Source organism: Streptococcus sp. 1453 (assembly GCF_013276955.1).
GTDB lineage: Bacteria > Bacillota > Bacilli > Lactobacillales > Streptococcaceae > Streptococcus.
Window position 1 is genome coordinate 57672 of sequence record NZ_VMLZ01000008.1, and the last position, 40745, is coordinate 98416.

General features: G+C 38.4%; 38 protein-coding genes (1 of these 38 only partly in view). 2 read left to right on the forward strand and 36 right to left on the reverse strand.

What is annotated here, in order from left to right; translation table 11 throughout:
* From gmk to HW098_RS07400, 20 genes are all read right to left on the reverse strand, one after another.
* Nucleotides 1–168: the 5' portion of a guanylate kinase gene (gene gmk / locus HW098_RS07305; protein WP_000775041.1), read on the reverse strand. It extends 459 nt beyond the left edge of the window; the window shows 168 of its 627 coding nt (coding positions 1–168); its start codon is at nt 166–168; its stop codon lies beyond the left edge, outside the window.
* Nucleotides 169–297: 129 nt separating this feature from the next.
* On the reverse strand, nt 298–1911 hold the full coding sequence (locus HW098_RS07310) for a ribonuclease Y (protein ID WP_000404934.1): 1614 nt from the start codon (nt 1909–1911) through the stop codon (nt 298–300).
* A gap of 123 nt (nt 1912–2034) precedes the next feature.
* Nucleotides 2035–5013, reverse strand: coding sequence for a DEAD/DEAH box helicase family protein (locus HW098_RS07315; protein ID WP_176139689.1), 2979 nt, complete (start codon nt 5011–5013; stop codon nt 2035–2037).
* Nucleotides 5014–5124: 111 nt separating this feature from the next.
* Nucleotides 5125–6174, reverse strand: coding sequence for a hypothetical protein (locus tag HW098_RS07320; protein WP_176139690.1), 1050 nt, complete (start codon nt 6172–6174; stop codon nt 5125–5127).
* Nucleotides 6175–6183: 9 nt separating this feature from the next.
* On the reverse strand, nt 6184–6825 hold the full coding sequence (locus tag HW098_RS07325) for a hypothetical protein (RefSeq protein ID WP_061439653.1): 642 nt from the start codon (nt 6823–6825) through the stop codon (nt 6184–6186).
* Nucleotide 6826: 1 nt separating this feature from the next.
* Entirely contained in the window at nt 6827–8143 is a 1317-nt protein-coding gene (locus HW098_RS07330) for a restriction endonuclease subunit S (protein ID WP_176139691.1), read from the reverse strand.
* The gene (locus HW098_RS07335; protein WP_176139692.1) at nt 8136–10244 is read right to left on the reverse strand and encodes a class I SAM-dependent DNA methyltransferase; all 2109 of its coding nucleotides are present in this window, start codon (nt 10242–10244) and stop codon (nt 8136–8138) included. The genes HW098_RS07330 and HW098_RS07335 overlap by 8 nt, the downstream gene beginning before the upstream one ends.
* A gap of 216 nt (nt 10245–10460) precedes the next feature.
* Nucleotides 10461–10715, reverse strand: coding sequence for a Txe/YoeB family addiction module toxin (locus HW098_RS07340; protein ID WP_049492101.1), 255 nt, complete (start codon nt 10713–10715; stop codon nt 10461–10463).
* A 3-nt stretch (nt 10716–10718) separates the two neighbouring features.
* The gene (locus HW098_RS07345) at nt 10719–10973 is read right to left on the reverse strand and encodes a type II toxin-antitoxin system Phd/YefM family antitoxin (protein ID WP_000388572.1); all 255 of its coding nucleotides are present in this window, start codon (nt 10971–10973) and stop codon (nt 10719–10721) included.
* A 237-nt stretch (nt 10974–11210) separates the two neighbouring features.
* Entirely contained in the window at nt 11211–12308 is a 1098-nt protein-coding gene (locus tag HW098_RS07350; protein WP_176139693.1) for a nucleotidyltransferase, read from the reverse strand.
* Between the two features lie 9 nt (nt 12309–12317).
* Entirely contained in the window at nt 12318–13058 is a 741-nt protein-coding gene (locus tag HW098_RS07355) for a class I SAM-dependent methyltransferase (protein ID WP_338620392.1), read from the reverse strand.
* A 207-nt stretch (nt 13059–13265) separates the two neighbouring features.
* The gene (rsfS, locus tag HW098_RS07360; protein ID WP_176139694.1) at nt 13266–13619 is read right to left on the reverse strand and encodes a ribosome silencing factor; all 354 of its coding nucleotides are present in this window, start codon (nt 13617–13619) and stop codon (nt 13266–13268) included.
* 12 nt (nt 13620–13631) lie between these two features.
* A complete protein-coding gene (locus HW098_RS07365; RefSeq protein ID WP_176139695.1) occupies nt 13632–14132 on the reverse strand; it encodes a cysteine hydrolase family protein in 501 nt (166 codons plus the stop codon).
* Nucleotides 14133–14726: a bis(5'-nucleosyl)-tetraphosphatase (symmetrical) YqeK gene (gene yqeK / locus HW098_RS07370; RefSeq protein ID WP_176139696.1), complete on the reverse strand. Its 594-nt coding sequence runs from the start codon at nt 14724–14726 to the stop codon at nt 14133–14135.
* Nucleotides 14726–15355, reverse strand: a complete 630-nt coding sequence (locus HW098_RS07375) for a nicotinate-nucleotide adenylyltransferase (protein WP_176139697.1) — start codon at nt 15353–15355, stop codon at nt 14726–14728. Before HW098_RS07375 ends, yqeK begins: the two co-directional genes overlap by 1 nt.
* 51 nt (nt 15356–15406) lie before the next feature.
* Nucleotides 15407–15718, reverse strand: a complete 312-nt coding sequence (yhbY, locus tag HW098_RS07380; RefSeq protein ID WP_000060165.1) for a ribosome assembly RNA-binding protein YhbY — start codon at nt 15716–15718, stop codon at nt 15407–15409.
* Nucleotides 15719–15932: 214 nt separating this feature from the next.
* Nucleotides 15933–17039: a ribosome biogenesis GTPase YqeH gene (yqeH, locus tag HW098_RS07385; RefSeq protein WP_176139698.1), complete on the reverse strand. Its 1107-nt coding sequence runs from the start codon at nt 17037–17039 to the stop codon at nt 15933–15935.
* A gap of 2 nt (nt 17040–17041) precedes the next feature.
* Entirely contained in the window at nt 17042–17569 is a 528-nt protein-coding gene (locus HW098_RS07390; protein WP_000234220.1) for a YqeG family HAD IIIA-type phosphatase, read from the reverse strand.
* 16 nt (nt 17570–17585) lie between these two features.
* Nucleotides 17586–18491, reverse strand: a complete 906-nt coding sequence (locus HW098_RS07395; protein ID WP_000242264.1) for a magnesium transporter CorA family protein — start codon at nt 18489–18491, stop codon at nt 17586–17588.
* A 63-nt stretch (nt 18492–18554) separates the two neighbouring features.
* Nucleotides 18555–19115: a mechanosensitive ion channel domain-containing protein gene (locus tag HW098_RS07400; RefSeq protein ID WP_001168881.1), complete on the reverse strand. Its 561-nt coding sequence runs from the start codon at nt 19113–19115 to the stop codon at nt 18555–18557.
* Nucleotides 19116–19254: 139 nt separating this feature from the next.
* Between HW098_RS07400 and sstT the strand changes: the two genes are divergently transcribed.
* Together sstT and HW098_RS07410 are read left to right on the forward strand one after the other, a co-directional pair.
* Entirely contained in the window at nt 19255–20460 is a 1206-nt protein-coding gene (gene sstT, locus HW098_RS07405) for a serine/threonine transporter SstT (protein WP_176139699.1), read from the forward strand.
* Nucleotides 20461–20633: 173 nt separating this feature from the next.
* Nucleotides 20634–21587, forward strand: a complete 954-nt coding sequence (locus HW098_RS07410) for an aromatic acid exporter family protein (RefSeq protein WP_176139700.1) — start codon at nt 20634–20636, stop codon at nt 21585–21587.
* An 11-nt stretch (nt 21588–21598) separates the two neighbouring features.
* Here the strand turns inward: HW098_RS07410 and HW098_RS07415 are convergent, their stop codons facing one another.
* The 16 genes from HW098_RS07415 to HW098_RS07490 form a co-directional block, all read right to left on the reverse strand.
* On the reverse strand, nt 21599–21790 hold the full coding sequence (locus tag HW098_RS07415; RefSeq protein WP_176139701.1) for a hypothetical protein: 192 nt from the start codon (nt 21788–21790) through the stop codon (nt 21599–21601).
* Between the two features lie 166 nt (nt 21791–21956).
* On the reverse strand, nt 21957–22181 hold the full coding sequence (locus tag HW098_RS07420; RefSeq protein WP_050230870.1) for an accessory secretory protein Asp5: 225 nt from the start codon (nt 22179–22181) through the stop codon (nt 21957–21959).
* A gap of 4 nt (nt 22182–22185) precedes the next feature.
* Entirely contained in the window at nt 22186–22365 is a 180-nt protein-coding gene (gene asp4 / locus HW098_RS07425; protein ID WP_001287962.1) for an accessory secretory system protein Asp4, read from the reverse strand.
* A gap of 1 nt (nt 22366) precedes the next feature.
* Nucleotides 22367–23704 (reverse strand): accessory Sec system glycosylation chaperone GtfB, encoded by a 1338-nt coding sequence (gene gtfB / locus HW098_RS07430; RefSeq protein WP_176139702.1) that lies wholly within the window; start codon nt 23702–23704, stop codon nt 22367–22369.
* Nucleotides 23697–25208: an accessory Sec system glycosyltransferase GtfA gene (gene gtfA, locus HW098_RS07435; protein ID WP_176139703.1), complete on the reverse strand. Its 1512-nt coding sequence runs from the start codon at nt 25206–25208 to the stop codon at nt 23697–23699. Before gtfA ends, gtfB begins: the two co-directional genes overlap by 8 nt.
* A gap of 11 nt (nt 25209–25219) precedes the next feature.
* Nucleotides 25220–27589: an accessory Sec system translocase SecA2 gene (gene secA2 / locus HW098_RS07440; RefSeq protein WP_176139704.1), complete on the reverse strand. Its 2370-nt coding sequence runs from the start codon at nt 27587–27589 to the stop codon at nt 25220–25222.
* Complete coding sequence (asp3, locus tag HW098_RS07445; RefSeq protein ID WP_176139705.1) at nt 27582–28022, reverse strand: accessory Sec system protein Asp3; 441 nt, start codon at nt 28020–28022, stop codon at nt 27582–27584. The genes secA2 and asp3 overlap by 8 nt, the downstream gene beginning before the upstream one ends.
* Nucleotides 28019–29551, reverse strand: a complete 1533-nt coding sequence (gene asp2, locus HW098_RS07450) for an accessory Sec system protein Asp2 (RefSeq protein WP_176139706.1) — start codon at nt 29549–29551, stop codon at nt 28019–28021. Before asp2 ends, asp3 begins: the two co-directional genes overlap by 4 nt.
* Entirely contained in the window at nt 29535–31115 is a 1581-nt protein-coding gene (gene asp1, locus HW098_RS07455) for an accessory Sec system protein Asp1 (RefSeq protein WP_176139707.1), read from the reverse strand. The genes asp2 and asp1 overlap by 17 nt, the downstream gene beginning before the upstream one ends.
* 9 nt (nt 31116–31124) lie before the next feature.
* Nucleotides 31125–32336: an accessory Sec system protein translocase subunit SecY2 gene (gene secY2, locus HW098_RS07460; RefSeq protein ID WP_175880568.1), complete on the reverse strand. Its 1212-nt coding sequence runs from the start codon at nt 32334–32336 to the stop codon at nt 31125–31127.
* 431 nt (nt 32337–32767) lie between these two features.
* A complete protein-coding gene (locus tag HW098_RS07465; protein WP_176139708.1) occupies nt 32768–33652 on the reverse strand; it encodes a glycosyltransferase family 2 protein in 885 nt (294 codons plus the stop codon).
* A complete protein-coding gene (locus HW098_RS07470) occupies nt 33653–34867 on the reverse strand; it encodes a glycosyltransferase family 8 protein (RefSeq protein ID WP_176139709.1) in 1215 nt (404 codons plus the stop codon).
* 231 nt (nt 34868–35098) lie between these two features.
* Entirely contained in the window at nt 35099–36616 is a 1518-nt protein-coding gene (locus tag HW098_RS10820; protein WP_176139710.1) for a glycosyltransferase, read from the reverse strand.
* The gene (locus HW098_RS07480; RefSeq protein ID WP_176139711.1) at nt 36603–37883 is read right to left on the reverse strand and encodes a hypothetical protein; all 1281 of its coding nucleotides are present in this window, start codon (nt 37881–37883) and stop codon (nt 36603–36605) included. Before HW098_RS07480 ends, HW098_RS10820 begins: the two co-directional genes overlap by 14 nt.
* Nucleotides 37884–37938: 55 nt before the next feature.
* The gene (locus HW098_RS07485; RefSeq protein WP_176139712.1) at nt 37939–39147 is read right to left on the reverse strand and encodes a glycosyltransferase; all 1209 of its coding nucleotides are present in this window, start codon (nt 39145–39147) and stop codon (nt 37939–37941) included.
* 325 nt (nt 39148–39472) lie between these two features.
* A partial coding sequence (locus tag HW098_RS07490; RefSeq protein WP_176139713.1) for an LPXTG cell wall anchor domain-containing protein occupies nt 39473–40745 on the reverse strand: 1273 nt, incomplete at its 5' end.

Here is a 40745-nt window from a genome sequence, read left to right on the forward strand (position 1 = left end):
GAAGAAATAGTCAACACCGTCCACTTCTCCAGGACGTTGTGCGCGTGTCGTCATTGATACAGAGTATTGAAATTGGTTTTCAGAACTCTCAAAAATCTCTCTTCTAACCGTTCCTTTTCCAACCCCTGAAGGACCAGAAAAAACGATTAGTAAGCCTCGGTCTGCCATTGTGTCTCCTTTTAGTCAGTCTGTGAAATAACATTTCTCTAGAATAATGGCAAAAAGCCAGATTATCCTTTACAGTCTTTCTATCTAGTGTAACAAAAAAGCAGTAATTTTTCAACTGCTCTTTCTTATTTATTTAGCATAATCTACTGCACGAAGCTCACGAATCACGGTTACCTTGATATTTCCTGGGTAATCGAGATTGTTTTCAATTTTCTCACGAACTTTGTGAGCCAAGATTGTGACTTTGTCGTCCTTGATTTGTCCTGGATTGACCATGATGCGGATTTCACGTCCTGCTTGAAGGGCAAAGCTATTTTGTACCCCTTCAAAGCCGTTAGCAATTTCTTCCAAATCATGGAGACGCTTGATGTAGCTTTCAAGAGACTCACTACGAGCTCCTGGACGGGCTGCACTCAAGGCATCTGCCGCAGCGACGATCACTGCAATGACGCTCTCAGCTTCAACATCACCGTGGTGACTAGCGATCGTATTGACCACAACTGGGTGTTCCTTGTACTTACGGGCCAATTCCATACCGATTTCAACGTGGCTACCTTCAACCTCGCGGTCAATAGCTTTCCCAATATCGTGAAGGAATCCAGCACGACGAGCAAGAGCCGCATTTTCACCAAGCTCGCTCGCCATGATACCAGCCAACTTAGCAACCTCAATCGAATGACGCAAGACGTTTTGTCCATAAGAAGTACGGAACTGCAAACGTCCCATAATCTTCATCAAGTCTGGATGAAGGTTTGGCGCACCAATCTCATAGGCTGCTGCCTCACCGTATTCACGGATCTTATTATCAATCTCTTGACGGTTTTTCTCAACCAACTCTTCGATACGAGCTGGGTGGATACGACCATCTTTGAGCAACATTTCCATAGTCATACGGGCAATCTCACGACGAATCGGATCAAATCCTGACAAGGTCACCACTTCTGGTGTATCGTCGATAATCACATCGACCCCTGTCAAACTTTCAAAAGTACGAATGTTACGACCTTCACGACCAATAATGCGTCCCTTCATAGTATCATCTGGCAGATGAACTGTTGAGTTTGTTGACTCCGCTACATATTCACCAGCGATACGTTGCATAGCTTGAACCAAGATGTCCTTGGCCATTTTGTCAGAACGTTCCTTAACCTCTTGCTCAGCTTCACGAATACGGCTAGCAATCTCCTTGGTCAAGTTTTCCTCTGTCTGTGCCAAGATAATATCTCGTGCTTCTGCCTGAGACAGGGCACCAATACGCTCTAGTTCTGCTTCTTTTTGTCTTTCGACTTCCTCTAATTGCTCTTCACGCGCATCAAGGTTTTTCGCTCTATCAGAAATACTTTGTTCTTTTTGTTCAAGTGTTTGTTCTTTACTCGTCAAATTGTCGTCTTTACGGTCAAGGCTAGTAGCTCTCTCGGTCAAACGACTTTCGATTTGTTTGAGTTCTTGACGTTCTGATTTGAATTCAGCGTCCACTTCTTCACGGTATTTTCTGGCTTCTTCTTTGGCCTCCAATAGTGCTTCTTTTTTAAGAGACTTGCTTTCACGCTTGGCTTCATTAACAAGTAAATCCGCTTCACGCTCAGCTTGTCCACGTAAATTAGTTGCTTCTTGTTCAGCATTTAAAAGCATCAACTCTGCAGCTTCCTGAGATGATTTCATCTTAGCTGAGATGCTGACATATCCAATGACTAAACCAATGATGACGGCAAAAACAGCAATCGCAAGCGACATGATTTCCATGTTTTTACCTCATTTTATTGTTATTCCGAATGACATACATTCTTTTACATTCTACCATAAAAAAGTGATTTTCACAAACCTAAAATAGAATATGTTTTGGGGAAATTAGCGTGAATTTTAAGATTACACTTCTTCGGATCCCTTCAAACTTTTGAATACATCATCAATAAATATATCTGCTAATCTCTTCTTGAAAGAATCATTATTTAATAGAGCACCAAATAAATCTTGACTCTGAGAGTATCCTTCTATAAGAGCATTGTCAATCTCTTCTTCAAAAGCAAAAACGAAGTCTTCTCTGGAGTTGACACGAGCAGATTGCTTTAGTCTTGGATTCTTTTTCATCAATTCACGAATGGATACCGCTCCACTTAGACCGACTTGGTGATCAATATCCAAATCTAACTGTTCGTTAATTTCATCTAAGATTTCAGATAAACGCTTCTCCTGGTCAGTCGTAACACCTCCAGTACTTGGCTTGGTAAGTATTAACTCTGGATGATATTCCAATTCAGAAACTGACCTGAAGGAACCTGTTTGCTTATGTTTCATATAGTCCACTACGATCTTATCTGCGATTGTAAAATCATCTCCTCCAATGCGAACATCAATCATCTTGACAAGACTTTGCAGATAATTATAACGTTCGTGTAGAACTTCATTTTGATAAGCAGTTGCCTGAATCAAAAAAGTATACATTCTAAGAAAACCTCGAATAACCTTTCGAATAGAAAGTTGTTCTTTCTCTTCAAACCGTCTAACTCTATCATAACCTTGATTTAACAGAGAAACCATCTTTTGTTTTTCTCTGCTGTTTCTCTTTTCTTGATATAAGAATTGATTAAACTCATGAACAACATCACTGTCCAAGATACCATACTCATCAATTTTCCGATCCAAGGTCAAGACATCACTAGGTGTGACTGTATCTGCTAAAATAGTCTCACGGTAGTAGGGAGAAAAAGCTGAGCGAATATCGTCATAAGTATTTTTAAAATCAAGGATAAAGGTCTTCTTATTGTATCCTCTATAGATACGATTCAAACGAGACAATGTTTGCACCGCAGCAACACTTCGCAACTTTTTATCTACATACATAGCAACCAGTTTGGGTTGGTCAAACCCTGTCTGATACTTATTTGCCACAATCAGGATTTGGTAGTCTTCCGTATCAAAATGATCTTTCAAATAATCTTCCTTGACCTGATTCATTTGCGACTCAGTATATTCACTACCTTGGTAATTAACCTTGCCAGAAAAGGCAATCAGGGTTCCAATACTGGTGATACTGTGGTCTTTGAAGTACTTTTGAAAGGCCAATTGATACTTAACTGCTGCCTCACGACCCGAAGTCACAATCATAGCCTTACCTTGACCACCCAATTCAGCCATAATATCATGACTGATAAAGTGATCTATGATAATTTCAACCTTTTGATTGATATTTTCATCAGATAATTCTACAAACTTTGCAATCTTACGCTTAGCAAGAGTCGTTTTTAGCTCAGGATCTTCTTCAACTGCTTTATTGAGCTTGTAATAGGTCTTATAAGTCGTATAGTTATCTAAAACATCTAGAATAAAACCTTCCTCAATAGCTTGCTTCATACTATAAACATCAAAAGGAGCTTTAGAACCATCTACTTGTGTTGTACCAAATAGCTGTAAAGTTGTCGCCTTTGGAGTTGCGGTGAAGGCGATGATTGAGACATTGTCCTGCTTACCTGTCCGAGCAATCTCCTGCTCGATAGCATCCGCAACACTTACTTCTTGAATCTCATAGATAGTTCCATCTTCTGTATCTGTTTCTGTCAAGACTTGACTAACCGAACTCATATAGGATCCTGTCGTTGAACTGTGGGCTTCATCAATCAGGATGGCAAATTTCTTTTTCGCAGTGTTCCCTACAGACATCCAGTTGGATTGGTTGATCTGGGCAAACTTATGAATCGTCGTAGCTATGATTTTTGTATTTCCTGCTATCGCATCTGCCAAGTCGCTGGAGGTTTCTTTATCTCCCATTACCTTAACTACACCATGCTTGTGGGAGATTTCCTTGACTGCTTCTTGCAATTGACGGTCAACCACGATACGGTCTGTAACGATTAATACAGTATCCACAATATTTTGATTCTGATCATCATGAAGAGAAACTAAACTATGAGCCAACCAGGCAATAGTATTGGTTTTACCAGAACCAGCCGAATGCTGAATCAGATAATTACTGTCAGTATGGTTGACTTTCATGTCTTCTAGGAGACGGCTAACTGCTCTTCGCTGATGATATCTCGGGAAGATCAGGTTCTTCTTTTTAGAACTATGCTTATCCATCTCAAAAAAGATAAAACTCTCTATTAACTGGAGAATACTATCCTTGGTCAAGACATCAAGCCACAAGTAGTCTGTATCGACACCATTAGGGTTGTGAGGGTTGCCACTTCCCATCTCAATACCTTCCCCTTTCCCCACATTAAAAGGTAGGAAATAGGTTTCTTGTCCTTTCAATTGCGTCGTCATATAGACTTCTAGGGTATCCACTGCAAAGGAAGCCAAGACTCCCTGTTCAAAACGGAAAAGACGATTCTTAGGATTGCGCCCCTTTAGCTGCTTGATAGCATCCTGGACAGACTGACCACTGGGATTAAACTTAAGTTCGATAGCAAATAGTGCTAATCCATTGATAAAGATAACAAGGTCAATGCGGTCGCTCTCCTCGTAAACCACTTCTTCCATAATAGATAGACAGTTGGCTTGGTATTGTTGAACAGCCTTTTCATTAAAACTAGTCGCAGGTTTACGATAAAGAAGACGAAGTTGCTTGTTTTCAATAAAGACACCCTCTTTTAAGGCGAATAAAAAACCACCCTTGACGATTTCCTTATTGATAAGAGTGATGATCGTCTCCTTGCTAAGCTTTTTAAGGAGATAGTCCATGGTCTCCTCTTGGTTCTCCATCAGAAAATCCCACAGGAGTTCCACATCCATGGCTAATCTAGGATCGTAGCAAGTAGCGTCCCGCTGAATATAGTCATTTTTCTCTTTCAAGTCTTTGATAATCCACTGCTGGAAATCATAGCGCTCCTTCAAGCCCAAATTTGCCATAGCTTCTCACTTTCTAATATTAGCTCTTTTCATTTCAATTTAAAAATTTACAATAATCATTCCTTAAAAATTTTAAAAGTTATTAAAAATCTAAGGTATAGAAATAGTTATTTAAATGTTTGTTTGTGTCTCCTGATGGATTTCATTAGTCCAAATCTGCCCATCCATTATAGCTGCAAGTGTCGCTACTGAAGATTCATCTACTAATAATCCAACAACTTTACCCTCTTTTGATCTGTGAACCTTTAAGGGTTTGTTGCCTTTCTGAACATTATTCTCCAATTTGTCATTAGCCTCTACGATCCGATTAATATCATAATTTTTATCATCTTCTGAATCTCTAGCAAATTTTTTAGCAATATTAACATTTTTTTGATTAAAAAATTCATTTGGATTAAATTCTTCATCATTCCAATTTACAGAAACTCCCTGCATAGAAATAGTTCTTTTAACAGTAACATCATTAGTTCTAAATCTATCAAAAGTTTTTTTGGCATATTCAAAATATGAATTTTTTAAAACAAAAGCATTTTCATATTCTTCTGGTTTATGAACAAAAATTTGTATATTAGTTTCTGAGTCATTTTCAGTGTAAATTGCAGATGCAAATACTGACGACTCTATCAAAATCACTGAATCTAAAGAGAAGGAGGCATTAGAATGGATGGTATCTATAGTCTCTAGATGAGTACGAAGTAGGTTTTTATTTTTCAATATATGATATCTCGGCCTAAATCTTGCGAAATGATACACTGTAGTTTGCTCGTTGTCATCGCTAGACTCTAGTACATAAAATCGAAAACCACTTAAGTCCTCATCACCACCTTCACTAGTTACATTCGACGCTCTTGCCGTTGGCATTGTTGTTGCTCGACGTATATTAGATAGGATTTCAAATTCTTCCTTAAAATAACTATTTTGATTGGAATTTAAGTTCTGTCTATAAGGAACACTTTGCTTTATAATACCTCCCGAAAACTCTTCTAGTCCCTCTTTTGCTTCCTCGTAAGTAGCAAAATCTCCAAATTTCATATTATTCCATATCTTAGAAAACTCTGCCGTTTGATCTGGCAATAAAATGCTACCAATTGGATTATCATTCCTGTCAAAAAACTTTTGGTTCTTCCATGCAATCAAGTATATATTTTTTAATTCTTGCATATAAAATAATTATCCTTCCTTTTTAAACACAAATAATCTATTTCTGGCATCTCTAGATGAAAATGGTATTATTTTTTTAAAACCATATAATCTTTGTTTCAATATACTTCTATCGCATATTATAAATAATTTATCCTCAACAGATACAATATCTTTTCTACATATCACTAATAATAAATTAGGAATAGGATCACTACTATTTAATACATATAGCAATAATAAAATTTGAACAACAACAAAAATAAAAAGTTGAATATACAAAGATTGAGATAAATCTAATGATGTAATCCCCGAAGTAACTACAATACTCAATAGATATTCCATTAAATTTGGATTAACAGTATAAAATCCATAATTATCCACCGTATCGTTTTTATCTTTTTCTACATTAAAATTTATTGTTATTTCTAGTTGCCCTGTTTTCTTCTCTTCTGTTCTTTTTATCTTACAGAGTAAATAGAAAAGAGAAAATAAAGTAAAAATTATGAACACAGGCAATAAAATTGCTTCTATAGAAATTGAAATATTAAAAAAGTTTAAACTTAAACATTTTAGCTCATCGTGTTTCTTTAATAAAATAATGATATATGCAGGAAGCATTGCCGTCCAAAAATAACATATCTTAAATAAAAAGTTTGTCCCAAAAAACATCCTACACCCTCCTCTTCCCTGTTACATAATCATAAATAAGAGTTTGTCGTTGTTTATTAATATTTTCAATTTGTTGATCTTTTGTTTTTATCATCTGATTAATAATTAACATTTTTTTATTCAAGTACTGACTAATTTTATACTGATAGTCTAAATCTGGAATAATTATTTTAAAATTTCCGATATTATCAAAGCTCAAACCTTCTCTATTTCCGCTAATTTGATGAATTTTAATCATAAATTGTCCAAATTCAGACATGATAAAATACATTAAATAATCTGGCAATACAAATCTATCGCATCTAATAATGCACACATGTTGATTAACATTTGCTTCTACATCTAAATCATATTTTGCTACTCTTCCAATAGAAGCTCCTGTTATATTTAATAAAATATCATTTTTTTCAACGCTAGTCCCTATCATCTGACGATGAATATTCCTATTTATATAAGTGGATTTATCTTCTAACTGTATTAATCCATTATGAACATTCTGACTTCGAATAAATAATATTCCAGTTTCTTCAAAAATTTCAGACCCTCCCAAAGGAGTTTTACCGCTTCCAATTTTATTTACTAAATACTTTAATCGTTTCACTCCCCACCCTTCAGGCACCTCTCCAATCCAGTCGATACCCGAATCTTTCATTGGGACTGTTTTATCCAGTCCTTTTGTGACAGTCTCATAAATCAAGCTAGAGCGGTAATCTTTGAGCTTTTGAATCTGCTCCTCCAGTAATGCTTTAGCTTTATCTAACTGGGCGGTTTTCTTATCTAGAAAATCAGCAATTTTTTGTTGTTCATTTTTTTGAGGAAATGTAAAAGTGAATTCATCAAATACATTTTGATACAAATGTAAAATGGTGCTAGCCCCTGAATTTGTATAGTTAAACCACATCCAAAATTCATCTGATAATAAAACATAGTATAAAAATTTTCTATCAATCTCATCAATTGTTTGGATTCTTAATACACCACTATTTAACGAAGCTTTATCATCAAGCCCTGAAATAATAGCTACTTTACCTACCGTACCATCTTTCGTAATTAGTAAGTCACCATTTTCAACTTGAATCTGTGAAGCTTCTGACCAACGTTTTTCATCAATATGTACAGCTGTTTCAAAATTAATAGTTCCATTGTGAAAGTCAGTTCCAGTAATTAAATATGGTCCTTCTTCTTTATATTCAGCTGATGTTAATCCTTGCCAGCCAATTCTACCATTAAGCTGTGTTGTGAATTTTATTTTAGAAATAGCCCACTCTTCTGGTATTTGTCCGATCCAGTCGATACCACTCTCTTTCATCCTAGTCATGTTTGAGTTCCTCCAAGAGAGTCTGTAATTCTGCTTCCAAGTCATAAAACTCAGCTAAGAGCTTTTCTGCACTTTCTGGTTCTTGGTATTGATAGAAATAGCGGGTAAAAGGAATCTCTGCTCCATAGCCTTTTTCCTCATCAAACCAGTAGTGGGCGTCAGGTACATGAGGATAGACCTCACGCGCAAAGTAGGTTTCCACATCCTCTGTCAGCTTAACGATTTCACTGTCCTTGGTGGTCTTATCATAGACAATCCCATCGGCAATCTCATTTGCCTTGTCTTTCCTCTTGGTTCGGATAACTTCTGCTGTTTTGTCCATTTCACTCATAGCTAAGGCTAGCGCATTGATATTAGCAGACGTAAGATTAAACTCTCCCAGCAAGTCCTTGATGACTTGGACAAAGTTCTCAAAGTCAGGATAGGTCTTGTCAGAACTTCCCTTAGCAAGAGCTGTCAGGATAGCTTCTTGCTTGGTCTTGCCAGCTACAAAGTCCTGTAATTTTTTCTCATCCTTAGTTGAACGTGGTTCCATCTCCAGCAATTCTTGGTACTTGTATTCATCAAATAGTTTGGCTAGGAAAGGAACGCTTTTCGCTTTCTCAATTGTTTCTTCGCTTATCTGGCCACGACGTTGCAGAGGTTGCATAACTGTAAACTCTCGATAGAGAAACTCTTGATTGTCAAAGATTTTTACATGGTCATTTTCTTGAAAATCATCGTACCAGCGAAGGATCTGACGGATGTTATCTTGGGACAACTCACGGCGTTTTTGACCTAGAGATTTACGTAGAGGAATAAACTCCTCCGTCGCATCAATAAACTGAACCTTGTTCTGGCGTTCAGGAGACTTGTTTTTATTATAAATCCAAATATAAATCCCAATTCCTGTGTTATAGAAAAATTGACCTGGAAGGGCGACTATAGCTTCCAGCAAATCATTCTCAAGGATATAACGGCGAATCTGACTTTCTCCCGATGACGTCCCACCTGAAAAGAGGGGAGACCCATTTGAAATGATGGCTGCACGGCCATTTTCTTCTAATTTTGCAATAGCATGAAGATGGAAGAGTAGTTGAGCATCTCCAGTTCCTGGAGTCGCAACAAAACGACCTTGACGACCTTCTGTTTTATCAAAGAGTTGATGATCTTTCTTAACTGCATCCTCAACCCCATCATCCGCATCCTTACCACCCCAAGCTTGACCGAAGGGAGGATTAGCGATGACAAAGCTCATCTTAGTATCTGGGAAAGGATCTGGATCTTTTAAGGTATCCACCTTCACAAAATAGTCAGAATCTTCCTGACGAATTAGCATATCTGCACGACCAATCCCAAAGGTTTCAGGCAAAACTTCCTGACCAAAGAGTCGGACAGTGGCTCCTGTATTCAACTGACGAATATAGCTTTTAGCCGTAGCCAGCATTCCCCCAGTTCCAGCCGCCATGTCTAGTATTTTCAACTCTTTTTTATCAACAAAAAGTTCTTCGTCTGCCTCAATCAAGAGGAGGTTGACCATCAGAGCAATAACCTCACGAGGGGTATAGTGAGACCCCGCTTCCTCATTTTCAGAAAATCGGCGGATGATATCCTCAAACATGTATCCCATACGCATAGAGTCAACTGAACTTGGAGATAAATCAATTTGAGAGAACTTTTTAATAACCGTGAAAAGGCGACCACTCTGGGCCAGGGTACGGACTTGCTCTTTAAATTTTAGGTTTTCAATGATGTCCTTGACACGACAAGAATAGCCATCCAGATAGGCTATAAAATTCTCCTCGATTGCATTTGGATCGTTTTGAAGATTTTCCAACGTAAAAGGACTAACATTGTAGTAACGATAGCCTGAAAGTTTCTCCAACACTTTCTCAGGTGTATTGGGATTTGCTTTGTATTGTGCTACCACCTGATCCTTGGTTGGCAGTAAGGCAGCTTCTAAACGAGTCAGGACAAACATTGGAATAATGACATCGCGATACTTATCTGCTCGATAAGCCCCTCTAAGAGTGTTAGCGATAGACCAAACTGTATTGACATCATTAGAAATTTGGATGTCATTTGCTTGGAATAGTGGTAATTTTTCTTTGAAATTAGACATTTACTTCCCCTGTTTTTATTATTAACAATTCTCTTCATTATACCATAAATTAAGAGTTATAAAGCGGATTCAAGGGTAAAGATCGAAGTTCATATACTAAATTTCTTTTCTGAGTTTTTGTCTTTTGTATTAGGGATTCTGTCATTTTCCAAAAAACTTTATCTTAAACTTACTAATAAAAATTTAAAAAATAAAAAGCCTACCTTTCAGTAGACTCTAGTAATGATCTTTGAAAGACAAGAAAGCGATGCTATCCCCATCCATCATATAAATCAAGCGATTTTCTGCGTCGATACGACGTGACCAGGCTCCTTGGTAGTCATACTTGAGTGGTTCTGGCTTACCTATTCCTGTAAATGGATCACGTTGAATATCCTTGATTAGTTTATTGATTCTTTTTAACGTTTTCTTATCCTGATTTTGCCAGTAGCAATAATCTGCCCAGGCATCTTCTGTAAACTTGAGCAGCATTTCTTACTCCTCAATAACATGGACCTGAGTACTTCCAGCACGAACTTGAGCCATTCCTCGCAAGACCTTGTCAGATAGTTCCTTGTTTTGAGCGATTCTCAGAGTTTCTTGAATACTATCCCACTCGCTCTTTGAAAGAACTACAATGTCCTCATCTGGATTTTTATTAACCACCGTCAAAGGCTCAAATTCATCGTTTACCTTCTTCATGTAGTCTTTTAAATGATTTCGGAACGTTGAGTAAAGAACTGCTTCCATAACCATACCTCGTTTTACCTCTTTTCCACTATTATACACAAAAAGAAAGAAATTGTCAGGAACTTGTACAAGATTTTCTTTTCTATCTATCTATACTCAATGAAAATCAAAGAGCAAACTAGGAAACTAGCCGCAGGCTGTACTTGAGTACGGCAAGGCGACGTTGACGTGGTTTGAATTTGATTTTCGAAGAGTATTATTCGTAAAAAATCTCAAAAAGCCTACCTTTCAGTAGACTTAGTTTGTTTCTATTCTAATCGGTACTCTTCCAAAATTCTGCTCTTTTATACTCGAATTTCCTAGTTGGTAAATCTGGTCTGCCTTTTGAGTCATGCCATCCCAAGGTTCTTTGCCAATTCGGCTGACTAGATTGACCTGTCCTTTCAGAGACTTGAGATGCTTTCTGCCTTTTTCGGTAAAGCCAAGAACACGAATCCCTTCTGGTAAGTCACTTTCTCTAGCTTGCACCAAGATATAGGTCAATAGGCGTCTAACACGCGCCTTGGTGTAACGTTTGGTCACAACTGCCTCAACCAAGTCTTCCACAGACTGGGCTATCTTGATGGCATCCTTGATGCGCACAGCCATTTCTTGATTGACCTGATAGATGGTGGTTAGATCGGGATTTGACAAGATTTGATAGCGGAGCAAAGGAAAATAGTCTTCCCAGGTCACCTTACTTGCCTGCTCAAAGAGTGCAACAGAAGGCATAAAGCGTTCTAAGAAATCTTTGTCCCTCTGGTACTGACGGAGGGCTGTTGCCGAAGCAAAGTCCACATCCTTATCCACAGAATGGTAACCAGCCCCCTGACGTTGAATTGGATGAAGTTTAATATTTCGCCCTGCAACTGCCTTGACATAGGCCAGAGCAAGAACATGATTGGGCGTATTGCCTGAAAAATCAAGACCAGCAAATTCCTTCCACATGACCTGAGTTTTCTGAGGATAAGAGAGGGAATCAGCCAGATTTTCCACAAATTGCTCCATCTCAGCACCCTGCTCTGTGTATAAGTCAGCGATTTTCTGGTAATCTAGAACTTCCTCCGTCCCAAAAGCTAGAGTATCAATACCCAAACGAGTCAAGATATCCACAGCTCCTTGGCCGAAGAAATCTGCTGCCTGAACACTGACTAAAAAGGGCAATTCTACTACCAAGTCTGCCCCATTTTCCAGTGCCATCTGGGCCCTTGTCCACTTGTCCACAATAGCAGGCTCGCCTCTCTGCATGAAATTCCCTGACATGGCAACAATTTTCAATCCCTCAGCCTGATTTAGCAGGTATTTATGCCCATTATGAAAGGGATTAAACTCCGCGATAATACCTGTGATGGTCATGATAATCTCCTACTTCTGCGCGACAAAAAACCAACGGGTACTTGTCTCTGTCGGCTCCTTGTCCTCAAAGTCTGCATAGAGTTTGAAAGACTTAAATCCAGCCTGTTCCAGCAAAATATCATAGGTCAAGACTTCATAGGTCCGCTCCTCATGCACCTCATCGTGACGACTAAAGGAGCCGTCCGCTTCCTTGACAAAGAAAGTCAGCTCATGCACGATGGAGTGAGGCGCCGCATCCTCATAGGTATCCCAAAGCATGGCGAAATCTTCCACATTTTCATGGTAGGAATAGCCTGGAAAAACCTCATCCGTCTGGTAGGTCGAATGCACATCAAAGATGAAAACTCCGTCTTCGTTGAGGGCATTATACACTTCCTTAAAGACGTCCCCTACTTCCACCTCATCCTGCATGTAGCAGATTGAGTCCGAGTAACACGTGACAAAGTCGTATTGACCTGCCTTAGACAAATCCAGCATATTGCCTTCCATAAAATCAATCTTTTGTTTGGCTGAAGAAGCTCTCTTCTCGGCAATCTTCAACATATCCGCACTCAAATCAAGCCCAGTCACATCAAAACCAGCTTGAGAAAAGCGAACAGACTGGATACCTGTTCCACAAGCCAATTCCAAGAGTTTCTTTCTCTCCTTAGTTTTTGGCAAATGACGCAGAGAAAAATCAGTCCATTTGTCGTATAAACTGTCATCCATGACCGCATCATAGACCGCCGCAAAAGTTTCATAAGTTGCCATAATCATGATACCAAGAGCCTTAAAAGCAAATAGTACATAGGAAACTTTCTTCCCTATCGTCAGATACAAAGAAAGTTACTCTTTTTCCCTAAGCTTTTAGCTCGTGTTCAGTTTCAACATCAACCAAACACGAGGCTCTTTACCTTTCTATCAATTTTCTTCTAAAATAAGCAAAGAAACCCAGTTGACTGCAACTGAGTTCATCTCCTATGCTAAGGCTTCTGAGAGATCTACTGAATCCGCCTCATGCCATAGTTTTTCTAGGTTATAGCGGGCACGCATTTCTTCTGAAAAGACATGCACAACGACAGCACCAAGGTCCAGCAAGACCCAACCTCCAGCTGCGTCGCCTTCGACATGACTACCTTTAAATCCTGCTTCCGCTACTTTTTCACGGATATTATCAGCGATAGCGTCCAACTGACGGCTATTCATTGAACTAGTAATAACAAAGTAATCCGTCACGCTAGTCAAATCTTGTACGTCAAGTGCGAGGATATCCTCCGCACGTTTCTCATCAGCCGCTTTCACGACTAGTTCTAATAATTCTTTTTCGTTCATTTAGTCCTCTTTTTAGAAAATATGTTTGTAATCTAGGACATCTGCAAAGCGCTCCTCCCAAATGTCCTCATAAAATTCATTTATCGTTTCTGCTGGAATGTCATCCCCATCAAAGGTTGTGACAGCACCTTCTGGAATAATAAGCTGATAGCCATATTCAAAGGCAACCTTGACAGAGGTATCCACACAATATTTTGTCTGCATACCACATAAAACTAATTTTTCAATCCCCTGTTTATCCAAGTATTCTTTTAAGCCAGTTTCTTTGAAAATACTGTTATACTTCTTCTGAAAGACCTTTTCATCAGGTTTTCGATTTAAAAGCGCAGATAACTGCCAATCTTCTGATGTTTGGGCTTCAGGATTCTCAATATGTTGAACATAGATAATTTCGATATTCTTACTTCTAGCCTGATTTTGTAAATAAGAAATTTTTTCCAATAGACTATTTGTCTGAAAACCGGTTTCCACTAAAATATTCTGAACATCAATGATTATAAAAGCCGTCTTCATTTAGTCCTCTTTCAAATAGTGCACAAAGGCGTTATAGGTTTCAAGGGTTTGGGGATAGATAGGGAATCCCTGATGAGCTAGATGCTCCACGGTACGAGCTGTTTCGTAGGCCACCGCCTTATTAAGCGATAAACTTGCAATCTCACGCGCCACATCTACTCCAGGAAAGGCTCGATTATGCTCGATATAGTCTGCTACATAGATAACCTTATCTAGGTCTGTCATCTGGTCAGCCCCGACTGTATGGATTTCAATAGCTCGCAGGATTTCTTGATCATGCAAATCCAAGTCTTCTTGAATCTTGTAAATTCCAACCATGCCATGCCAGACATTATTGCCCCAGTTTTTGAGGTCAGGGTCTAGCTGGTAACGGTCAATCAAGTCTAGAAATTCCTGATCTGACAGCTTCTTAGCATAGTCATGAAGAAGGCCTGCTAGTCCTGCTTTCTCAGTATCGACTCTAAATCTCTGAGCCAATTCTATAGCTGCACGCTCCACACCCAAGCAATGGGTTAAGCGTTTTTCAGGTAGAAGCTCTGCCATTTTTTCCAACAAAGCCTCACGAGAGCAGTTGATATAGTCTTGATAGGCCATCAGTAGAGACCCTCCTTCTCGATGTAGTCTAGCACAGGCTGAGGCAGGAGAAAGTTGGGTTTCCGTCCCTGGGCAAGGAAGTCACGCACCATGCTGGACGAGATATCCATGAGAGGCACATCCACCCAGATAACTGGATAGGAAGTGCCAGCCTTGTAGCGTGGGCGCTGAACTCCCACAAACTGAACCATATCTACCAGTTCATCAATTCGGTACCACTTAGGCAGATAGTCCACCATGTCAGCACCGATGATAAAGTAATAATCCGTATCAGGATGTTGCTCTGTCAAAATCTTCATAGTGTCGTAGGTGTAAGAAATGCCCTTACGTTCCAACTCAATAGTTTCAATGTCCAGACCTTCAATCCCCTCAATCGCCAACTCAATCATCTTGAGGCGATGGTGCTCAGGGATGGTTTCCTTTTTATCTACATGAGGAGGTTGGTATTCAGGCATGAGTAGAACTTGGTCCAGTCCCAACTGTTGCCGTACTTGGTCCGCAACAATCAGATGGGCATTGTGAACAGGGTTAAAATTCCCTCCTAAAATACCGACTTGTTTGCGTTTTTTCTCCTTGATTTCTGGCTCCAACTCTACCTTGGTAAAGGGAGTCAATAATTCGATTGCCATAGGCTAGTCTCCTTTATTTCTCTGTAAAAACAGTTGTTTGGAGTAGTTTTTCTAGATTTCTTTGACTTTTTTAGAAATCTTGCGATTTTCTTTCTTGCTGGATTGTTTAAACAAAATCAAGATGCGTCCGATTTTTTGGACTGTATCCACACCGATTTCTTCTTCCAAGATTTCAGCTACATCGTGGATATTTTCATCGGTATTTTGCAAGAGCGTTACTTTAATCAATTCGCGGGCGTCAAGAGCTTGACGGACGCTGGTTTTGATTTGGTCGTTAAGTCCATTTTTCCCGATTTGGATGATGGGTTTGAGGGTGTGTGCCTGACTGTTGAGGAAGGCACGTTGTTTTGATGTTAATGACATAATTTCTTTAAAAGAGTTTCTTTTTATACTTTTCTGAAGTGGTGACGGACGTCAGCAAAGTCCTTCGGACTTTCATGACTAAAATTTGAGCCTAATGTCTCAAATTTTCCGCAGTTGGTACAATCACTTGTACCAACTAACACCACGGCGAAAAGTATTCTCTATGGGGTTCGCCCTGCTAGTCCGAGTTCAGAAAACCCTTTCCTTTCTGTGTTTAAATTATTGCTTTTCGTGTGACGACGGCGACGCCTTCTGGTGCCCAGACGGCTACTTTGGCAGTTCCTGTTACGCGGATCCAGCCGAGTCCAGAGATGACTAGGTCTGTCTTTTCCTTGATATTAAAGACATGTTGGACTAGTTTTGGAAAATGTTCTTTTTCCTTACTATTTGGTGGTGTCAGAAGGGTTCCGACGTGCTTGTCGTAGAAAGCACCAGCGCCTTCAAGCTTGGTACGATGGAGTTTCAATTCATTGTCAAAGAAGGCTGTGAATCCTTGCTTTTCACCCGCAATGAAGTCAAAGCGTCCGAGACCTCCTAGAAACAGGGTTTGTTCAGGATTGAGCTGATAGGTTTTAGGTTTGATTTCCTTTTTAGGGCTGACATACTTGAGGTTTTTGGCCGTCAAGTAGTGGGCCATCTGGTGACGGTGGATGATTCCCGGCGTATCGTAAATATAAGATCCGTCGTCAAGCGGAATCTCAATCTTATCCAAGGTTGTCCCTGGGAAGCGCGAAGTCGTGATGACATTCTGGTCACCCGTGATTTCTTGGATAATAGCATTGATAAGAGTTGATTTTCCAACGTTGGTTACACCGACCACATAGACATCGCGGCCCTTACGGTAGTGTTCAATCTTGTCAATGACTTCCTTAATGGCATGTTTATTTTGTGCTGAGGTTAGGACGACATCAACTGGACGAAGTCCTTCTTCGTGGGCACGCTCCATGAGCCACTGGCTAATCTTGCCCGGTTTAACTGACTTGGGCAAGATATCTTTTTTATTTCCCACCAAGAGGACATCATTGCCCGAGACGAAACGTGGCAAGCCTGGGATAACAGAGCCATTAAAATCAAAAATGTCAATGACATTGACTACCAAGGCATCGCTGTCTCCCACCTCGTGCAAGAGCTTGAGGAAATCATCGTCTGTCAACTGGACATCCGTGATTTCATTGTAATGACGGAGACGGAAACAGCGTTGGCAATAGACTTCGCCAGTCTCCAAACCTTTTTCGAGTGCCGACTGGGGAGTAAAACCAAGACCAGCCTTGTCTGTCGTCTGAATGGTTGCTCCACAACCAATACAGAGAATTTCTTCCATAGTTAAATTCCTTTTTTATATGTAATCGGCCCGTACTTTTCAGTGATTTTTCGCATGACACGGCGCTCACGAGCTCGGTTAATCTGCGTTTTGATAGAGTCATGTTGGACTAAGGGTTTGACTAAAATCGAGCGAATACCAGCACGGTGGGCTGCTCGAATATCTGTCATGAGCTGGTCGCCAACCATGACCACTTCGCTTTTCTCATAGTGGAATTCCTTCATGGCACGGTCTATCCCAAATGTGAAAGGCTTCAAGGCCCAATAAACGTAGTCAATCCCAAATTTCTCAACTGCTCGTTGGACGCGTTTTTTAGTATTATTTGAGACCACGATAATGCGAATGCCCGCGTCCCGAAGGTCATGTAGCCATTGTTTCATTTCTGGCGTCCCGTCAGGGTTGTTCCAAGCAATGAGGGTATTATCCAAATCGACCAAAACAGCCTTGATTCCCTGCGCCTGCAGGCTTGGAACTGTCAGATCATAGACTGCTTCCACAGCAAAGTCTGGCATGTAGTTTTCAATCACCATTTTGGCTCCTTTTCTTTTATTTTCTAGTAATTTTCTTCAGCCATTGAGATAAGGCCACCCATAAAATCAAGCTAGTCATTAAGATATAAATCCAAGCATTTGGCTCTTCTGTAAATGGTAGAGGAACATTCATTCCGAAGAAACCTGTAATAACCGCAAGTACTGCTAGTAAGACGGAGATAATAGTCAAAATTGACAAACTATCATTCAAGTTATTGTTTAGGATGTTGTTGTAAGAAGCTGAGAGTTGTTGCAAGACTTGAGAAATCAAGTCTGTCATAGACACCAACTGATGGGCTTCAATCATGGCATCATCAAACTGCTCTCGTTCGACATCATTAAATCTCCGATAAAGAGCATGGCCCTGGATATGTTCCAAGAGGAGTCGATTTTGTTTTGCTGCTGCTGTCAGGTAAACCATACCAGTCTCCAAGTCAGAGAGGGCGAAGAGATTTTTCTTTGTTGTAGTTTGACGTAGCAAGGCACTAATTTCGTCCTTACTTTTATCCATCTCTTCAATGACAGGATAATAAGCGTTACTGATAATCTCTAAACCAGAAAAGAGAAACTTGTAAATAGAAAGCGACTCATGGCTATCCAGATAAGCTGACATCTGATCAATGACATAAGCATTCTTATGGTTGCTGATGGTAATCATTCGTTGTTTTTCAACGATAAAGGTCATCGGAATCGCTTCATAATATTCTTTGTCTTTTTCTAAATCAAGAACATTATAAATAAAGGTTACCGTCTCCGTTTCACGGTTATAATCCATATGAGCTCGTTCATTTCTATCCAGAGCATACTCAATGGTTTCCTTGTCCAATCCATAGATGTCAGAAAGATCTTCCATATTTTTAATCTTATCCACATCAAGGTCTATCCAGGTACAACCATTGCCCAACTGCTTTTCTAAAACCATCTTTTCTCCTTTATTAAAATTAAACTCTTTCTATTGTACCACAAATTACTTAAAATAACAGGTCTAGTCTGTGCGTGAGAAATTGCTAACAACTGTGATATTTCGGTTAGGAACAAAGTGAAGAGCTTGCTCCTCGCTACGAAGCTGGGTCGTACGAATTCCCACGCTGACGACCTTGCCCGATACAGTAATAGGACCATTTGTCAGAACGACCTCATCTCCCACATCCAGTTGACGTTCAAAAAGGATGAAAAAGCCATTGATGACATCAGACAGAAAACCTTGGGCTCCCATCCCAATGGCCACCCCAGCAATCCCAGCTCCAGCCAACAAACTAGATACAGGTAAGCCTAAAATCGATAAAATACAGTAGAGTAAAAAGAAATATAGCGTATAATTAAACACATTTTCTAGTAAACGCGCAATAGTCTTTTGGCGTCCGACATCATGATGAGACATTTTTAGAGAAGGTTTGACAATTCTCTGCACCATGGTATGAAGCATTTTTTTAGCAATATAAAATACAATCAAAAGCAGTAAAAGAGAAATAATCTTGGTTAGAATATTCTCGATAATGGTTGTCACATCTAGCTTTTCAATATAAGCTTGAATAAATTTTTGCATATAAAACTCCTTTATTTCATTATACCATACTTTTATCGGTCTCATTCTCCATAAATATTCAAAAAAATAGACAGAAAATTCTTGATTTTGTCTATCATTTATACTATAATCATAATCACTACACAAAAAGGAGATTATTATGAAAAGAATCATTCATGCTTGGAACAAGGCAAGCCTTGTCAAGCGTATCTTGATTGGTATGCTTTGTGGGGGAATCCTAGGACTGATCCTTCCTAATCTCTCAGGAATTGGTCTACTCGGGGATTTATTCGTCGGAGGTCTAAAAGCTGTTGCTCCTATCCTAGTCTTTGCCCTCGTTGCCAATGCCCTTTCCCAACATCAAAAGGGACAAGATAGCAATATGAAAACTGTTGTTTTCTTGTATATCCTAGGAACTTTTGCTGCTGCTCTTGTAGCTGTTGTAGCAAGTTTCATCGTCCCTATTGAAATTACCCTAAATAGTGCCAATACTGAAATTGCACCACCAGATGGGATTGGGCAGGTCCTCAGCAACCTCTTGCTCAAACTGGTTGACAATCCAGTCAATGCCCTCATTACTGCCAACTACATCGGTATCCTATCTTGGGCAGTTGTTTTCGGGATTGCCATGAGAGAAGCCAGTAAAAATAGTAAAGAATTACTAAAAACTATCGCTGACGTGACTTCTAAAATTGTCGAATGGATCATCAACCTGGCTCCATTTGGAATCCTTGGCCTTGTCTTCAAAACTATTTCTGATAAGGGAATCGGAAGCCTTGCCAACTACGGTATTTTATTGGTTCTATTAGTAACGACTATGCTTTTTGTTGCTCTTGTGGTCAACCCCTTGATTGCCTTCTTCTTTATGAGACGCAATCCTTACCCTCTAGTTTGGAACTGCCTCCGTGTCAGCGGTGTGACAGCCTTTTTCACTCGTAGTTCTGCGGCTAACATTCCTGTCAACATGAAACTCTGCCATGACCTTGGACTCAACCCAGATACCTATTCTGTTTCTATCCCACTTGGTTCTACGATCAACATGGCAGGGGCAGCGATTACCATTAACGTTTTGACCCTTGCTGCAGTTAACACTCTTGGAATCCCTGTTGACTTTGCCACAGCCTTTGTCCTCAGTGTAGTGGCAGCTATCTCAGCCTGTGGTGCTTCAGGTATTGCCGGAGGTTCCCTCCTTCTTATCCCAGTTGCTTGTAGCCTTTTCGGTATTTCTAACGATATTGCCATGCAAGTTGTTGGGGTTGGATTTGTGATTGGGGTCATCCAAGACTCATGTGAAACAGCCCTTAACTCTTCTACAGATGTCCTCTTTACCGCCGTTGCCGAATACGCAGCAGCCCGTAAAAAATAACTCATAAAGGCAAGCCTGCTCAGGTCTTGTCTTTTACGCTTTTATTCTAACTTATACTCTTCGAAAATCAAATTCAAACCACGTCAGCTTCGCCTTGCCGTACTCAAGTACTGCCTACGGCTAGCTTCCTAGTTTGCTCTTTGATTTTCATTGAGTATTATCAGGAAATTCTTATGTCTATTAGCCAACGTACGACCAAGCTCATCTTAGCTACCTGTCTTGCCTGTTTTCTTGCTTATTTTCTCAATCTTTCCTCGGCAGTTTCGGCTGGAATCATCGCCCTCTTGAGTCTATCCGATACCCGTAGAAGTACCTTAAAACTGGCCCGCAATCGGCTCTTTTCCATTCTTCTAGCTCTAGCTATCGGTGTTTTGGCTTTTCACTTGAGCAGATTTCATATCTGGAGCCTTGGCCTCTATCTTGCCCTCTACGTGCCCCTAGCCTATAAGATGGGCTGGGAAATTGGCATCACACCAAGCACTGTTTTGGTTAGCCACCTCTTGGTACAAGAGTCAACCTCTCCAGACCTTCTAGTCAACGAATTCCTTCTCTTTGCTATCGGTACAGGATTTGCTTTGCTGGTCAATCTCTACATGCCTTCACGAGAAGAGGAAATCCAGCACTACCACACATTGGTAGAAGAAAAGTTAAAAGATATCCTTCAACGCTTCAAATATTATTTATCCAGAGGGGACGGCCGCAACCGAGCACAGCTGGTGGAAGAATTAGACACCCTTTTGGAAGAAGCCCTCAAACTGGTCTATTTAGATCACTCTGACCACCTCTTTCACCAGACCGACTACCATATCCACTACTTTGAGATGAGACAGCGACAAAGTCGTATCCTACGAAATATGGCCCAGCAAATCAACACCTGTCACCTAGCTGCCAGTGAGAGCCTGATTTTGGCCCAACTCTTTTCAAAAATTGCCGGTCAACTGAGCCAGACCAATCCTGCTTCTGATTTGCTAGATGAAATTGAACGCTATCTGGAAGTCTTTCGCAACCGCAGTCTGCCCAAAACAAGAGACGAATTTGAAACCCGCGCCACCCTTCTCCAACTCCTACGTGAAGCCAAAACCTTCATCCAAGTAAAAGTTGATTTTTACCAAAAATATGGACAGTAATACTCTTCAAACTACGTCAGCTTTACCTTGCCGTAGGTATGGTTACTGACTTCGTCAGTCTTATCTACAACCTCAAAACAGTGTTTTGAGCTGACTTCGTCAGTCTTATCTACAACCTCAAAACAGTGTTTTGAGCTGACTTCGTCAGTTCTATCCACAACCTCAAAACGGTGTTTTGAGCTGACTTCGTCAGTTCTATCCACAACCTCAAACGGTGTTTTGAGCTGACTTCGTCAGTTCTATCTACAACCTCAAACGGTGTTTTGACCAGCCTGCGGCTAGCTTCCTAGTTTACTCTTTGATTTTCATTGAGTATAAAAAAGAAAACTTCAGACCAATCCACAAAAGGTGAATATCTGAAGTTTTCTTTTATTTGTAAGTTATCACCATAAAGGTTAATAGTAGAACGAATAAGGCCAAACTCACCAATAAGGTGAGCACCTTTACCAAGGTGTTGCTCTGCCAGTAACTTGGTTTACCAATATTACTGGTGGCATCCATGGAAAATAGTTGATTTTGACGGGGTTGTATGGTTACCAATACAATCAAAGCAATAGATAGGACAATAGCTAAAACAATCAGTATTTCAATCATAGACCTACCTCAAAATTCCCAGCAAAGTAAAGAGCAAACCGATCAGAATCATCAAACCCAATAAGAGTGAAAAGGTCTTACTAATCTTTTCCCCTCGGGTTTCTTTTTCTTTCTTGATGGGTTTTTGTTTCAACTCTTCCATGCGACCTTCAACGTCTTTGTAAAATAAATCTTCCTCTGACATGTTAGCCTCCTAAAACAGTTTGCATGGTTTCCTGATATCGCACCAAGTCAACATAGTTGGCATGTTGGCCTTGTTTGCCAAGTGCCTGATTCATTTGATCAACATCTGAAAGAGCCAATTTAATGGTCTCAACCAAAGCAGAAACTTCACTACTTTCAAATAGATGTTCTGGAGCGATATAAAGTCTATTGTGCACCGTCTGATTAAAACCAAGAATCAACATATTATGCTCAAAAGCCTGACGAACTGCCTGCAATAACTCATTACTGTGGTTTATATCCAAGTAAATATCCGATAGTTGATAAAGTTCCTGAATCTTCTGTGGACTAGCGTTCTGATAAAGGACCACATTAGGATAGCGAAGCATATCTAATAACTTAGAAGACATCTCTGTTACCGCTGCGATACGGAAAGTGACATCAGGCAAGGCTTCTACGATTGCTTCCACTTGCTCAATCTGATCGGAATTGGTCAAGATTAAGGCATCTCGTCTTAGGAAATTATCACGTTTGAACTGGTAATGATAACCCAAGTGCACAAACTGATCATGGTATTTCTCGTCAGTCAACTCTAAAGCGCGCTCATAAGTCGCCTTATTTGGAATGATGATTTTCTTAGTACGCACATTATCACTTTCCAAAATCAACTGCATATTCCCCGGAATGGCATCATAAAGAGGTTCCTGCCAAACCAAAACATCTGAGCCAGATTTATCTGGATAATGGAAGGAAACCAAGAAAGCGGTCGCTAGAGTATTAAAGACAATCTGATGCTTATCTAGCTCCAAATCTTGCAAAAAGAAGGTGATAAATTCAACCTTATTTGCAAAGTAACGCATGGACTGACCAGGCAAAGTCAATAAGATATCACCCGTCACATGGTTTTCAAGTAAAACTTGTTGATCATTGACATCTTGGTAAATCGTCATAATTGGCTCACTATCTGCGCTATAGGTCGTTGTAGCAAAGCAAGCTCCGAAGCGATTATAGTGGTCAACCTGACGTACTCTACCTTCTAGGTCTTTCCAGTCTACCTGTTTAACCAAGCGAGCCTGCATTCCGTCAGCATAATGAATGACAGCCCTCTCCTGTGTCACATCCTCAATACGAGCAGACTGATTATTTCCTGAAATTTCCCAAAAAGCTGGAACAGGAACTTGGTTAAAATAAAGAGGTTTTCCCTTTTCATAGCCTAGATAATAAGTAAAAGGAGAGACCAGACCATCAGGCAGAAAGCCATCTGCATCGATGACTACTCCAAGTTGAGAAAGACCAGTAGCGACTAGACTTTCGTGTAAATCTCGACTTTCCTGACTATATCGATCATAAAGTTCAATCATGGAGCACCTCCTCTACTGTTTTCTTCCACTTTTCTAAAATTTCTTCGGTTAAGAAGCCTTCTGCAATCTGGTAAGAATGGGTACGCATATCCGCCAAACGATTTTCTTGATATAGTTGGCAAATCTTAGTTGCGTAAGCTTGCTTGATTTGGTCTTCTACATGGTCAGATGAACTTGGAATCAAATAACCATTTTGCCCATCTTCTATAAAGGTCTGATTCCCATAAGGCACATCAAAACCGATTAGTGGTAGACCTGAACCAACTGCTTCCATCAAGGTCAAACCAAAGCCTTCGCTGGTAGAAGCCGTCAAGTAGACCTCATACTGACTATAAATCTGCGAAAGTTCCGCATGTCCCTTGAGCTGGATATAATCCTCAGCCTGATGATTTGCAATAATGTCTCTAAGCAGAGAATCTTCTCCACCACTACCATAAATATCAAAGGTTAATTCAGGTATTTCCTTACGAGCCTCAATCACAGCCTTGACCAACCAGTCAATGTGTTTTTCTTTGGCAAGACGCGAAGCCGTAATCAATGAAAAGGGCTTACGTCCTTGACTTGACTCAGTCAAGGAATCAATACTTCCTACAGGAATGGTAACAATCTTTGGACGATGCTGAGTATATTTGGCAAATTGCTCTTGCAGAACTTCTCTCTGTCTATCAGTGGATACGATAAAGAAGTCAACCTTATCTGCATTGGTAAACTGATAGTCATAGTAGTTGTTCCAAAGGATATAGTCCTCGTTTGTAGCATTTTCACTATAATGCTCCGCATGAACAACTACCGCTAGATGCGCTACTTGTGCTTCCTCAAAAACAACCTGTCCAATGCCTGTCTCCCTATCGAGAATGACCAAATCAGACTTGTTCAAATTCAAGGATTTCATAAAAGCACGCATAAAGGCTTGCTTCCCATAGAAAATCTTATCCTTGAAACGATAAACTTCTTCCTTTCCTTGATTCATCAAGATATCATAGGCTGGAGTCCCGTCTTCATTATAGAAAGTTCGTTGGTATAGGACTGCAACATTGTCCTTGGGAGCAAAGTATTCGCTACAATAACGCGTATAAGAAAAGTAATCCTTACGAATCAGTTTTCCTTGAAAGACATACTCGGCATGTTGAACCAAGTCCTTGTTCTCATCCACCAAATAACAGGTTACAAACTTATCTTGGTCAGAAAAGAAGACACGCAAGATCTTCCCATTCTTTTCTCTACGACTTTCGACACCACCAAAATAAGCCAAGACATCATCCACTGTCACACTTGTCGGTGCAATCTTAATATCTGTAAAGTGGTTATAAAGCCAGATCACTTGATCATCATCAAAACCAATATTGGCTGTTAAGTGCTGAATATTATCGGCTAAAATCATATCTGTAAAGATAAACTTAGAGGGGAGATTTAAATTCCGAAAAATACCAGCACGATAGGCTTGGGCATATTCAACACCACTACTAGCCCAGCCAATTCCTAAATTTATATTATAAATTGTCATATATTCTCCTCTTATGGGAAATGAGTCACGATTTCACCTTTTGGAGTGACCTCAACCAGCCCCATCAGGAGATTCCGTACCATATCCGCACGGATTTGTTCTTTCATAGCTTCAAAGCCCGCGTAGGCTTCTTGATAGTATTCTACAATCGGATTTTTCTGACTAGCAGATTGACCACCGATAGCCATAGATAACTGTTGTAGATAGTCTACCTGCTCTACCCAGTTGTCATCAATAGCCTTGAGTAAAGAAAGGCGTAAAAATTGTTCATACAAGCCATGTTGCTCAAGCAATTCTTTCTTTTCAGAAAGCTCTCTATCAATCACCTGCTTCATAAAGCTACGAACAGCAGTTTTATCAGCCACATCTATATAATCTGGAACCTCTTTAATATGAAAACTAATATTGGTCACGATAAAGTGGAAGAGCAATTCTCGACTTTCATAATTTGAAGCGGTCACTTGATCTATATAGCTAGCAATGATTTCCTCCACCACATCTTCTAAAGCACGAGAACCATCTATTAGACGATTTCTCTCTTTATAGACGATATCCCGTTGGATATTCATACTCTCAGCATACTCCAGAGTCTGACGACGTGCCGAACGTCCAGCACTATCACTGGCATGCTGAGACTTTTCGACTAGCTTTCGGTATTTACGACCTTTCAATACCTCTGGTTGAGTCATATCTTGAACTTGATAATCTTTATACTTTTTATGAACCCAAGATGGGCCAAATTTTTTGATAACATCGTCTTCTAAAGATACAAAGAACTTACTCATACCAGGATCTCCCTGACGACCAGAACGTCCACGAATTTGCAGGTCGATCCGCTGACTTTCCATCCGTTCCGTTCCAATAACAATCAAGCCCCCAAGCTCTGCAACTCCCTTACCGAGTTTGATATCCGTACCCCGTCCTGCCATAGAGGTAGCCACTGTCACAGCTCCCATCTGACCTGATTCAGAAATAATCTGAGCCTCTCTCGCCACATTGTGAGCATTCAGCACATTATGGGCAATTCCTTCTCGTAACAAAAGCGATGAGTATAAATGAGACATCTCCACAGAACCAACAAAGACCAATAAAGGATTTCCCTTAGCATGGTATTCTTTGATATACTCCAAAGAAGCATATACCTTTTCAGGTAATGTCACATATAGATTATCTGGATAGTCAATTCGTTGTTTAGGACGATTGGTAGGAATCCGTACAACAGCCATATTATAAGTCTCTCGAAACTCTTTTTCTGCAACCTTCCCTGTCCCTGTCATACCAGACAGCTTATTGAACATCTTAAAGAGGCTCTGATAGGTAATAGAAGCCATAGCCCGCGTTTCTGGAGATAGTTTGACTTGTTCTTTAGCCTCAATCGCCTGATGAAGCCCTCCCTGCAGTTTAGTTTGTTCTAATAAACGTCCAGAACCTTTATCTACAAGAAGCATCTCATTGTCTCTAATAACATAATCTTTATCTTTTGTATAAAGCTTGTGAGCCCTCATTGCATAGACTAGATGACGGGCAAAGACTGCGTTTTTTTCATTATATAGATGATCAATTCCAAAGAAACTTTCCGCTTCCTTGGCTCCCTGTTTCGTTAACCAAACTTCCCCCTTCTCCTCTTTGAAAATAAAATCCTTACCTTCTACTAGTGTGGTCATAAGAGTATTAACAATACCATAATGATTAGACTGAACTCTGGGAGCTCCAGCGATAATTAAAGGAGTTTGGGCACTGTCTAATAAAATATCATCTATCTCATCAATAATTGCATAATCAAAAGGACGTAAAAATTTACCTTCCTCGTTTGATGCTAAATTATCATTTAAATAATCAAAACCTAAGTTAGCATTTGTTGTATACACAATATCAGAGTCATACATCTCCCTCTTTTCCTCAACAGACAATTCTTCACCACTCTCTACAAAAGGAACTCCTATTGTTAAGCCTAGAAAACGGTAAACTACTCCCATCTCCTCAGCATCTCGCTTAGCAAGATAGGCATTTGGGGTAATCACCATTGTCCCTTTTCCTGTTAAAGCGTTGAGGTAAACAGGCATCGTTGCTGTCAAAGTTTTTCCTTCTCCAGTACTCATTTCAGCGACGTTCCCCTCATGGATAACGATCCCTCCCATGACTTGGACGTCATAAGGAAACATGCCCAATACACGTCTATCCGCTTCACGAACAACCGCAAAAGCCTCTACCAAGAGATCATCCAAAGTTTCTCCTTTAGCCAGACGTTGGCGAAACTCCACTGTTTTTGCAGCCAATTCTTGATCCGACAAAGATTCCATCGTCCTCTTTAATGCATTGATTTTTTTTAGAATTTTTGTAACTTTTCTAAGTTGAAAACTCTGATAAACCTCTTTAATCACGATTCATCTCCTCAATAGAAAAAGAATAAAAATCCAAAGATTCAAAACCAGCACTTAAGAGATGGACTTGATAGGTGTGGGCTTCTTCCGGGTAAATAAACGTAAATCTTTTATCTTTTTCAATTTTTTCTTCAATCACATCACCATATCGATCAAAAAATGTAATCGATGTGTACACCCCTTTTGTAGGCTGGCAGTCAAATTTCATTATCATTTGGTATTCTTGTTTTCGTTTCAATAATGGAAGGCTTGGCTGTTTTCGAGCAGCTTGATAATTCGTATTCGAAACCCAACCTTGAATTTTAGTCCCTGAGGGAACTAATGGATTATATATACTTACATGAGAGTCTGAATGATAGGTCACCTTCGTACCGTAAATATACATATTTAGCCTGTCTCCCCACTTGATATCTGGTCTTTGTCTGATAATCATACCTCACCTCGTCCAAATCCTGTTTTCAAAACCATATGATAGAAATGCAAAAACCAGGCAACATTCTCCCCAGTATCATCATTATGTCGACCAGCTGTGCCTCTGGAAAGTATCTTAGCACCTGTTTTACATAAATATTCTACCAACTCTTCATATGCCTGAGGATCCATATCTTCATCCTTCATATAGGATAGACCAAAGGTCGTATTCGAAAAATCTGCTTTTTTGAAGGATTCCCAAAAATATTGATCCAATTCAATCATATGTCTAGAATCCACTCCACCTGTTTGATGTCTTAAGATATCAAATCCTGTATTAAACACTCCCGGTGCATCCAAGCGACCACGTCTTGCAATTGTTCCAATATTCGTCAAAGGTTTCCCAACAACAACGGCATATGGCTCAAAAAAAGAGCCATAATAAAGCGATGGAAAGGTCCCCATAGAAAGTCCCGATAAAATTAAATCACTAGAGGTTAGACCTAAATAATCCAGGTAATACTGAATAGTTTTTCTAACCTTACTTTCTAACTCTTCACTTCCTATATAAAAAGCTCCACCTTCTATACGAGGATCTGAAAACAGAAGAAAAGGACAGCCCAGATTTTTCATCATCCAGTAACCTTCAAAGCCTTCCGCAGGTCGATATCCTGAAAAATAAATAGCTAAAGGTGGTTTGAAATCTCCTGGATGAAAGAAATAATTAATTTCATCTCTTTTGTTATCATGAAGAGTATTTCCACCTAAAACGAATTTACCGAATTGTTTTCTACTCCAACGTTGATGAAGATTCCCTATTTTCAGTTTCCCCTTTCCTCTGGCTTCAATAGAAAGTGCCAAATAGACATTATATGTTTGCTCAATCAGAATAGTAGAAGCCAAATCCGACTCTTCAAAAACAAGATCCTCTGTAATATCAGCAATCGATCCTTCAAAAATCTTTTTGATACGAAATCTAAACTCAACTCCTGAACTTTTTTCATATTCAAGCCATAATTCAATTGGTAGGCTGCGTGTTACAGCAATATTATAACTCCAATATGCTAGCTGAGAAAACTCCTCACCAAAATCTCCCTCTAATTCTACATATTCATGTCCTTGATAAGAGACACTTCCTTGAAACGAATGGTGAACCTGTATTGTAGAAGGTTTCATTTTATCGCCATATCCTCCTCCAAATAGAGAAGTCGATAAATCTTTTAGCAATCTTTCTGGTTCAGAGAAATCAATAGCTCTTGCACAACGTTTTTTTAGTAAATCTAAAACATCAGAATCACTTGACTGAAAATCCTGAGGATAAAAAACTGTATAAGGATCTAATTTTTTCGAAAAAGGCAACAAATCACTTAGATAACGCCCATCTTCTATCAAAACAGCATGAAAACTTGAAATCTTATCTGTCTCCATCATTTTGCGAATAGCAAGAGGTGAATCTGGACAAAAATAGTACCAATCCATATTTTCAGGAATATCATAATGGTGTTTCCAATTATCAATTCCAATTTGTAAAATTTTAAGTTCCCTCACCATTTGTTACTTCTCCAATCCAATGATGCAATTTTTCTAAGAAACGTTTTCCTGTATGCTCTTTAATTTTGTCAATTGTATAAATTAGCGACTGATTCCATTCCTTGAGTGTATCTAGGTAATGAGACATAGCCTTGTGAAGTTCTGATACTTCCGAAAGAAGATAGCCATTCTTTAAATGTTCTACATAAACGGTCTTGACTCTATTGATTTGAGGAATCCCCGCACTTATGGCAGCTATCTGTGTATAAAGATGAGGCTGAAGGCTAAGGTCAATAAGCAAACGTACATATTCTAAATTTTTAATCAAGTCCGACTCATCATACATATTTATAAATTGATAACGTAAGTTCTGATTCTCATTTTCTTCTAATGGATTCTCAGCTTCTCCATAATCTGATTCTTTTTCAAAATTAGCTACCTGGATACGTTGGGAAATCATATCTTGTACCATCTCTTCAACTTGATTCATCTGTTCCTGATTTGCAGCAAAAGTACCAAAAACTAATTCTGTATCGTCTGTCTTAGCAATAAATGATAGAACTTCATAAATCCCTTCTTCATCAAGTCCCTCTTCAAAATTAAGATGGTAATAAATAATGGATTCTTTCTTTCTTTGACTTCTTCCAAGTCTTAAACGAGTATCAAAAGGAGACAGATGTTGAAATTTAGCGACTTTTTCAGGGTAGAGACTCTGTAACTGTTGAAGGCTATCCTCTCTATCTACTAAAACTAAATCAACCTTTTCATAAATCATACTCAATTCACTTAAACTTTCTTGAGGGTTACGACCAATGAAAAGACTCAAAATTTTAGTACTATTCTCTGGTAAACGAGATAAAACAAATTCATTATGTTTGTCGTGAGAAGGTAGGATATAAATATCGTCCTCCTTGTATTGTTGCAAGAGTCTTCTTTCAAAGAATTCCGCAATCAATTCACCTATATTTTTATAGCTTATATTTTTATATTGATAGGAAAAAATAGGATTTATTTCAACTCTGCCATCTTCTTGCAGATACTCTCTAAATTGCCAAATTCCATTCAAATTCAAATATTCCTGATAAGATGGAGCCCCATCTTTAAAATAAATGACACTTGACACAAAGCCACGATCATCCATTATATAATGTTCAAGTAATTGACCATTTTCATGAAAATATTGTATATCACTTATAAAACCTTCCTCGCCTTGTTCTACTTGAGCATACCGTTTACCTTGTTTGTAAACAGTAATTGCAAATGGACTATATAGAAATTCACACTCTCTATCCCATTCAATATCCCACATATTCAACACTTGGACATGTGCATCATGCAAATCTTGCATGTCATCAAATACAGAATAAACAGATGCTTCTAAGACACCATGGCGATGTAAAAAATAACGTAGGTGAGGTTGATAAGCTAATATCATTAGGTAAGAGGTGATTTCTTGTCGCTGGAATAAACGAATTTGATTAAAAGTATCGTCAAATTCTAGTTTAAAGAAGCTACGATACCACGGTGTAATATCCGCATGCCACTGTCGCCCTGAGCCATACCAGGCTGGAATAAAATAATACATGCTATCCTCCTAAATTAGTGGTTTATAAGTTTCATTCAGTCTCAGAGCTATCAATTCTTCTCTTACCATGAAAATCATACCAAGTAGCATAAATAAAAGACCTGGAATCATTGTCAAGCGTAAAAAACGCTCATCATATAAAACAAAAAGCATAGGTAGCCCTGCAATCACAATACTATACACAGCTCCGATAAAGGCAAATCGAAAAATTAATTTATTGATAAACCGACTTGTCTCTTCCCCTGGGTAAATCCCATAAATATACTCACCTGATTTTTTCATAGAATCAGCTATCTGTTCTCCACTCATATTAACAAAAGCAAATAAAAAGTTGAAAGCAAATAAGATGAAAAGATAGGTATAAATCCACAAAGGTTTTCCAATGTTCAAATCCTCTATCAATTTTGTATAGAAAGGATTATGAGAATCAACCATTCTAAGTAACACTAAAATATAAATGGGAAGGGTCATAAAGGTCATGACATACATATAGGGCATCCCTCCCGCAGGTGTCAAGGATATTTCAAAATAAGAATAGCGTTTAAAGCGGCTATGTAAACCAATTTTATTGACTGCTACACGGTAACGAGCACGATATAAAATGACATTTATGTAGGTGAAAACAAGTGCAATTAAAAGCATCAAAACAACTACCTCTTTGGGGATTGATAATATTTGAATTGAATTTATTACATCTTGTGGCATATTGATGATCATGGAGGTCAGCATAATTAACATTGATCCTCCAACACCATTACTAGCATTAATATCCGATAACCAGACCAAGAAAAAACTACCTGCACATAAGAGGCTGATATTTAAGATATAAACAAGTACAGTTGAATAGCTTGATTGGACAGGTAAACTTAGAACTACAGCTGCTGACTGTATAAGCGCAATCAGTAAGGTTAAGTACATCTGTCGCCTATCTTGTAATTCTTTTCCACCTCCAGTAAGCCCTTTAAAAAAAGAAAACATCTTCCACAAAATCATGGCAGACATCCAAGGTGAAAGACCAATAGAAAAAAGAGATAAGCTTCTTAAATTCCCACCTGTAAGAGCGGTTGAAAATGCTAAATAAGCAGTCGTTCCCCCTAGAAAATCTCTACTATTCAAATCAACAAAAGGTAAACTAATTCTACCACCCAATACATATATAAATAGTAGAAAAAAACTAATACTCAGTTTTTTAAAAATGATGGATGAAACTATATTTTTCATAAGTGACCCTTTCTACACCTGATTACAATGTTACTATTTACCCCTCTAATGAATTGGTTTAATCCTGATGTAAGTAGAGGTGACCTTGTCTAACTATCTACGAAAGCAGAAAATGACCGTTAAAGACCAAGTTGTTTGTCTTATATTTTTTGAATATTTATTATCAGCAAACACTGTTTTAAAACTAAATACTTTATCTAAAACAAGAGTTAAATAATAGAAGAGAAGAGAAAATTCAAAATAATTCTCAAATATAATAATTATATCAAAAAAAGCAGAAAAAATCTGCTCATAACTTCTGATTTTCTACTCTAGCTTCAGTCTTATTAGCTGAGGCTAAAACCTTTCATTTCTTATTTTTCGACTACTCATATTTTCAGTTCATAACAAGCAAATTACGAACAAACTTCACTTAAAAATCAACTATTTTATCATTTTTCATCCATCTTTTCGATTAAGTAGATCATTTCTTGATATCTTCGATAGATTTCCGTATTTTCCAAACCACAAGTATAGGCTTGATAACTTCTAAATCCAAGTGATTCCAAAAGAGTCTCTTTATAAATGTTTGAGTACAGTCCTTTCATTGTTACGAGACTCAATCGTTCTATTAAGGTATCCAGTACATCTTCTAATAACTTTTCTGTAATGGTTTGGATAACTGATCCGCCTCTTATCCTATAAAAATATAAACATTTGTTAATATAAACAAGTTTTGAGGATTCTAAAAACAATTTAATATTTGTTCTGGTATCCTCAATTAACTTACCTTTTGGAAAACGAATCGTACGAAACAATTCCCTTTTAAATAGTTTTGCCCATGGATTTGAGTACGAATTATCTTCCATTTCTAACTTGGGTAATTCTCTAATAAACTCATCGGACATCCAGATGCGCTCGTAATATTCCCCTATAATCGGAATATTATAAACAGATTGCGAATCATCATATTTTACATAGGTTGATAGAGCTATATCTGCTCCTGTCCTAGTAATAGCTTCATATAAATCTGCTAGAAATGTTTCCTTTAACCAATCATCTGAATCAACGAAGGTAATATACTCTCCTTTAGAATGTTCTATCCCATAATTTCTCGTATCAGACGGACCACCATTTTCCTTTTCAAAGTACTGAAAGCGTCTATCCTTAGTCAAATATTCCTTACAAATATTTGCTGAATCATCTGGCGATCCGTCGTTAATCATTAACACTTCGAAATTAGTATATGTTTGCACTAATAAACTATCTAAACAAAGACGAAGATATTTTTCCACATTATAAATAGGAACAACTACACTGATTAACTCCTCTTTCATCTAATCCAACTCCTTATTATCTATCAAATCACCTATTTTAGAAACCATATCTTCAGGATGAGAATGATCACAAATAAAGGAAGCTTTTTCTCTGTTATGACATGTATTATCAAAGGCAAAAATAGGCTTTCCAATTCTGTATACCTCATCTATAATATTTGCTATTTCTCCCTCATGATTGATATCTAAATAAAAATCGATTTCTTCTAAAATCTTTATAAAATTCATAGGATTAAATACCGGATAAATGCGAACATTCAAATATTTTTGTAAATCAACTATATTTGGTGCAAAACGCGTATAAGCTAAAATCGAAAAATGAACCTGTGGTAGCTCTTTGATTAGATATTCTATAGCTTCAATATCACATGTATTTGTAAACACAGCTGAATACAATCTTGGCGGAGAAGAGACTAGAGAATTAAATCCTACTTTAAAATTCCCCTTTCTCATAACAATATCCGACCATTCTAAACCGTAATAAAACCACCAATCCTTTCGAAAGCGATTTAAGTTAATATTCGCCCACGGTTTATCTCCTGTAAAATGAATAATAGCTGCATCTTTTTCTATTTCTATTGACTCACTGTACCAACTATCTACCTGACAGTTACGTGCCGCAGTATCCATCCCTACCATAAAATTCCACCTCTGAGAAAGAGGGCGCCAGCGCTCTTTGAACAAGAGATTCAAAATTCCTTGATCTCCATAAACTTCTTGGTGAAACTGATTGGTTAAATCAAGTAGCGAATCTGTGGCGCTTTCTTTTCTCCACAAATCTGCATTGATTAACATCATCCCTGAATTAAAAGTACTAGAATCAAGTGGATCTGCTACCGCAGCTAGTGGGCTATCTCCAAGATCATATGAAAACAATTCATCTATACTAGACCTAACTATTATATCTGAATCTAAGTATAAAACCTTATCTTCTGTCACAAATTTAGGAATAAAATAGCGGAAAAAAGCAGCATAAGTTATACTCGAATAGGGTAAGCGATACTCACGCAAATTATGACTTGTTATTTTCACATTGACAATTTCTGACGATAAGGGTTCCAAGCGTTTTTCCATCAGCAAAAACCACTCGGTTGGTAAGTCGTCATTAAAAATATAAAATTTGCATTCACGATTGTGAGCACATATAGATTTGATAGCAGTTTCGACTTTATCCTGATATCCGCTATCTGCACCAAAAGCAATTATTTTTTTCATTTTAACCTCCAGAACAAGACAACCTTTCATTTTCTAATTTAATTATTTTTTAATAATATACTACTTTGACTCTCAATTTATCCTCAAAAATTGAACTGAATTACTATTCTTATACGAATGACTATCCCCTAGGGTGTCTTACTCATTGTATTGAAATATAGTAAAAAAACATCCTAATATTCTATTTTAAAAATGTACTTTACTCTTTACTACTAACCCAACATACTATTTTTATATTTTATTGATAGTAGTTCTTGAAGATTGTTCTCCAAGGAAACAATTCCATAGCTCCAAGATTCGTTCCTCTAGGTAATCACGCGCCAACTGATAAGAATTTCTATGAAAATCCTCCATATCTTTAGAAGACAGTTCAACTAATCTCTGAGCCATATCCTCTACCAACTCCTGATCACTTCTACCTTCAAAAGGAACTAAATAACCATTTTCCCCATTTATTATAAAGGTAGGATTACCATATCTTACATCAAATCCAACAATAGCCAATCCTGCTCCAACCGCTTCCATCAGGGTCAAACCAAAAGTCTCAGTTATAGAAGCTGTTAGATAAATACTATGTTTTATGTACTCGTCATCTAGTCTCGCATATCCTTTCAGATGGATGTAATCCTCTGCCGAATATTCGCAAATCAGTTCTTTTAACCCATTATATTCCATACCTTGACCAAAGATAGAAAAATCAATATTTGCACCCTTCTGATGCGCTAAAACAACTGCTCTAATAGCTAAATCGACTCGCTTTGAGTAAATCAATCTTGACGCAGTCATAATTTTTTGTGGTTGCCTAACTTTATCTGGATATTGTAAAGACTTCAAACTCCCTACTGGAATAGTATAAATTTTGGGAGCTTGTTGCCCTTCTTTTTGAAAAGACTCCTTCAAAATTTCTGCCTGTAAGTTAGTAGATGTAATCATGAAGTCCAAACGATGAGCATACTTCACAGGGTAGTAATACTCATAGCTAAAGGGATGTTCTCCAAAAGTATGCTCCGAATGAAACACCAATCCTAGTTTTGCACCTGAAGATTGTTCCAGTAGCGGACGAGCAAAATCAATATTAGAAGCCCTATCCATCAACACAATATCACTATCTTTTAGGTGGAGCTTGTTTATAACAAGTTTCATCAGTTCTTCATGGGTTATTAGTTTACTATCTTTTAATAGATAATAGAGTTTCTTTTTCAGAGAAATTTCCTCTAATGCTATACTCCCGTCTTGGTTATGATAAACACGTCTTCCTAGTTCAGCTAAAATTTGATTATTTTGATAGTTCAATACAAAATAATCGGTTACCAATTTCCGCGTAGAATAAATCTCCCTTTTCAGTAAATATCCTTCTGAAAAATAATCCACATATTGAACTTTATTTAAAAAATATTTACTATATCGAAAAACGACTATTTCTCCATTATCCAGCTTATAAGTTTTACCTTGGTCAGAGCTATCAATTTGTTGCGATTCCTCCAATCCTAGAAGCATCTCCATATCATTGGAAGAAAGCACAGGCTCTGTTACCAAGTGATCTGTGAACAGAAATTGAGCAAAAAGAAGTTCATTGTATCGATAACCTTTTGATAAAAAATAATTTAACTGATCAATACTTGGCCAATGAGTAAACACAAAATATGTCTCTACTCCTAACTTACGAAATATTTTAAGACGATGAGCTTGAGCAACATCAACTCCATTTGGTTCAAACCCTAACAATAGATTAAAATTATAGACAGTCACATTCTCTCTCACATTCATTAAATAATTGGAAATAATCCTCTACACTAGCCACTCCTAATTGTTCAGCTTGTCTTACTAGCAGCTGACCATACAATTCTGGGCTGTTTAAAATTTGACGTAAGTGTTGAACAAGAGCATCAACTGTATCACAACAAGTTTCAAGTTTCTTATATTCTTCATGGTGAGTTAGATGGTTAAAAGTATAAAGTAGCACACCTTTTTCCACTGCACAGGATGAGGACTCAAAAATTTCAATATCATACTGAATATCTAAATAAAATGTACTTTTATCTAACAATTCTTGGAAAAAATCATAGCTAATTCCGGGATAGATATGTAGATTAGAATAGATAGATAGATTTGTAATTCTACTTCCCATCTCTGTGACTGCACCGACATGAAAATCAATTTCTGGAAACTGAAGTAAGAGTTCCTCCAAGCCCTCTATCCATTCTGAATTTGTCATAATAACTGCTTGAGGTCTATCCTGCAACTTCCTTTCCCTAGCACATCCATATAGATGGAGATACGGAGAATCTTTTATCCCTTTCGGAGTTGTTAAAATAACTTGATTGACTTTTTCCTTTACCTTATCTGCCTCTTCTAAACTACTTGCCCAATAAAAAATATCGTATTTTTCATTAGAAGAAATAAGATCAAGAATTTCCTCCTCCATGATACAAATCTTTTCTTGTTCCAATAAATTTGTTAGCATTTGTTTCACAAATGTCATTCGACTTGGATAAATAAGGGGATTATTTCTTGGAGTAACACAAGATATCTTATTTTGCTGTACCCATTCCACTATTACTTCGTCTCCATCAGAATTATAGATTGTACGTAAATGAACTACACCTTCATCATCTACCAATTCTCTACAAAACTTCCATCCATTCACTCCATAATAGTCCACATAGGTAATATGCCCTGCATCGTCGTACCAGCAAACTTTGGAAATCCACCGTTCTGCTATTGGATGATGGAAATAAATAGTAGCCTTTTTGATTCCTCTATCATAAACTGAACCTTCAACGCCATCCGTCGTAATTTCCCAATAAGTTGGGATTGAAAGTTGATTCAAAAAAAGAGGTTGTTTTTTCTTCTCACTAACAAAATAGGTTAAGGGACTAAGCTCCCCATCAGTAAGACAATCAAAGTCTTCAAAGCAATCTACATACAAGATTGCAAACGGAAGGTCTAGTTCTCGATATAAATTCTTTAATTTTTTTATTTTTGGATTTGCCTTTGTTGCAACAAAAAACATCATTCACCTTCTCAATTATCCATATTAAAATATTTTAAAATTGACTCAATATTCTCTATTATTCTCCCAAGGTCAGTAAATAATTTCCAATATGCTGAATCATCCCTTGAACATCCTGATTTTCAAAAACATAGTGAGAGATTTCTTGTGCATGATTTGTTGCTTGGAAAGAATAGAAAGGAATTCCCTTATCTACTACTTTTTGGATAATGTTATAAATTTCGCCCTCATAGTTAATATCTAAATAAAAATCTAACTGATTGAACACTTTTTCATGCGTCAAAGGGTCAAAGCACGGATACAGAGTAACATTTTTATACTTTTCTAACATTAAAATTCCTGGTGCAAAATAGCAGTGGGCCAAAATATTAAAATTCACTTGTGGAAGAGCTTTAATCAGATTCTCTGCTTCATGCAAATTCACGGTATTCGTGTAAATAGCTGTTTGATAAGGTGGTTTTGAAACAAGAGCGCTCCATCCTTCTTTTGCAGGATATTTTCTAAGAAGAACATCCTCCCATGACAATCCATAATAAAACCACCATTCTTCTCTAAATCGATTAAAATGATGCTGATGCCACGGCTTCAAACCTGTAGTATAGTGAATGACTGCTGGTTTTCCTTTAAAAAGATCATACCAAGCCATATCCCCTAGTGTAAATTGCTGACTATCTGACCCCACTTGAAGATTATAGGTTAGAGGAAGACGATACCAATTATCCTGAAAAGCGAGATTCAAGATTCCTTGATCTCCATAGACCTCATAATGATGTTGAGCAGTCAAATCAAATAACTGTGTCACAACATCTTCCTCTCTCCATTTTTTATTATCTATCAATAATAATCCAGAATTAAACTTATCCGATGTTGTCGGTAAATCCTCAACTGCAGCAACAGGATAACCTTGCATATCCAGTTCAAATAGATCTGATAAATCCTGTGTCACAATCATATCACTATCCAAGTACAAAACCTTATCTTCTACTACATGATGGGGAATTAAATAACGAAAATAAGCAGCATGGTTTAAATGCGCTGTTGGAAGTTTATAATCCTGAAACATAGCTGAAGAACATCTAACATTTACAATCTCTGAATCTATTTTTTCAAGATGATTCTCTACTAACTGAAACCAATCAGTTGGAATATCTTCATTTAGGATATAAAACTTAATCTGCTTCATATGGCTACATATCGATTTAATTGTTGTTTCTAAATAACTCACATAAGCTTGATTTGCTGCAAGAACAATTACTTTTTTATACATAATTCCCCCTTATAGATTTTATTTTATTCAAAATACAAAAAATAAAAAAAGTTACTTCAAACATATTTTATACTATATGTATCATACCAAAAAAAGAGCTATTTTCCAAATGATACAGTCATAATCATCCTATATTTTCCAACCAATTAGGGGTTGGGGAAAAGCACAATCCGAGGAAAAGATTTAGGACATTTTTCCATAATAAAACGCATATTATCGAGGGGGTTCAATACCTGATAATATGCGTTTTTCTGATTTTAAAGACTTTTTCCCAGTATCTTTTCTATTTGGTCTAGGAAAGTTCTTTTAACTATGAAAGTCAATGTTAGTCTTCATCATCTTTTTTACGACGTTTGGCAACCAATCCTAAACCTGTTAAACCAAGTATCAATCCAAGAAGTCCTGATTTCACAGACTGATTCTCTCCTGTATTTGGTAAGTCTTGGCTCGCTTTGGTTCTTGTCTCTTGTGGTCGAGAATTAGTTGATCCACTTGTACTTGTTGATCCACTTGTACTTGTTGATCCACTTGTACTTGTTGACGCCGATGTACTTACTGAGGTACTTGTACTCATTGTGTCTGAGGAACTTGTACTTGTTGACAGAGATGTACTTACTGACCCACTTGTGCTCATTGTATCTGAAGCACCTGTACTTGTAGAAGCATACGCGCTAGCACTTATTGATGCTGAAACACTCGTGCTTGTTGAAGTAGACGTACTTGCTAATATACTTGCGCTGGTTGAAGCCGATGTGCTAACTGACATACTGATAGAATCCGATTTAATAATACTATCAATATCTAGGCTAGGGAGTGGTTTAACAATTTCCGGCATTCCCTTACTTGTAACAACAGAATTGCTTGCGCTGATTGAAGCCGATACACTTGCTGATGTACTTGTGCTTGTTGAGGTTGACGTGCTCGCGCTTGTTGAAGCACTTGTCGATGCCGATTCAGAAGCTGACTGGCTCGCGCTCGTTGAAGCACTTGTCGATGCTGATTCAGACGCTGACTGGCTCGCGCTCGTTGAAGCTGATTCTGATGCCGATTGACTTGCGCTCGTTGAGGCACTTGTCGATGCTGATTCTGAGGCTGATTGACTTGCGCTCGTTGAGGCACTTGTCGATGCTGACTCAGATGCTGATTGACTTGCGCTCGTTGAGGCACTTGTCGATGCTGACTCAGACGCTGACTGGCTCGCGCTTGTTGAAGCACTTGTCGATGCTGATTCTGATGCCGATTGACTTGCGCTCGTTGAAGCACTTGTTGAGGCTGACTCAGAAGCTGATTGACTTGCGCTTATTGAAGCACTTGTTGATGCTGATTCAGACGCTGACTGACTTGCACTTGTTGAGGCACTTGTCGATGCTGACTCTGACGCTGATTGACTTGCGCTCGTTGAGGCACTTGTTGAGGCACTTGTTGAGGCAGACTCAGATGCTGATTGACTTGCGCTCGTTGAGGCACTTGTCGATGCTGACTCTGATGCAGATTGACTTGCACTTGTTGAGGCACTTGTCGATGCGGACTCTGACGCTGATTGACTTGCGCTCGTTGAAGCACTTGTTGATGCCGATTCAGACGCTGACTGGCTCGCG

Excerpts from the sequence above, each read along its gene's own strand:
- HW098_RS07310 (WP_000404934.1), bottom strand. The coding sequence starts at position 1,911 with ATGGAAATCATGTCGCTTGCGATTGCTGTTTTTGCCGTCATCATTGGT.
- HW098_RS07315 (WP_176139689.1), bottom strand. The coding sequence starts at position 5,013 with ATGGCAAATTTGGGCTTGAAGGAGCGCTATGATTTCCAGCAGTGGATT.
- HW098_RS07320 (WP_176139690.1), bottom strand. The coding sequence starts at position 6,174 with ATGCAAGAATTAAAAAATATATACTTGATTGCATGGAAGAACCAAAAG.
- HW098_RS07325 (WP_061439653.1), bottom strand. The coding sequence starts at position 6,825 with ATGTTTTTTGGGACAAACTTTTTATTTAAGATATGTTATTTTTGGACG.
- HW098_RS07330 (WP_176139691.1), bottom strand. The coding sequence starts at position 8,143 with ATGACTAGGATGAAAGAGAGTGGTATCGACTGGATCGGACAAATACCA.
- HW098_RS07335 (WP_176139692.1), bottom strand. The coding sequence starts at position 10,244 with ATGTCTAATTTCAAAGAAAAATTACCACTATTCCAAGCAAATGACATC.
- HW098_RS07340 (WP_049492101.1), bottom strand. The coding sequence starts at position 10,715 with ATGCTGCTCAAGTTTACAGAAGATGCCTGGGCAGATTATTGCTACTGG.
- HW098_RS07345 (WP_000388572.1), bottom strand. The coding sequence starts at position 10,973 with ATGGAAGCAGTTCTTTACTCAACGTTCCGAAATCATTTAAAAGACTAC.
- HW098_RS07350 (WP_176139693.1), bottom strand. The coding sequence starts at position 12,308 with ATGACCATCACAGGTATTATCGCGGAGTTTAATCCCTTTCATAATGGG.
- HW098_RS07355 (WP_338620392.1), bottom strand. The coding sequence starts at position 13,058 with ATGGCAACTTATGAAACTTTTGCGGCGGTCTATGATGCGGTCATGGAT.
- rsfS (WP_176139694.1), bottom strand. The coding sequence starts at position 13,619 with ATGAACGAAAAAGAATTATTAGAACTAGTCGTGAAAGCGGCTGATGAG.
- HW098_RS07365 (WP_176139695.1), bottom strand. The coding sequence starts at position 14,132 with ATGAAGACGGCTTTTATAATCATTGATGTTCAGAATATTTTAGTGGAA.
- yqeK (WP_176139696.1), bottom strand. The coding sequence starts at position 14,726 with ATGGCCTATCAAGACTATATCAACTGCTCTCGTGAGGCTTTGTTGGAA.
- HW098_RS07375 (WP_176139697.1), bottom strand. The coding sequence starts at position 15,355 with ATGGCAATCGAATTATTGACTCCCTTTACCAAGGTAGAGTTGGAGCCA.
- yhbY (WP_000060165.1), bottom strand. The coding sequence starts at position 15,718 with ATGTCATTAACATCAAAACAACGTGCCTTCCTCAACAGTCAGGCACAC.
- yqeH (WP_176139698.1), bottom strand. The coding sequence starts at position 17,039 with ATGGAAGAAATTCTCTGTATTGGTTGTGGAGCAACCATTCAGACGACA.
- HW098_RS07390 (WP_000234220.1), bottom strand. The coding sequence starts at position 17,569 with ATGGTGATTGAAAACTACATGCCAGACTTTGCTGTGGAAGCAGTCTAT.
- HW098_RS07395 (WP_000242264.1), bottom strand. The coding sequence starts at position 18,491 with ATGGTTTTAGAAAAGCAGTTGGGCAATGGTTGTACCTGGATAGACCTT.
- HW098_RS07400 (WP_001168881.1), bottom strand. The coding sequence starts at position 19,115 with ATGCAAAAATTTATTCAAGCTTATATTGAAAAGCTAGATGTGACAACC.
- sstT (WP_176139699.1), top strand. The coding sequence starts at position 19,255 with ATGAAAAGAATCATTCATGCTTGGAACAAGGCAAGCCTTGTCAAGCGT.
- HW098_RS07410 (WP_176139700.1), top strand. The coding sequence starts at position 20,634 with ATGTCTATTAGCCAACGTACGACCAAGCTCATCTTAGCTACCTGTCTT.
- HW098_RS07420 (WP_050230870.1), bottom strand. The coding sequence starts at position 22,181 with ATGATTGAAATACTGATTGTTTTAGCTATTGTCCTATCTATTGCTTTG.
- asp4 (WP_001287962.1), bottom strand. The coding sequence starts at position 22,365 with ATGTCAGAGGAAGATTTATTTTACAAAGACGTTGAAGGTCGCATGGAA.
- gtfB (WP_176139702.1), bottom strand. The coding sequence starts at position 23,704 with ATGATTGAACTTTATGATCGATATAGTCAGGAAAGTCGAGATTTACAC.
- gtfA (WP_176139703.1), bottom strand. The coding sequence starts at position 25,208 with ATGACAATTTATAATATAAATTTAGGAATTGGCTGGGCTAGTAGTGGT.
- asp3 (WP_176139705.1), bottom strand. The coding sequence starts at position 28,022 with ATGATTATCAGACAAAGACCAGATATCAAGTGGGGAGACAGGCTAAAT.
- asp2 (WP_176139706.1), bottom strand. The coding sequence starts at position 29,551 with ATGGTGAGGGAACTTAAAATTTTACAAATTGGAATTGATAATTGGAAA.
- asp1 (WP_176139707.1), bottom strand. The coding sequence starts at position 31,115 with ATGTATTATTTTATTCCAGCCTGGTATGGCTCAGGGCGACAGTGGCAT.
- secY2 (WP_175880568.1), bottom strand. The coding sequence starts at position 32,336 with ATGAAAAATATAGTTTCATCCATCATTTTTAAAAAACTGAGTATTAGT.
- HW098_RS07465 (WP_176139708.1), bottom strand. The coding sequence starts at position 33,652 with ATGAAAGAGGAGTTAATCAGTGTAGTTGTTCCTATTTATAATGTGGAA.
- HW098_RS07470 (WP_176139709.1), bottom strand. The coding sequence starts at position 34,867 with ATGAAAAAAATAATTGCTTTTGGTGCAGATAGCGGATATCAGGATAAA.
- HW098_RS07480 (WP_176139711.1), bottom strand. The coding sequence starts at position 37,883 with ATGATGTTTTTTGTTGCAACAAAGGCAAATCCAAAAATAAAAAAATTA.
- HW098_RS07485 (WP_176139712.1), bottom strand. The coding sequence starts at position 39,147 with ATGTATAAAAAAGTAATTGTTCTTGCAGCAAATCAAGCTTATGTGAGT.